Source organism: Candidatus Ruminimicrobiellum ovillum, from assembly GCF_002392975.1.
Classification (GTDB): Bacteria; Elusimicrobiota; Endomicrobiia; order Endomicrobiales; family Endomicrobiaceae; genus Ruminimicrobiellum; species Ruminimicrobiellum ovillum.
Window position 1 is genome coordinate 1 of record NZ_DGIC01000012.1, and the last position, 57,671, is coordinate 57,671.

The 57,671-nt window shown below is 31.7% G+C and carries 27 protein-coding genes (1 of these 27 running past the window's edge); 4 read left to right on the forward strand and 23 right to left on the reverse strand.

All coding sequences use genetic code 11. The features are described 5' to 3' along the window. The 6 genes from B2Y85_RS06850 to glf all read right to left on the reverse strand — a co-directional run. Window positions 1–244 (reverse strand): glycosyltransferase family 2 protein (locus B2Y85_RS06850; RefSeq protein ID WP_372519737.1); only part of this gene is annotated, 244 nt, incomplete at its 3' end. An 8-nt stretch (window positions 245–252) separates the two neighbouring features. Then, window positions 253–1,215 (reverse strand): glycosyltransferase family 2 protein, encoded by a 963-nt coding sequence (locus B2Y85_RS06855; RefSeq protein WP_372519738.1) that lies wholly within the window; start codon window positions 1,213–1,215, stop codon window positions 253–255. Window positions 1,216–1,239: 24 nt separating this feature from the next. Continuing rightward, on the reverse strand, window positions 1,240–2,217 hold the full coding sequence (locus B2Y85_RS06860; protein ID WP_372519739.1) for a glycosyltransferase family 2 protein: 978 nt from the start codon (window positions 2,215–2,217) through the stop codon (window positions 1,240–1,242). 56 nt (window positions 2,218–2,273) lie between these two features. Next, window positions 2,274–3,047 (reverse strand): DUF4422 domain-containing protein, encoded by a 774-nt coding sequence (locus B2Y85_RS06865; protein ID WP_372519740.1) that lies wholly within the window; start codon window positions 3,045–3,047, stop codon window positions 2,274–2,276. After that, entirely contained in the window at window positions 3,044–4,060 is a 1,017-nt protein-coding gene (locus B2Y85_RS06870) for a glycosyltransferase family 2 protein (RefSeq protein ID WP_372519741.1), read from the reverse strand. The genes B2Y85_RS06865 and B2Y85_RS06870 overlap by 4 nt, the downstream gene beginning before the upstream one ends. A gap of 61 nt (window positions 4,061–4,121) precedes the next feature. Then, window positions 4,122–5,234 (reverse strand): UDP-galactopyranose mutase, encoded by a 1,113-nt coding sequence (gene glf / locus B2Y85_RS06875; protein ID WP_372519742.1) that lies wholly within the window; start codon window positions 5,232–5,234, stop codon window positions 4,122–4,124. 74 nt (window positions 5,235–5,308) lie between these two features. Between glf and B2Y85_RS06880 the strand changes: the two genes are divergently transcribed. Both B2Y85_RS06880 and B2Y85_RS06885 read left to right on the forward strand, forming a co-directional pair. Continuing rightward, window positions 5,309–6,304 (forward strand): glycosyltransferase family 8 protein, encoded by a 996-nt coding sequence (locus B2Y85_RS06880; RefSeq protein WP_372519743.1) that lies wholly within the window; start codon window positions 5,309–5,311, stop codon window positions 6,302–6,304. Between the two features lie 49 nt (window positions 6,305–6,353). Then, window positions 6,354–7,199, forward strand: coding sequence for a radical SAM protein (locus B2Y85_RS06885; RefSeq protein ID WP_372519744.1), 846 nt, complete (start codon window positions 6,354–6,356; stop codon window positions 7,197–7,199). A gap of 15 nt (window positions 7,200–7,214) precedes the next feature. Here B2Y85_RS06885 and B2Y85_RS06890 read toward each other — a convergent pair whose 3' ends face one another. Genes B2Y85_RS06890 through B2Y85_RS06910 form a run of 5 tightly spaced genes read right to left on the reverse strand, consistent with a single transcriptional unit; the run spans window position 7,215 to window position 11,138 of the window. Beyond that, on the reverse strand, window positions 7,215–7,874 hold the full coding sequence (locus B2Y85_RS06890; RefSeq protein WP_372519745.1) for a glycosyltransferase family A protein: 660 nt from the start codon (window positions 7,872–7,874) through the stop codon (window positions 7,215–7,217). Continuing rightward, window positions 7,871–8,557 (reverse strand): glycosyltransferase, encoded by a 687-nt coding sequence (locus B2Y85_RS06895; RefSeq protein ID WP_372519746.1) that lies wholly within the window; start codon window positions 8,555–8,557, stop codon window positions 7,871–7,873. The genes B2Y85_RS06890 and B2Y85_RS06895 overlap by 4 nt, the downstream gene beginning before the upstream one ends. Continuing rightward, the gene (locus B2Y85_RS06900; protein ID WP_372519747.1) at window positions 8,547–8,981 is read right to left on the reverse strand and encodes a PqqD family protein; all 435 of its coding nucleotides are present in this window, start codon (window positions 8,979–8,981) and stop codon (window positions 8,547–8,549) included. The genes B2Y85_RS06895 and B2Y85_RS06900 overlap by 11 nt, the downstream gene beginning before the upstream one ends. Before the next feature lies 1 nt (window position 8,982). Then, window positions 8,983–10,026: a hypothetical protein gene (locus B2Y85_RS06905; RefSeq protein ID WP_372519748.1), complete on the reverse strand. Its 1,044-nt coding sequence runs from the start codon at window positions 10,024–10,026 to the stop codon at window positions 8,983–8,985. Then, a complete protein-coding gene (locus tag B2Y85_RS06910; RefSeq protein ID WP_372519749.1) occupies window positions 10,023–11,138 on the reverse strand; it encodes a nucleotidyltransferase family protein in 1,116 nt (371 codons plus the stop codon). Before B2Y85_RS06910 ends, B2Y85_RS06905 begins: the two co-directional genes overlap by 4 nt. A gap of 85 nt (window positions 11,139–11,223) precedes the next feature. On the opposite strand from B2Y85_RS06910, the gene B2Y85_RS06915 reads away from it, so the two are divergent. Continuing rightward, a complete protein-coding gene (locus B2Y85_RS06915; RefSeq protein ID WP_372519750.1) occupies window positions 11,224–12,603 on the forward strand; it encodes a sugar transferase in 1,380 nt (459 codons plus the stop codon). Window positions 12,604–12,759: 156 nt separating this feature from the next. On the opposite strand, the gene dapB is transcribed toward B2Y85_RS06915, so the two are convergent. From dapB to lysA, 3 genes are all read right to left on the reverse strand, one after another. Next, entirely contained in the window at window positions 12,760–13,536 is a 777-nt protein-coding gene (gene dapB / locus B2Y85_RS06920) for a 4-hydroxy-tetrahydrodipicolinate reductase (protein ID WP_372519751.1), read from the reverse strand. A gap of 76 nt (window positions 13,537–13,612) precedes the next feature. Beyond that, entirely contained in the window at window positions 13,613–14,485 is an 873-nt protein-coding gene (dapA, locus tag B2Y85_RS06925; RefSeq protein WP_372519752.1) for a 4-hydroxy-tetrahydrodipicolinate synthase, read from the reverse strand. Window positions 14,486–14,570: 85 nt separating this feature from the next. Continuing rightward, complete coding sequence (gene lysA, locus B2Y85_RS06930) at window positions 14,571–15,812, reverse strand: diaminopimelate decarboxylase (RefSeq protein ID WP_372519753.1); 1,242 nt, start codon at window positions 15,810–15,812, stop codon at window positions 14,571–14,573. A 300-nt stretch (window positions 15,813–16,112) separates the two neighbouring features. On the opposite strand from lysA, the gene uvrB reads away from it, so the two are divergent. After that, the gene (gene uvrB, locus B2Y85_RS06935) at window positions 16,113–18,179 is read left to right on the forward strand and encodes an excinuclease ABC subunit UvrB (RefSeq protein WP_372519754.1); all 2,067 of its coding nucleotides are present in this window, start codon (window positions 16,113–16,115) and stop codon (window positions 18,177–18,179) included. A gap of 262 nt (window positions 18,180–18,441) precedes the next feature. Here the strand turns inward: uvrB and B2Y85_RS06940 are convergent, their stop codons facing one another. From B2Y85_RS06940 to B2Y85_RS06980, 9 genes are all read right to left on the reverse strand, one after another. Next, window positions 18,442–19,527 (reverse strand): LptF/LptG family permease, encoded by a 1,086-nt coding sequence (locus B2Y85_RS06940; protein ID WP_372519755.1) that lies wholly within the window; start codon window positions 19,525–19,527, stop codon window positions 18,442–18,444. A 1-nt stretch (window position 19,528) separates the two neighbouring features. Beyond that, window positions 19,529–20,647, reverse strand: a complete 1,119-nt coding sequence (locus tag B2Y85_RS06945) for an LptF/LptG family permease (RefSeq protein ID WP_372519756.1) — start codon at window positions 20,645–20,647, stop codon at window positions 19,529–19,531. 29 nt (window positions 20,648–20,676) lie between these two features. Beyond that, a complete protein-coding gene (locus B2Y85_RS06950; RefSeq protein ID WP_372519757.1) occupies window positions 20,677–20,976 on the reverse strand; it encodes a YbaB/EbfC family nucleoid-associated protein in 300 nt (99 codons plus the stop codon). 70 nt (window positions 20,977–21,046) lie between these two features. Next, window positions 21,047–30,976 (reverse strand): hypothetical protein, encoded by a 9,930-nt coding sequence (locus tag B2Y85_RS06955; protein WP_372519758.1) that lies wholly within the window; start codon window positions 30,974–30,976, stop codon window positions 21,047–21,049. Between the two features lie 46 nt (window positions 30,977–31,022). Beyond that, window positions 31,023–31,457, reverse strand: a complete 435-nt coding sequence (locus B2Y85_RS06960; RefSeq protein ID WP_372519759.1) for a hypothetical protein — start codon at window positions 31,455–31,457, stop codon at window positions 31,023–31,025. Between the two features lie 4 nt (window positions 31,458–31,461). Then, a complete protein-coding gene (locus tag B2Y85_RS06965) occupies window positions 31,462–32,232 on the reverse strand; it encodes a hypothetical protein (protein WP_372519760.1) in 771 nt (256 codons plus the stop codon). Beyond that, on the reverse strand, window positions 32,232–33,971 hold the full coding sequence (locus B2Y85_RS06970) for an AAA family ATPase (RefSeq protein ID WP_372519761.1): 1,740 nt from the start codon (window positions 33,969–33,971) through the stop codon (window positions 32,232–32,234). Before B2Y85_RS06970 ends, B2Y85_RS06965 begins: the two co-directional genes overlap by 1 nt. A 125-nt stretch (window positions 33,972–34,096) precedes the next feature. Further along, window positions 34,097–39,985 (reverse strand): hypothetical protein, encoded by a 5,889-nt coding sequence (locus B2Y85_RS06975; RefSeq protein ID WP_372519762.1) that lies wholly within the window; start codon window positions 39,983–39,985, stop codon window positions 34,097–34,099. A 66-nt stretch (window positions 39,986–40,051) separates the two neighbouring features. Continuing rightward, window positions 40,052–57,671 carry the 3' portion of a hypothetical protein gene (locus B2Y85_RS06980; protein ID WP_372519763.1) on the reverse strand. The gene runs 13,973 nt beyond the window's last position, so 17,620 of the gene's 31,593 nt are visible here — the last part of the coding sequence; the start codon falls outside the window, past its right edge; its stop codon occupies window positions 40,052–40,054.

The window sequence follows — 57,671 nt, forward strand, 5'->3', positions numbered from 1 at the left end:
CTTTCATTCCTTCGTTTCTTGCAAATCCAAGACCGACATTTTGTTTTAAATCAACCAAAACTATTCTTTCGTCTTTTCGTTGATATTCTTTTATTATTTCCAAAGAATTATCAGGTGAACAATCGTTAACGATAATTATTTCAATATCTTTAAATGTTTGATTACAAACACTATCAAGGCACTGCCTTAAATACTGTTCTACATTATATACCGGAATGATTATTGATACTTTAATATTCGGCACTTTTTCCCCTACTTAAATTTCCGCCAAACATATTTATATAAATTATAATTTATTTGTATTAACAAAACTGCAAATTTATCTCTTAGCGGAACATTACTATCTGCTAAAATATTCCACTTATATTTTTTAATAAAATTTATCATTTCTTTTATCTTATCACTATTTTTTTTATCAACTTTTGCCATTTGGTTCAATGTACTAAACCTCGCATAAACTCTTCTTCTTAAAACCGCTTTTTTTAAATTCGGGAAAAGACTAACAATATCTGCCGCCATATTGTCTGTCATTTCAACTAAATCAAGTTTTGATTTATCAAAATTCTTTGTTACGATAGAATTTTCTCTTATAACATAATTATATTTTGCTAAATGTCCGCATGCTATTTCTTTTGATTTTATAAATAACTTGTATGTAATTGCTATATCTTCAAACAATTTTCCTTCGGGATATTTTATATTATCAAACAACGTTTTGTCGTAAAGTTTCGCCCAGGCCGATGTATCTATTCCGTCATTATACAAAAGTCTTTTTATACACTCTTGCGAAGATAATTTATAATCGGCTTTTATATCAAAAACCTTCTTTTTTTTACCTTTTTTTATGACATTATGGATACAGACAGACATTTTACAATTAAAAGTTTTTAAAATACTATAAAGATACTCAATATAATCCGGTTCTATATAATCGTCGGAATCAACAAAAGTAATGTAATTCCCTCTTGCAAATTTAATACCTTCGTTCCTTGCATTGGATATACCCTTATTTTGTTTTAAGTCAACAAGAATAATTCTTTCATCTTTTTGCCGATATTCTTTAAGTATTTGAAGGCTGTTGTCGGAAGAGCCGTCATCAATGCAAATTATTTCAATGTCTTTAAATGTTTGGTTTACTACACTATCAAGACATTGTCTTAAATATTTATCTGCATTATATATTGGAATGATTATTGATATTTCCGGACTATTCATTATTAAAAACCGTTCGTTAAAATGTTAAAAATACCGCTTATGAAAAGAAACTAAGTTATATAATAATATTAATATTTTATAAGACGATATAATATATATGCGAAAATATTTTAGTGAATAAAAATATTTCCTGTTACACTTTTCTATTTCAAATATTTTTCTAAAATTAACCTGTGTTTTAAAAGACAACAACTTAAAATGTTCCGCAACGGTAAACATGCAGTAATTAACATAGCTTTGTTTAAATATTTCAAATAAATTATTTTTAATCAGATAGTTTTTTATTTCCTTTAACATGTCTTTACAAAGAAAGATATACTCATCTTTTTTTATATTCGCTTGTGTGATTGAAGCATTTCTGTTTTTTCTGTAATATACAAGTCTTTTATTTAAAACATATATTCTCTCAGCATTAATCATTGATATATGTGCAAAGAAAGCATCATTATGCCTTCTTATGTTTTGAAAACAAATACCTTTTTCTTTTATGAAAGAAGTTTTATATAACTTGTCCCAACACCAACCCATATGGAACTGAAAAGCATATTTAGGAATATCCAGTGAGGAAAAAACTTCTTTGTTAGGGAGTAACTTATCTTTAATATTATTTTGTTCTTTAATGTTACCGTTATCAAAAGTATTTGATTTACAAATAACTATATCCGTATTATATTTTTCGGAACAATTGTACAACTGTTCAAGCATATCAGTCTCAAAAAAATCATCGGAATCCAAAAAAGACAAATATTTACCGTTCGCAACAGCTAACCCTTTGTTTCTTGCGGCACCCGCACCTTCATGTTGTTGGGTTATAATTTTAATTCTCGAATCTTTACTCGAATACTCATGCAGGATTTCCAAAGAAGAATCAGAGGAACCATCATCAATACAAATAATTTCAATGTCTTTAAGTGTTTGGTTTACCACGCTATCAAGACATTGTCTTAAATATTGTTCTACATTGTATACAGGAATTATGATTGATACTTTTACATTATCCATTTCATGATCCAAATTAAAATCTTTATTATTTTTTATTATAACACATAATATTACTTTTAAAAACTTCCGTCGTATTTCTTGTTAAAGAATTTTGCCATTAAAAAGCTATACCCCTTTTTTAACCAATTTGTTTTTTCCATATTAACAACGGGAATTTCTATATACTTTAATTCTTTTTTTTCTATCCACACATCAAGTAAAAGTTCCGAAACAAAGCCGAAAACTCTTGATTGATATCTATTATAGTCTGAAATATTTATTTGCTTTTCAAGTTCAAATAAAATACCAAATATAAACGAACAATATTGATTTACAAGATCTTTTTTCATAACAAACATATTAAACATATGCGCTGATTTCCTTTTCATTACACCATTAAATGCATTTAAATATTCGGGATATTTTTCTTTTATTATCTGTTTCGTCGTTTCCAAATCTTTTATATAGTGAGTATGTTTATAATGAGAATATAAAGTTTCTATGAAATAATGTCTTTTTGTCGGAAGAATAACATCTGTTTGTTTTAATATATTTTCCGCTTCCGACTTTTTTATTACAGTTGCAAGTTTATCGTTGCTTTTTGTTTTTCCTTTGAAGTGTCTTCTGTAATGAACAAGTCCAAGATAATCATAGTCTAAATTTTTCCATGCCCAATATAAACCCGTAAGCTCACACCAAAAAGGATTTTTTATTGATATATTTTCGCCGGTATTATCACCGATAAAACCAATTTTTTCCTTTCCTTCCGCACCTACATGCAACGGCAAAAAAATATCATCTTCGGGCATTTTATATTTTTTATGAGTTGCTACTACAATTTTTATATTCATGATTGTCTCTTTATTATTCTCTTTATTTTTCTGCAAAATTTTCCGATAACAATATAATTCATATTGAATTTAAGACATAAATAAAATAATATCATTACCATTTTCATCATTACAGTTAATTTTGCTATACTAAAATTGTTAACAAACTCTTCGTTATAATACAAACTTTTAAATTTATTATAATAGCTTATTAATTTTGAGAACGGTAAATTTAAACTTGTCAACTTTATTGCTGTCCTCGTAGATATATATTGATAGTAAATTTTTTTATATTCTTCATATTTATCATTTTCTATTAGCATTTTTTTTAATTCGTCAAAAGCATTAAATAAAGTAAAATCTCTGTTCATTCCATATACCGAAGAATTTTCTCTGTTAATCCTATAAAAGTAAATTTTATCATCTATAAATTTTATTTTTTCAGTTTTTATAAGGGTTTCAAAAAGAAAAACATCATCCTCATGCCAACAAAGTTTAAATGTAATTTTATTATCATCCAAAAACTGTTTTCTATAAATTTTCTGCCATACCGGTATAATAAACAACTCTACTTTAGGAATAAGCAAATTTTCCACACTACATTTATTCAGCACTTTAGCCGGAGCAACTTTCATATCAACAATTTGTTTTTGCAGATTATCGTAAAAATATTGAGATGCGGAAACAACATCCAAATCATTCCTTTCAATTTCGTTATATAAAACCTCAACAAAATCGTTCCTAACCCAATCATCCGAATCTATAAATGTTATATATTTTCCTTTTGCTATTTTTAAACCTTCGTTTCTTGCATTTCCTTGTTCTTTTGTTTGTATTAAATTTATAACTATAAATCTATCATCTTTCTTGGCATATTCTTTGATAATATCATAACTGCCATCGGTAGAATTATCGTTAACAACGATTATTTCAATGTCTTTAAATGTTTGGTTAATGACACTGTCAAGGCATTGTCTTAAATATTGTTCTGTATTGTATACAGGAATAATTATTGATACTTTCGGATTATTCATAAGTTTATATTTTACCGTTCCAATCTGTTTCTTTCGGAGTATTCCACACACTCTTCTTAAATTAAAGTTCTTTTTTGCTGAAGTTCAAAGCTGATTCTATAACCTGATCCATATCATAGTATTTATATTCTCCCAGCCTGCCGCCGAAAAAAACATTTTTTTCATTATCGGCCAATTCTTTATATTTTAAATATAAAGAATTATTTCTTTCATCATTAATCGGATAATACGGTTCATCGTTTTTAGTCCATTCTTTTGAAAATTCTTTTGAAATAACTGTTTTAGGAAAATCATTACCGTTTTCATCTTTACCGAACATAAACCATTTGTGCTCGATAATTCTTGTCCAAGGTGTTTCTTTATCGGTATAATTAACCATTGCACAATTTTGAAAGTTACAAACATTAAGTACTTCTTCATCAAAAAATACCGTTCTGTACTCTAAATTTCCAAATCTATAATCAAAATAAGCATCAATTGCACCGGTATAAACTATTTTACCCGCAATTGAATTATAATATTGTCTGTTTTTTAAATAATCTTCGTTTAATTTTATTTCTATACCTTCCAACATGTTTTCTACAAGCTTCGTGTATCCATTAACGGGAATTCCTTGATACAATGCATTAAAATAGTTGTTATCGTAAGTAAATCTCACCGGTAATCTTTTGATAATAAACGGCGGAAGCTCTTTACAGTTTCTCCCCCACTGTTTTTCGGTATATCCTTTTATCAATTTTTCAAAAACATCTCTGCCGACTAAACTGATTGCCTGCTCTTCTAAATTTTTAGGTTCTGTTTTTATTTCTTTTCTCTGCTCGTTTATTATTTTTTCGGCTTCTTCCGGTGTATTAATTCCCCAAATTTTGTTGAATGTAAACATATTGAAAGGTAAATGGTAGATCTCATTTTTATATTTTGCCAACGGAGAAAATGTAAAATTGTTAAAGCTGATAAATTTGTTTACAAAATTCCAAACAGTCTTGTTATTGGTATGAAAAATGTGCGGGCCATATTTATGAACATCTATACCTTCAATTTTTTCGGTATAAATATTGCCTGCAATATGGTTTCTCTTTTCTATTACCAATACTTTTTTACCTTTATCGGTTGCTTGTCTTGCAAAGACAGATCCATACAAACCGCTACCGACTACCAAATAATCATATTTCATATTTTTCTCTTAAAATAATTTTGTCACTCGCGTATTATATCAAAATGTCGTTATAATTGCTATAATACTGAATTATGGATATTAATATATGTTTTACAACTGATAATAATTATATACGACCATTGTGTAGTACAATGGCTTCAATATTAAAAAATATCAAAAATGAAACATCTTTGCATATTTTTATTTTGGAACATGATGTTTCGGATGAAAATAAAAATAAAATTTTAAGCTTAAAGGACATAAAAGATTGTGAAATATCTTTTGTAAAAATAAACATTTCTGTTTTTGACAATTTCCCTGATTTTCAGAACAATTATATCACAAAAACGGCATATTTTAGATTCCTGGTTGCAGATTTATTAAAAAATGTAGATAAAATATTATACCTTGATTGCGATATCATAGTATTACCGGGAATAGAAGAATTATTTATGCAGGACATAACAGATTTTTATATAGGTGCAGTAGAAGATGTTGCTTTTTATTTTGATATACTTTGCCCGATTAGATCTTTTGATACATACATAAATAGCGGAGTTTTATTAATAAATTTAAAAAAGTGGCGGCAAGAAAACATATCGCAAAAATTATTTGAAGCGGTAGAAAAATACGGAGCTGAACTTTATTATCTTGATCAAACCGCTATAAATTTGGTTTGTAAAGGTAAAATTAAACTTCTTGAACTCCATTACAATGTGCAAGTATTTATTTTACTTCAAATATGTGTTCTATTGAATCATCCTTTAAGAAAACGACTAATACAATCAATAAAAAAGCCTAAAATAATTCACTATACAGGCAAAAAAAAACCGTGGAATTCATATTGCCCATTGAGGAAATATTATTTGAAATATGAAAAGTTGACTCCGTTTGCCACAGATTACGATTTCAAATACAAATTAAAAATCTTTATGCAGTTTATATTTCTTCTTTTAAAAGATTTTTATTTTATTTTAAGATTTTTGTTATCACCGATAATAAAGATATCACAAAAACAATCTTATTTTGAAATAACACTGTTTTTTCATTTCAAATTCAAATTGTTCAAACAAAATTCTTTTTCATAAAATTAAGCATAGAAAACTTTTTGTTTTTTTAGTATATTGTATTGAAATCATGAAACATTTTAAACAATTTTTAAAGAATAAATTTCCCTTTGTTATAAAATTAAAATATATATTTCGTGCTATTTTTTTGGGTACGACACTAAAATATGTTGAAGTGCACATTGTTGACCATTGCAACTTAAAATGTAACGGTTGTACTCATTTTTCAAACATATCTGAGCCGAAGTTTTCGGATGCAAGGATATTGCATTTTCATCTTGGCAGATTAAATGAAATCTTCGGTAAAATAGATAAAGTTAGGCTCTTGGGAGGAGAACCGTTATTACATCCCGACATTATAAACATATTAAATATTTCGAGAGATGCATTGCCTTATTCCGAAATAGAATTAATCACAAACGGTTTATTATTGGATAAAATGCCCGAAGAGTTTTTTCGCACCTTACATAAAAACAAAATCTCGGTAGAAGTATCAAATTATATGCCTATTCAAAACAAAATAAAACAAATACAAGAAATGCTTTCTCTTTTTAAAATAAAACATTCAATAACACCAATGGTTATGGCTTTCACTGCAAATTTAAACCCCAAAGGTACTAACGATCGGGAAAACACCTTTAAAAACTGCAGGCATAAAATTTGCACAATATTGAAAGATGATTGTATTTATATTTGCCCGATATGTGCCTATATCGATAAATATAATAAATATTTTAATAAAAATATTCCCCTACCTAAAGGAATAAATATTCATTCCAATTCCGCAAAACAAATTTTAGAATATTTAAAGAAAAGTGTGGAAACTTGCAAATACTGTACCAATGACAGCAATTATATAAATTGGACATGCTCGAACAATCCAAAAGAAACGGATTGGAACGGAAAGACAAACTAAAAATAAATTTTATATTCATTTTTTATTTAATTTATTCCTTAAAATAGCAATATAATCTTTATATTCCTGTTGTTTGTTACTTCTGCCGAAATTATTGTTATGTAATCTTCTTCTCGAAGTTACAACGGGAATCTTTTTTATTTTAATATTTTTTTGCTGCAATCTTATTTGAAATTCTACTATATCACCTGCTTTTAAAACTTCATCAAAAGTCCCGACCTTATCAAACACTTCTTTTTTTATTATGGAGCAACCTGCAAGTGCACCAAAATAGTCGTCCGGTCTTGCTTTTAGTTTAGCTTTATCTGCATCCGACAGTTCCGGAGATACAAATTCATGAGACATACTGAAAACAGCTTCTAAAGTATTATCTTTTAAAAATTCATTATACAAGTTTGATATACCGTCTTTTTCCATAACATCATCGGAATCGACATATAAAATGTATTCTCCCTTAGCTTCTTTAAGCCCGGCATTTCTTGTTTTACCTATGTGAGAAAAATTCACTTCTATTGTTTTACACCCCAAATCTTCGGCTATTTGTTTTGTGTTATCCGTACAGGCATCACAAACAACTATTATTTCACTATCTTGTATATTTTGTTTTTTTACACTATCAATTGCCTCTTTGATATATCTTGAAGCGTTCTTTGCCGCAATTATTACAGAAATCATTTACTTAAAACTCCTTTCCTTAATATAGTTGCAATATATTTTTTAACAGCATCTGTATTATATTTTAATGACACATTTTTTCCGTGTATTCTTCTTTTATAAAGAACTTCGGGAATAATATTATTAACTTTAATACCTTTTTTAAAAATTCTATACAAAAATTCAGTGTCTTCCGATACATTAAAATTTTCATCAAAAAATCCGTATTTATCAAATAAAGATTTTTTCACAATACTGCTTGGCAAATATTGTTTAAAAACGTCTTCGACTTTTTTTTCATAAACAGCTCTTCTGTTTGTCTTAAGATTTTCATTCTCAAAAAAATTTTCGTATTTTGTAAAAACTATTTCACAATTAGGATGGTCTTTAAAATATTGCATCTGTTTGTTTATTTTATTCGGCAACCAATAATCATCGGAATCGCAAAAAGCAATATATTCTCCTTTCGAATTTTCAAGTGCTACATTTCTCGCAAAAGGAATGCCTTTATGTTCTATATAAAAATATTTTATATCTTTATATTGTTTTAATATTTCTTTTGTATTGTCTGTAGAGCCGTCATCTACAACAATAATTTCTATATTGTCGTAATTCTGGGCATAAATACTTTCTATAGCCTGTTTTATATATTTGCCGTTGTTATATGTCGGCATCATTATTGAAATCAACGGTTTATTTGTCATTTTTATTATCTTCTTTGAAAACAGGTTGCCAACCTTCACTTTCGTCAACATCGTGTATAGGATCGGCAAGTAACATTTCCTGGGCATCGGCATATTCCAAAACTTTCATCTCAAAATTATCTTGTTTGATAACAGTTTCATCGAAAACAGGATTTTTGGATGACTGTTCGCCTTCTGCAATTATTTCTTTTTGTAAAAGATCATCTATAAATGACTGCAATTTCTGTTCGATATCAGAAGGACAATTTTCTATTTTCTTTAAATTTTCAATGATTGTTTGTTTTGAGCAGCCGTCGAGTAAAGCCTGAAAAACAATACTTCCGCAATTGTTCATTGCATAATAAATTCCGGTTTCGGAATTAATTATTATGGCAATATTATTTGTCACATCCGCAAACATTTTTGTTTCATTCAATTTATACATTTTATAACTCCTTAATAAATTGTTTTAATATTTGAACATTTTTACTTAAATTCGATGATAAATTTATTTGATAAAAATTTAAATCTTTAATTAAAGATATCAACAATTTCATATAAGTCTTATCATCATCGTTACCCATTTGGCTTGCCGTAGAGTAAACCATTTGAGTAATAGCTCTGTTTCTGTCCGTTTTTTCTATTGTCGGTTCTTTTATATCTTTTATATTCGGGAAAACGATTGCTTTTACAGGCAGCTTTCTTGCCAATTTATCGTCATAATAAGATGTATTAAGCAAATATTTCGTATTATTATAATTATCGCATATAAATTCGGTCTTTAAATTCGGCATTTGCTTAAAAATATGAGGTGTTAAAGCTATCATGGAATATATAGGAGATGCACATAAATCATCGTTATTCTTACTTAATACCAAATAATCATCCGCAACATATTGAAATCCATCCAACAAACACGAAACCGCCAAAGTTGTTTTTCCGCTGCCGCCTATAGCACAAATCAAAACTCCTTTGTTATCTATTCCGACTGCAGCCGAATGAACAAGAGCCGAATGTTCGGATCTTACTATTTGACTTATAAGTCTAACAAACAAATGACCTTGTTTTGAAAGTGTTTCGTAAGAAAAATCTTCGGCTATAAAATAATATTTTTTTTCTTTCGGATTTTCGGCATTTATTATTTTATTTTCCGGATCTATTTTTATAAGTCGCTGACTTTGATAAGCTATCATTACATGCTTTGATTCATATTGTTCGTTGATAAAAGATGAAACTTCATCTTTCCATATATACAATGTTTCATCGTAGCTATTAACATCATCTTTTAACGAACAAGAAAAATACTGTTTTAGTTTCGGAATAAAATTTTCACAGGCAATTTGCAATCTTATAATTTTTACACCTAAATCCAAATATTTGGTAACGGTTGAAATTTTTTTTGCTTTTTCTTGGAAGTGACTATCCAAAAATTTATAGTATTTTTCTATAGACACTTTATCTACATTTAACACATAATTAATATATTTCATATTTCGAATATCCTGTTTGCGACTTTATCAAAAAACAAAGAGTTTATTACAGGCGTTTTTTGTATTATTTTTAAATAAAAAAATCGGCTTGTCAGTTTTAGTGCAAGAAAAAAATTAAATTTTTCTTTACCTTTTACCATATCTCTTACCTGTTCTTTCAATTGTTGTGCTTTAGAGAAGAACAAATGTTTTTTTGTATAAGCATGAAAAAATTTATTTTCTTGTCCGGATATTTGTATAGAAGAAATTATATTATCCGGAACGGTATTCGGCAAGAAATAATTTATTAACTCAAACATTATTTTTACTTGCGCAAGAGTATTTGTTTCTTTGGCATTCGTAACAACAAGGTTCCAATCTATGTTTCTATTATTTTTAGATATGTACACTACATCCAACAACCAAGAAATATTTTTATAAAAAGGTTGAGAATAGAGAATATTTTCATAACCGTTTGTAAGCAATAAAAGAATCATATCTTCGCTATCAGGTATAAGAACTTTAGAACCATAAAAATCATACTCTTTTGCTCTTTCAAAAATTTTTTTATCCGTTATTGTTGTATCAGTATCACTTTTAACAATCTTATTGTGAATATCAATTTTTAGTATATCCGATTTTCTTACTTCCGTAGCATGTTTATAAGATTCATTTATTTTAAAACCCAATTCTTTGCTTATCTTAACGGTTTTGTTTAAATTATCTACACCTACGGCACAATCCACATCTGCCATCATTCTCGCTTTATCAGGTTCGAGAATTTTCATAGCTGCACCTTTTATAAGTAAAACAGGAATATTTTGTTTATTCAATTCAACGATTAACAGTTTTAAACCTGACAACAACGAGATATTTCGATACTGAAACCATCTAAGGACTCCTTTTAGTCTCGGTTCAATATTTTTTGGGATTTCTATATGAGGATTATTTTGAAACAAAAGTGAAAGTAAAAAATTAAAGTTCAGATTTTCTTTTTCAATATTATAATCAAAATCGTATAACAAATGATCTATTTCTTCTTTTGTTACAACTTTTTTAATATATAAATTTAAAAGTATTTTTTCTTTTGGTGAAAGATTTAAAAATCTTGCAAAGAAATCAACATCCAACATCTTTGTTCTCCGATGTTAAAGTAATCCAAAATATGATAAAATATATTTGTTTATTATATCAAATTTTAAAATCATTATTAAAAAAATGTTTACAAAAAATAAAAATTTACCATTTATATTTACTTTAATTTTAACCGATTGTATTGCGTTTATTTTTTCTTTTATAGTTGCATTTTGTTTTAGATTTGATATTTTACATCCTGTGCATATATATTCTTTCTACAAATATCTTACTTTATCGATTTGTTTACTTCCGGTATGGATATTATTTTTAAATTTTTTTATAGGTTATAAGTTATTTTATATATCATCATTCGATTTATTTATAAAAACAGTAAAAACTACAATATCTTTCACTATTTTTATTCTTGCCTTAATTTTTATTATTAAAAGCGATACTTCAAGACTGTTAGTTGTTTTTATAACAATAAACTTAATTTTTTTTACATTAACTTTCAGATATCTTTTCAAGAAAGTAATTGCATACATTGTATATAAATTGGATATACGAAATAATCTTTTGATTATAGGCAAAAATGTGCGAAAATATAAAAAAGTTTTCAGTAATAATTATATAAATAAAGTTTTTTATTATCCGTATCCGTTGGAAACAAAAAACATAGAAAGTTTAAAAAGTGCATCTGTCAGAAAAAGTATAAAAGAAATTATTATTGTAAATTATTCAATAAAAGATGAAGAATTTTTATCTTTATGCGATTGGGCTCAAACAAATGAAATAGCTATAAAAATTTTACCTACAGAAGCACAAATGACAAAAGATAAAATCATATTAGATGATACTTTAGGTATTCCGATTATATTATTAATAACTAATCCCGTAAGAGAAATCGACTACTTTTTGAAAAGGATTTTAGATATTGTTTTGTCTGCTATTTTATTGATTATATTATCACCTATATTTTTAATTATAGCAATTTGTATAAAAATAGAAAGTAAAGGACCGATATTTTATAAACATTTAAGAGTGGGTTTTAACGAAAAAGAGTTTTATCTTTATAAATTCAGAAGTATGGTTGATAATGCGGACAAAAAAACCGATACATTAACAAAAAACAGTTTGCAACAAAACGGAGCTTTCTTAAAGCTGGAAGAAGATGACAGAATAACGAAAGTAGGAAAATTCATAAGAAAATACAGTATTGATGAATTACCTCAACTTTTTAATGTATTAAAAGGAGAGATGTCTCTTGTAGGTCCGAGACCAATAGTTAAGTGGGAAGTAGAACAAATAAAAAAAATATATCACAACTACAGTTATAAAAAGATGTTTAAAGTTTTACCCGGAATAACAGGATTATGGCAAGTGTCGGGAAGAAGTTTGTTAAGTGATGAAAAAAGGTTGGAACTTGAAATATTTTATGTTGATAACTGGTCTTTAAATTTAGATATAAAAATATTACTTAAAACCATTATTGCCGTCATTTTTCATAAGGGAGCGTATTAACAATTATTAATTATTAATTAGTAATTAGAAATTGACGACAACATTTAAAAACGAAAAGCAGGAAAAGCAAACGGCAATGGCAAGCTACAAACTATAAAAAAAAGACTCGGAATTTTTACCGAGTCTTTTTCTTTTTATATTTACACTTATATTTTTTTATTTCAAACCTAAAACATCTCTCATATCATATAAGCCTGCAGGTTTATCGTTAATCCACTTTGCAGCTCTTAATGCTCCGGCTACCAGACATGCTCTCGATGTTGCTTTGTGAGATATTTCTATTACTTCTCCCTCACTTGCAAAATATACGGTATGATCTCCGCAAACGTCTCCGCATCTTACCGCGTGAACTCCGATTTCTTCCGGTTTTCTTAATGTTTGCGTTCCGTGTCTTCCGTATACTCCCACATCGTTTAAACTTTTGTTGTGACCTGCAGCAACTGCTTCGGCAAGCCTTATTGCCGTTCCCGAAGGAGAATCTTTTTTCTTGTTATGATGAATTTCAACTATTTCAACATCATAGTTAGGAATTTTCTTTGATATATTTTCAACTATGTCGAGTAAAAGATTTATTCCAGTTGACATATTGGGAGCAAAAACTATAGATATTTTTTCCCCTGCTTTTTTTAACACTTCTTTATTTTCATCTGTTAATCCGGTTGTTCCTATAACAAGTTTTGCATTTTTCTTAAGAGCAAGTTCTACATTTTTCATTGTATTTGAAGCGATTGTAAAATCTATTATTATATCTCCCGCATTTACTACGGACTCCATATCACTCGATTTTACTATTAAAGGATTTTTATTACCTATTGAAGGAGAAGAATCTATTTCCGTTCCTGCAACGATATTAAAATCTTTATCCTGTTTTGCCATATTTATTATTGCACTACCCATTCTGCCGCATGCACCACAAACTATTATGTTAGACATATTAAACTCCTTAAAATTTTGCTACGCAAAATTTTGATGCACAGATGTATAGAGGAACGGAGGCCCTCTATACCTCTTATATTAAATTGTAACTTTTTAATGTTTTTCTTAAACTTTCTTTATGTTCGTCCGATAATGAACACATAGGAAGTCTCATTTCATCGGAACATATACCCATCATAGCCATTGCTGCTTTTACCGGGATAGGATTTGTTTCTATAAACATTGCTTTTACCAGCGGTAACCATTTGAAAGCAATTTCGTTTGCTTTATCCAAATCTTTTTTTAACATTGCATTAACCAAATCCGCAACAACTTTAGGACAGATGTTAGATAATACCGAAATAACACCTGTTCCGCCGATAGCCATTATAGGAACCGTTAAAGCATCGTCACCGGATATTAAATCCATTTCCGGAGCAAGTAATCTTATTTGTGACATTTGATCGAGTGAACCCGAAGCTTCTTTTACAGCAACAATATTCTTACAATCTTTTGCAAGCTGTGCTATTGTTTTGGGTTCTATATTTACCGCAGACCTTCCTTGAATGTTATATAACACAACGGGAATATCTATTGCATTTGCAACTTCTTTGTAGTGAAGATACAAACCTTTTTGTGTAGGTTTATTATAGTAAGGAGCAACCAACAAAACTCCGTCGCAACCTACTTCCTGAGCATGTTTTGATAATCTTATTGCTTCTGCCGTAGAGTTAGAACCTGTTCCTGCAATAACTTTTAATTTTCCTTTAGAAAATTCTACGGCTTTTTGTATAACTTCGTCGTGTTCGGCATGCGACAATGTTGCCGATTCACCCGTAGATCCGCAAGGAACTATACCTGTAATTCCCGCTTCTATCTGCATATCAATTATTTTTTTGTATGCATCAAAATCAACCTTGTTGTTTTTTAACGGTGTTACGATTGCTGTAAAACTACCTGAAAACATAAAATCTCCTATACGACAATTTATAATTTACAATTTATAATTAACAACTAACTACGAGATCCCGCATCAAGTGCGGGATGACAAATTATTTTATTTCTTTAGACATCAAATCTTCTATTGTTTCCGCTTTTCTTATTACTTTTACTTTAGAACCTTTAACTAAAACTTCAGCACCTCTCGGTCTTGAATTATATTGGCTTGCCATAGCTCTGCCGTAAGCACCTGCACATTCGGCGACAATAAATTCTCCTTGTTCAAATATCGGAAGTGTTCTGTCTTTTGCAATAAAATCTCCGGATTCGCATACAGGACCTACAACATCTGCAACCTGTTGTTTTTTAGATGATTTCTTTACAGGTATAACACTGTGATACGATTCATATAGTGCAGGTCTTATCAAATCATTCATAGCCAAATTTGTGATAATAAAATTTTTCGGACCTGAAGTTTTTCTATACAAAACTTCTCCGACCAATATTCCGGCATCACCAACGATTGCTCTTCCGGGTTCAACAATTATCGTTTTATCTTTGTATTTTGAGTATACAGACATAACCATCTTTCTTAAATCTATAGGTTTTTGAGGTTTGTCCGCAGCTGCATATTTTATTCCGAGACCTCCGCCGATGTCGATATATTTTATTTTCATTCCGTTGGATTCCAATTTATCTATTAAAGCAGATATTTTTTTTGCAGCCAATTTGAAAGGTGTTACATCCAAAATTTGCGAACCTATATGACTGCCTACTCCGACAATTTCTATATTTTTCATTTTTGACGCTTTCATATAAATATCAAAAGCATCTTCATATCTTATACCGAATTTATTACCTTCCTTTCCTGTTGTTATATATTTATGTGTATGAGCATCAACATTCGGATTAACTCTAAACGAAATCCTTGCCTTCTTTTTTAATTTTCCTGCTATTTTATTTATTTGTTCCAATTCTTCAAAAGATTCGATATTGAACATCAAAATGTCACTTTTTAACGCAAACTCTATTTCCTTTGAAGTCTTACCTACACCCGAGTAAACTATTTTACGAGGATTAATTCCCGCTTTTAAGGCTCTGTAAAGTTCCCCGCCGGAAACGATATCAGCTCCGGCACCAAGCTTTGCCAACAATTTTAATATGGCATAATTTGAATTTGCTTTCATTGCATAACAAATTATACTGTCAACACCTTTAAAACCTGTTTTATATGCATTAAAATTAGCTTCTAATTTATCTTGTGAGTAGATATAAAGCGGCGTATTATATTTTTTCGCCAAATTTGATACAGCAACCTTTTCAACAAACAATTCGTTTCTTACGTACTTTAACATTTTTTTATGTCACTCCTGCTTATACTCGAATATTTCAACTTAAAATGATACCAAAATAGAAGATAAAAGGCAACGGCGGGAACGACAAACAACTACAAACTACTAACTATCAACTAAAAACGGATTTTTAATTTGCAATTTACAAGTTGAAAATTATAATCTATAATCTAAGTAAGTGATTGAAAAAAATTTATTAAATTGCATTAAAACAAAGATTTTTATATTGAGCATATTGTATATTTTAATATACATTAATTCGTTTTAAAGAATATTAAATAATACAATACAAAACAAGAAAACATGAAAAATAAATTTCAGTTGGTATCAAACTTTAAGCCTTCCGGTGAACAGCCGATGGCAATAGACAAACTTTACAATAACCTTAAAAACGGTAAAAACTCACAAGTGTTGTTAGGTGTTACCGGTTCCGGTAAAACGTTTGTTATGGCAAACTTAATAGAAAAACTGCAAAGACCGGCACTTATAATTTCCCCCAACAAAATACTTGCAGCACAGTTATATTCGGAGTTTAAATCGTTTTTCCCGAACAATGCGGTAGAATATTTCATTTCTTACTACGATTATTATCAACCCGAAGCATATATTCCGGCAACAGATACATACATTGAAAAAGATTCTTCCGTAAACGATCATATAGACAGGCTAAGATTAAAAGCTACAACTTCAATACTTGAAAGAAACGATGTTATAGTTGTTGCATCAGTATCAAGTATATATAATCTCGGTGCTCCGGAAGATTATCAAAATATGTGCGTAAAAATATCGGTGGGACAAAAAATTCCTATAGATAATTTGTTAAGAGAACTTATTTCCATACATTATGAAAGGAACGAAATAGACTTTTTCAGAGGAAAATTCAAAGTTAAAGGCGACACCGTTGAAATTTTCCCCGCATATTTGGAAACGGCAATAAAAGTAGAATTTTTCGGTGACGAAATAGAAGAAATTAAAGAGTTTGACCCGATATCCGGTAAAATTTTAAATAAAAAAGAAGTTTGTTATATATATCCGGCAAAACATTTTGTTACAAGTAACGATAAACTTAAAATTGCTTTAAAAAATATTGAAGCGGAACTTAACGACAGAGTAGCTGTTTTAAAATCGGAAGGAAAACTTCTTGAAGCGCAAAGATTGTTACAAAGAACAAAATACGATATGGAAATGTTGCAGGAAACAGGTTTTTGTAACGGAGTGGAAAACTATTCAAGGCACCTTGCATTAAGACCTGCCGGTTCAAGACCTACAACTTTAATCGATTACTTTTTGTCTAACCCGGACACTTCCGACTTTTTGTTAATTGCCGACGAATCTCACATTACATTACCGCAAATCAGAGGAATGTACGAAGGAGACAGAAGCAGAAAACAAACTCTTATAAATTTCGGGTTCAGGTTACCTTCCGCGCTCGATAACAGACCGCTAAAATTTAACGAATTTGAGTCTATAATAAAACAAAGTGTTATGGTATCGGCAACTCCAGGAAAGTATGAGTTGGATAAATGTAAAAACGATATAGTAGAGCTTGTTATAAGACCTACCGGTCTTGTAGATCCCGAAATAATTATTCGTCCGATAGACGGCCAAATTCAGGATATGATAAAAGAAATAAAAAAAGTTGTAGCTAAAAAACAAAGAGTTCTTATAACCACATTAACCAAAAGAATGTCGGAAGATTTAACAGCATACTTAAAAGATCAGGGGTTTCGTGTGGAATATATGCATTCCGAAATAGAATCGTTAAAAAGAATAGAAATTATAAGAGATTTAAGGTTGGGTAAATTCGATATTCTTGTAGGTATAAACCTTTTAAGAGAAGGTCTTGATTTACCCGAAGTAACACTCGTGGTAATTTTGGATGCGGATAAAGAAGGATTTTTAAGATCGGAACAGACATTAATACAAACCTGCGGCAGAGCAGCAAGAAATGTTGACGGCAGAGTAATTTTCTATGCGGATAAAATTACAGATTCCATGGACAGAGCTTTAACGGAAATGCAAAGAAGAAGAAATAAGCAACTTGAATATAATAAGATTCATAAAATAACTCCGAAAACAATTATTAAAGCAATTGCTAATTTGGAAGAATTCCAAGAAAAAGTTAAAGATGAAAAATTAATGGTATTATCGGAAGAAGCAGACGAAAAATATATAACGACAAAAAACATCGACAGTATTTTAAAATCGTTGGAAAAACAAATGAAAGAAGCTGCCGATAATTTGGATTTCGAATCCGCCACACTTTTCAGAGACAGAATAAGAGATATCAATTCAATGTATTCAAAAAATTCCGCAACAAAATCTTTCCCGAAACGCCAACGACAGAGGGATAGAGGTATGGAGGTATAGAGGAATGGAGCTTATTAAAAATTTGCAAAGCAAATTTTAGCTCATGGCTTATTAAAAAATCCTACGGATTTTTTGCTTATAGTTTATAACGACAACAGCGAGATCCCGCATCAAGTGCGGGATGACAGAATAACAATACGACAATTGATAATTTATAATTTACAATTTATAATTAACGACCAACGATGAGATCCCGCATCAAGTGCGGGATGACAACAACAGACTAACAATTACAAACTATCAACTATAAACAATAATTTTATTATTTTTTAATCCTGGACATTAGATAGATTCCGACGATACCGAACAGAATATTCGGAAGCCAAGCGGCAAGCCAAACATTTACAATTTGATTTTCACCTAAACTCAAACATACCGCCTGAATACACCAATATATAAAAGAAAATATAAGTGCAAAGGTAAAACTTATAATTTTACCGAATTTATTTCCAAGACCTAACGCAAAAGGTATACCTATCATCATAACTATTATGTGTGCAAAAACATTTGCAAATCGAGAATGATATTTTATTTGTTCTTTTAAAGTATTTTGTCCTAACATCTGTTTTTTCCGAATATATTCTTTAAATGTTTTTAAATTCATTTGTTCGAATCTTGTATCTTTAACTATTAAATCTTGAGGTTTAACCGTAAATCCGAAAACTTTACTGTCGAAATATTGTTCGTTCCAATTATTTTTATCATCAAAAGTTCTCGTCACACCGTGTTTCAACAACCAACCGCCGTTTGTATAAACACCTTCACCCACAACAATGTTTTTCGTAAGATAATATTTATCGTTATACTCATCGATAATAATATCTCTCATATAATTTTCTTTTATATTTAAATAACCGATAGACATTCTTGAATTGTTAGGTAATGTAACAATAATATTTTTGTGCTCGCTTTCTATTTCGCCGAACTTTTTCTTTTTTATTTTAACTTTCTTTACATATTCGGCCTTAACCACGGTATGAGGAATAACAAACTCCCTCATACAAAAATCAAATACACCTATACAAAAACCTAAAACCATAAAAAGAGAAATTATTCTCCAAAGATTTACACCCGAAGCTTTAAGAGCCGTTATTTCGTTTCGTTTTGCAAGTTCTCCCAAAGAAAAAAGCAGTGCAAGCAACACAGATACCGCAAAAACATCTATCATCCACCACGGTAAACTAAGTAACAGATACTCCATTATCGTAAAGAACGGAGTTTTTAGTTCCATATACATACTCATTTCTCTGAAAAACTCCGAAATCATAACGATAAAACCGAAAGCAAAGGATATAAACACCAACGGTTTTAAAAATTGTTTTGATATGTATGTATAAATTTTTATCATTTTATTTTTTTAACATTTTCCTAAACAAAATTATTCCGACTACAGCTAAAACAAAATCAGGCAGCCACATTATATAACAAGAAGACACATAACCTTTTTCACCTACATTCATAGATATAACCAAAAACAGATAATATATAAATATTACGACTAAACTCATACCGAAACCTATAGCTTTACCGCCTTTACCGGCCATGATTCCCACAGGAATTGCTATTAAAACAAACACTATAGGTGCAACGGCAACAGTCCACCTGAGCCAATATTCATTCGTATACATATTCCTTTCAAGTGCATTTTTTTCCGTTTCATTTATTTTTTTTCTGAGTTTTTTTGAGTTCAACTCTCTTAAAGATTCATCCGAAAAATCTATACTTGAACCGATAGGTATAGAAAATTTATAGGTTTTAAAATTCATATGTATCATACAGCCCAATTCGTTGGGATCCGTTCGTTGCCAATATCCGTCGTATAAAGTTAATTCAACAACATTATGATTCACTCCTATAGTTCCGTAAGAAGCCGCTATTCTCCACGGAATATATTCCGTTTTTCTGTCTTCGCCTTTATTTTCTATTTTTTCGAATTTATAAATATTTACTCCACTTAAAGTATTATTTTTAGAATCTACTTCATGAGCATATATTTTATATTGTCCTATTGAGGTTATTGTTTTTTCGTTAAATTTAGCAAGCGGCGCTTCGGTAAGAATTTTTTTGTATAAAGTTCTGAAATACATGTGTGTTGACGGAGACAAATAATGATTAAACCAAACTAAACCTATGCTCATGAAAACGACAAAAACAATTATCGGCATAGACAATGTTTTATAAGTTATTCCCGTAGCTTTCATAACGGTAATTTCGTTATCTTCGGCAAATCTTCCGTAACTTAGTAATGCACCGAATAAAATTGCCATAGGTATCGTGAGAGTTAAAATATTAGGAATGATAAGAATAAACAACTGTGCTATTAAACCAAGACTTACACCTTTTGACAAAAACAAATCAACAAGCTGAAATATTTGGTCCAATAACAATATGGCAGAAAATATTATAAGCCCGAAAACAAACGAACCTATAAATTCCTTTAGAATATATCTGTGTAATATTTTTATCATGGTAAACTACAAGAAAGAAAAAACTTGTATTAGTTTAAACCCGGTATATTCATTCCGCCCATAAGTTTTTTTGATTCTTCCGCCATAGCTTTTTGAGATTCTTTTATGGCTTCCTGCATAGCGGAAAACATATATTTTTCCATATCTTTTACCGAATTTTTACCAAAATCTTCCGGTAATTTCAAACTTACTATTTCATTTTTTGCATTCATTGATATTTTAATACCTTTATAATCTATATCAACAATCTTTGCTTTCAAAGCTTTTTCCATTTCTTTAACTTTACTTCTCATTGACATTGCTTCTTTGGCCATCTTAAATAATTCCATGATTATTCTCCAAAACAAAATTTTATAAATTTTAACAATTTAGACTACATTTTTCAAATAAAACAAAACTTTATGCCGCTGACAATATAGATTGCATAGTTTCCATTCTGTTTTCCAATGAAAGTTCTTGTTCCAAATCCACTTCCGACATTTCCTGTCTGATTATCATCTCGTCCCAATCTTTTTCGAGTTGTCTTTGTTCGGTAGTATCGGCGTAAATATATTTTATAAATTCGGAAATTAAAATATATTCTATATCTTCTTTGTTTCCTATTTGTTGTTCCAACACTTTCAACAATTTATCGGCCGTTTCAAAGTTAGAATCTTGTTTTACGGCATCGGAAAATACTTTATACAAGTTTGCTTTTTCTTTAGCATTTAAAACAGGCAACAACGAGAGTAAGTTTACCAATATATCCAAAGGAATAGCTTTTAGACCTTCTTGTTTACCTATTAAAGGAACAATATCTCCTTTTAACGCATATGCTATTAATCTTGTCCACTCGCCCAAAGACCTTGTCAATGCATCAATATTACCATAATGATAGGCTTCGGATGTAATGTCAAAACTCATGTTATAGACATCAAAATTTTTATCTCCCAAAGTTGTTGCATTTTCGTTTAAGAATTTTTTCAATGTAGAACCGGCTCTTGTTTGAGAAAACGGTGTTTGTATAACAACAACATCTATATCTTCTTTATCTTGTATAAAATCTTTAAATTCTTTTTTTGCAAAAATATTTGCTATGTTTTCCGGCGTATTTGATGCTTTTGTTTCCAAAACAATTGAGTTTATCAATTGATTAATTTCTTTTCTTGTCAAACCGTCTTGCCTTGCCGATTCTAAAATTATCCACTTAATAATTGCGGCTTCGGTAACGCCGTCTCTTGATACAAGATAAAAAATTTCGTTTCTTGATACGGGTGAAGTAATACTTTCGTCTAACAACAAGATTTCTTCGTTGTCTGCAACCTGCACGCTATCTATATCAGCCTTAGTAAGTTCTGCAAAAATATCGTTATTCAAAGATAATAAATCTTCCACCGTTCTAATATCTTTTGAACTTTTCGTTCTCTTAATTCCGTCAACCAAATTATTATGTTCCGGATAAGATTTCGGATTTCTTAAATTTCTTATTATACCTAACGAACCTCTTGTGTTACCGGAAATAAATATTTTGCTGAGTTTGCCTTCTCTATATAGTCTGTATGTTCTTACAAAAGAAGAAACACTTAAATTTCCCAATAACAAACCGATTGTAGATTGCGGCTCCATTTCGGAAAAGTCACTCGGAGAAAGAAGGGTGTCTACTTCCTGATACAAGGCTTCTTTTGTTCTTAATGTGTTCGGAACAGCTACGGATTTTGCAAAAGACATTAAATCTTTTTGTCCTTGATAATTTTCAAATTCGGCATGAACATCTTCATATGTGGCGGCAGAACCGAATGTCAGTGCAAAATATTCTATAATTTCGTGTAATGCCAGTTGTTTTAACAACTCTTCTTTTTCTTCTTTCGTTTTCTTGTCTAATTCTCTTAAAAAGGCTTCACTGATATAAACGGTTGCCGTACCCGTTTCAGGATTTACATCCAATGTCGCAAAAGAAAAGGTTGATGCGTTTTCAACTAAATCCAACGATCTTGATATGACAAAATTAACATTTGAAATTCCCGTAGCAAAACCTTCTTGTGTATCAAGTCCTAATTTTTCCAACAAATCGGAAATTTCGGACAAATCCGGATTTTTTATATTTTCTGCAATTATATTTACTTGTTCTCTTGACAAATAAGGTGTTTCTTGTGATAGAACGGACTGTTCGTCGTAGGTATAACTTTCCCTTGAATATAACCCCAATAATATTTGAGTTATAAGTAACGGATATTCGGAAAACAACGATAAAATATCAAAAAAAGCCGATTCCATTTCTTCGTAATCGGAAACTTGCAACTGTTCACCGGGATGTTCTCTTTTTATTTTTTCGGAAACAATTCCTGTTCTTTCAACTAATTCTATAGCCGCCGAATACATTCTAACATCCGGTAACATTCTGATTTCTTCTTCGGAGAATTCGGGATTTTCAGCTTGTTCCGAACTTATAACCTGATTTTTGATATCCTGCAAAATGATACTGACAAGCCCCGAATGATTTATCATAGCATGTTGAACCAATGCTCCTACATTATTTCCCAAAGACATTAAAGGTAAAAACTTGCGAGGTCTGACAAAATCCATGGTAATAAAGATTTTTTCTTTATTTTCTTTCTTACCTATTTCTCTGCTGCTCTTATCGGCTACATATTCGAAATGTATATCTTGAGATTCCAATAAATCTTGAACGACATCAAATTCATAACCTTCGTAATCCACAAAATATTTTCTGTCGTTAATAATAAGATTATATCTTGAGTTCGGTCTTTTTCTTGTATCTACCCTGATTATTTCAGCTCCGAGTTTATCGGACAACAACTCCAATATTTGTTGTTCACTTACTTTTTTCGATTTTGTTTTTATAAAAATACAAGTTTTGTAATAATTTATTATGTCGCTGTAATTTATAACTCCGTAATCCAAGGCTTCAAACAATTCAAACATATTTGATAAGTTATAATGGTTTGCTATCATTACGGATCTTTTTATAAACACCGACGGAGAAATATCTTCCAATTCAAGATCTTCCATAACCCTTGATATGATATCCAACACTTCAGCCAAAAGTTTTTTGTTCCTTAAAATTTCATTTCTTGAATCGGCATCATAAAACTTATCTATAATTTGTTCTTTAGATAACTCTTTATTATCAAGCATAATATTGTTATCTTCGTAAAATAATAAGTAGGCCGCAAGCTCGCTTAAATCTGATTTTTTTGTTATTTTTTCGGACAAAATTGTACTTATACTTTTATTGGAACTGTTTTTCGATAAATATTGCAATTGTGTTCTTATCGGCTTTCTTTTTAATTCTTCTTCGGTCATTCTCAATGTTTTACCTTTAATTTCGGTCTTTATGATTTTGTACACTTTTGCATCTTCAAGTTTAACGTCCATACCTAACGGCTCACCATCTTCATCGTATACGGCAACTTCGGTATCTGCAAAATATTTACTGTTCATCAATTCACTTACGGTTGCATCTTTAGGCAAATCCATAACAAAATAACCTTCTTCATATTCAACAAAAAATATGGTTCTTGTTCCCAAATTTTTATTCTCAAAAATCTGTCTTCTGTTTTCTTCCAAAGATTTTTCAGGATCATATTCGTCCGGAGTAAACACAAATTGTTTTCTTTCTTCTCCAAGCTCTTTTACTACAAATTTAAGCGCTATTTCATGAATAAAAGTACCATCGAAAAGGACCAAATTCATTAAAAGTTTTATTTTGTTTCTTATTTCATTTATTTTATTTTCGATTTCTTCGGCTTCTTTGCTGTCGGTTGGTTTTGCTTCTTCCAATTTTTTTAACTCTTGTATCAGTTCTTCTATTTCCGGATAGATTTCGATTTTTCTTCCGGTTTTGTATTGATAATGAGGAGCGGAAAGTGTTTCCAAGTTATAAAAGCCGTATATTTCTTCCTCATAATCTACTCTCTTATACAAACAAGCTTCTATGGGTAACGATTTTTTCAGTGCCGAAAATTTTATTCTTGCCTGTTTATTATTATAATCTCTTTCAAATTTATCAAAGTTGCGCCCAAAAGATTCCGAAAATTCTCGTATCATATCATCCGAGATATATTTATCATATTCTTCATTATCTATAACAATATGTAATCCTATTAAATCTCTGATTTCCTTACCGAAAATATCCATAAAAAACAACTCAACCCACATTTTATTATTCACTAAATACTCTCTTAATTTTCCCATTTCTCTCAAACCGGAAATATCAACAAAATTTTTCGGTAACTCATTGAATATTTTTTTAATATAATCAACGAATTCGTAGTCGGCAAAAATTTTACTCCTTGTTTCGGCAACTAACTTATTTACGAAAGCCTTCTGCTTATCGTTTAACGAATCATAATCGGTATCTATATGTTTCAAGATAAACTCTATGTCGGCCTTTTTCGTACCTTTATCTTTGGCAGATTCTAAAATTTCTTTAAACAAAGAATTATCCGATGTTAATATGAACTTAACTAAACCTTTTTCTGTTTCTCCGATTGTATGTATAATTTCCCCTTTTCTTCTTTCGGAATTTAATTTTTCGTGTATACTATATAAAGATTTCGGTCTAAACTTCACAGTAAAAGAATCTTCCGGAAGGCCTTTAGCTTTAAGTATTGTTTCCGCAGCCATTTTAATATCTTCATTAATTCCTTTAAATTCAGTATATTGTACTCCATACAAAGTTTCTATTATGTTTAACAAATTCAAATATTCCTGAGGATTTGAGATTTCAAACAAATCGTTTCTGACATATTCATACATATCGGAATTTCCAAATCTTCTCGACAGCGGCAAATATACCGAATGCACCAAAAGAGTAGCTTGGTTTTTGGCTTCATTCATTTCCTCTTCGGTTTGATACTTTTCCGGATTCGGATATTTTGCCTGAGTAAGTTTATGAGCGATTAATGCCAACAAGGTTTCTTCGTTTTCCGCTGTTTTAGCAACGAGATCCCAATAATTTTGTAACGATCTTTCCCCTTGCATATCTTTGAAATCTTTAAATTGTTCATCTATCTTTTTTATGGCATCCAAGCTTTTGAATAACGACGGCAGATATTTGTCTAATCCGGATATATTCAAATTTTCCAACTTATTTTTTATTGTTTCAATATCATCCATTTCCAATAACAAAGCTATTGCTTGTGCTTTGACAAAGACATCTCCGTTTGTTTCTTCGTCTGCAAATTGTTTCCACTGATCCAAGTGAGAATACTTATCATAGCCTATTCTAAAAACCTGAAGATTTGTAGAATTATCGTAAACAAATTCTTCTATTACCTTTAAAAAGTCTTTGCTGTCTTTTACTTCTCTTGCGGTATCATTCTTTTTCTCTTGTTTTCCTAAATAAGCCTTTACAAAATCGTTTATTGTATCTATGGCTTTTTTCTTCTCTTGTGAAAAATCCGTCCAAGTATTATTATTTTCGTACCTGCTTACGGATAAAAATCTCCATGCATTTAAAACTTCATCCAATTTCTTTTGTTTCTCTTTGTCACTTGAAAAAACGCTATGCTTCAAAAAATCAACCTGTTCTTCAACGGAAATAGGAAGATTACTAAAACTAAAACCGTCACTTCCGCTGAATATTTCGGTTATAGATTGAAAAATCATTTTGTTAAGGACAGCTTCAAAAGCCATTAAAGACCATCTCGTCGTGAAAATCTTGTCTCTATTCTCGGAATAAATGGAATAAAATGATTTCCCTATCCAACCTTTTCCCGTTTCCGATATTGTATGATACATTCCTGCAATAAAATCCAAATTATCAAAACTGTCAGTCTCTTTTAAAGAATCGTTCATAACAGCATTCATGTATTGTTCATACAATTCAACACATTCTTTTTTATCGGCTTCCAATACTTCATAGTTTAAAAACGGAGCTACTTCTTGTTCGGCAACAAGAGTATTGATATTCCTTTTATCCAAAGAAGTTGTCGAATATTTAAGAATTTGATAGTTCACTAATCCCAAATCTCTTAATATGGAAGAATATAACGGGGTAAAATATTGCTCTATCGATTTTGATATTACTCCGTTTTTAACAATTATATCGTAATAAATATCGGAATCTTTCATTGAATTACCTTTTGCAAGAGAACCTCCGATTATTATTGCAAACATAGAATCGTTCATAAGAATCTTATCCAGTTTCAATTCGTCCAGAGCAATATTTTTTGCGTTTATCATTGCATTTCTTACCGCTTTTATGTAATCTTTTTCTATTCTCTCCATTCTTTCAACATATTCATCGTAAGAATATTCACCGCTCGTATATTTTCTTTCATAGAATTCTGCATATTTTTCGAAATGATATTTTGCTCTTTCCATTTTTCCTTTTTCAAGATATTTTCTTTTTAAAATATCTTTCTCTTTCATGAGTCTTATACGTTCGCTCTTTGTAACCCGAGCATCATCAAACAACTGTTGTAACTCGTCCTCTATAAAATTTTCAAAATTCGAATAACTGATTTCCGCATTTTTATATTCATTGATAAGCTTTGATATTCTATTTGTAAATTTTTCGTCGATAAGAGCTTCCGCATTTTCTATTTCTTTTTCCGAAAAATGAAAATATTTGAGCTTCGTTTTTTTGTCTATCAATGATATATTGAATTTTTTACAGAATTGTTCGATAAGATCTCTGTTTGTTTCATTACCGGAAACTTTTTCATAAATATTATTGATACCGTTGGCATCCACATAATTATATCCGCACATATAAGCATACGTTATTAAATATGGAATATTGTCTTTCCAATCATCATATTTTACGGTCAACGGTTTTGATAAATCCAAATTAAATTTTATATTATATTTCTCCAACAAACCGGCTAAATCTTGTTGTGTTATATCGGCGATTGATTTCTTTTCACCAAGCCCCATAAGTAATATCAGTTCGACAATTTCGGTATTTTTTACATTTAAAATCGTTTCTCCTTTTTCCAATATGTCAAACATTCTGACCATTAAATTTCTTGTAATTTCACTGTCGTGTTCGGCAAGTTGTTGTAACACTTTTATTCCTTTGGAATCTTTTGATAATTTAATCAACCAATAAAATATATATTTTTTTACTTCACCGTTTGTCTTCGAAATTACATCAAGCAAAAGTTGCGGATTTTTAATAATTTCATCGTATGTTTTTTCGGTAATAAAGTTCGAACCTTTAGGCTCTTTCGACAAATCAAAGAACACAAAAGGTTGTACTTTTGCTACTTCACTATCCCTTAACTTTTTAAAAATTCTGTTGTATGTTTTACTGTTTCTTGAAATAATATCTTCAACAAAAAAGATATTCCTTCCGTAAATTTTTTCTTTCTGTTCCAACGAAAGAGGTGTTTCTTCGTCAACTTCGCAAACAGGGAAAGATATATCATCTATTTGAGTTGAACTGACATCTTCCGAGTTACTCCATTGTTTGACATACTTTTCTTTTAGTAACTTTTTAACCAAATTCGGAAGTTCATCGAAAAGCATATACTCATTCGATTTTTTGTATACAAAAACATACTCATCGTTAACGAACTTTACAAAACTTTTAATATCGAAAGCAGGATTGGATAAATCGTATTCCTGTTTCAGTTTTTTACAAATTTCATCCGCAATTTCGATTTTTGATTGAGAAATTGTATCTTCTTCTCCGCTTCTTACCGCTAAAAATCTGGCAATATCTTCATCTGAATAAGAGGAGTCTTCATCCATCGACACCAAAGATATAATTCCGGAATATTCGGAATTTTCTTCATTAACTTCTGAAATTATCTCATCCAATTGTTCCAATAATTTTCTTTGAGATTGGACAACTTCCGAAGAATATCCTTGTTCTCTTATAAACTCGGCAAAATCAGAACCTTTTTTTATGTATTTATGAAATCCGTCGGGAGTTCTGGCAAAATCTTTATAATGAGAATTATACCTTTTACTTTCCCCACTGACAGCTATTATTTCAAGTCTTTCATGAGTTATTAATGTTTGAAAAAATTGTCTTATCTCTTTTTCGGTAAAATCTTCCAAATATGAAAAAAGTGTATTTGATATATAAATTTCTTTTACTATGTTTGCACCTACGGAATTTGTACCCCATACAACATAAAATAACGAAGCATACTCTTTTGCATTTCCGTATCTGTCTTGTCGTGCACCTACAAGCAGAGGACTTTTTCCGACTTGTATCATTTTTTTCCCTGCTTCCGAATCTATATCAGGATATTCTTCTCCCAAATTCTTATACTGTTCTTTTAATACTTCTTCCAATACTTTATATTCTCTGCTTGAAGTAACATCATCCACAGGCTCCAATCCTATTATTGCTCTCATAACTCTATTTGCAAACCACGGTAATAAAATATTTTGATTCAGCAATAAATTTGCGGCAATTTGATTGGCAACCCCTATACTACTTTCTTCCGATTTAGAATCTTGATCGGAAACAGATAATTTCATCTTTATCGTATCAATACCCAAAGCTCTCTTTATTAAAAGTTTAATATTTTTTGATAATGTCGTTGTTGTAGACGAATCTTTTTCTATTTCAAGTTTTCCGTTTTCAAAAGTTAAGACATATTCTTTTTCATCCACTATTATCGTTGCTTTACCGTTAGAATCAAAACGAAGAGTTATAAAATCTTCAACAGAACCTTTTTCGGAACTGTTTTGCAATGATGTCCTTATAGCACCATTAATAATATCTTCCACTTCTTTTAAACTTTTTCCCGCTTTAAAATGTTCCATCATTGAATTTAAAGAAACGATTACATTATCAACAATAATAGGTGCTTTTTGTTCTAAAAACGGTCTTTTTGATATCGCATTAGTATCAACCTGTGCCTGTTCCACTATACTATCAAGATAATTCTGTTCATACATAGGATCGGATTCTTTAACATTAGGTGTCAATGTGATATAAGAAACTTGTTTTTTCTTTAACAGTTCATTTACACCTTCGGTATGAAAACCGCCGGAAATTATAACTTTCACATTTTTTGTTTTATCTAATCCGGATAATATCTTGTCAATATTGTAAAATTTTCCTCTGTAGTTATTTTCCGCATTAGCATTGTTGTTATCCGGAACAAGATTATCGACGAAAGATATATTTCTTTCCAAGTTTAACTCATTAAAATTTTCGGCAACAACCAAATATCTGTATAAATCAAACAAATTATCATTCTGTATGTATTTCGAATATAAATTCGCAAATCTGCCGTAATTTTGTTTATAATAAATGTATTCATTTGAAGAAACAGACGCCAATAATAATTTTTTGTATATTTGAAAAAACAAATTGATAAAAACAACCTCTTTATTCTCGACAGTTTTGCTGTAAGACAACAAAATATCTTCCATCATTTCTCTTTCTTCTTCTACCAAGTCGAGAGGATTTATCAACGATGATATTTCCCTTAAACTTATTAATTTAAACAAATCCGGATATTTTGTAAACTTATCTACACTGTTTGTCTTTTCTGATAAATATGCAAAAACGACATTTATGTCCGACAAATTTTTAGAATCTTGTAAAAGGTTAACATACTCCTGATAAGTTATTGTATTCTTTAAGTTTGTAAGAACCGTTTGAAGCTGTCTTTCCGCTAATTTTTGATTTATATTCTTACTTGCATTTAAAACATCGATATACAACTTTGTGTTTATATACTTTAAAGAAGAAATTTTTCTTTTAGATAATTCAATTAAAACCTTTTTATAAAAAAATTCAGAAGATATTTTTTTATTTAAGTATGCATTATAAAATTTTAAAAGACTTATTTGATCTTTTATCAAATAATTATTCAAATTTTTAATATTTGTATATTTATTCGATAATAATTCGTTTATTTGTTGTTTGTTTTTTATTAAAAAAGAATAATTCTGTATATTTCTATCGTATATATTTTTTTGTTCGGTCGGTTTTAATATTTTGTTATTCTTATATCCGAAAAATTCCGCGCCGGAAAGTTTATCGTTTGCATATAATGATTCCATCAAAGCATTTAATTGTTCTTCGTTTAAAGAAGATGCCATTTTACTATAATCAATAAAATCACTTGCTCCTTCGATATACACATCCAAATCGGCACATTGTTGATTTAATTTTTCCAACAATTTATATATATTATCTTGGACATCCTTATTGTTATGCAAATCCTGAATATTAATAATTGTGGTATCACTGTTTTCACAAAAATTAGCCGATGTTATTTTTGCAAAATTACTGAATTCATACTGCGGCAAAACAGGATATGAAGCAGAAAAAGAATTTACAGGTAATGTCGTCGTAATCATTAACGATAATGAAATTATCGCAGATACCGTTTTCTTTAATTTATTCATTTTTATCTCCATAAAAAAAAGACTGACATAAAATGCCAGTCTAAAATCATATACAATATATTACCGCACCGTAAACATCAACCAAAACCGTGGCAATATACGAATTCAAATTTATTTTATATTGTGAAATTCCACAGAATAAATTACTCTTTTCAAACAGTTTATATTTGTGCAGATAATTCAGGATACTGTTAACATCTTCACTACAGAAAACACTTTCCGACGAATTATTTGATTTAATAAAAGAAAGATTCTGTGCATTGTAAACGAACTCATTTAAAAGGGAATACCATTCGTTGCTGTTTTGTGTTTCCTCTTTTGTATCCCGGGAAATTGTGTTAGAAAAAGTTTTCTGCACTTGTTCAATGGAAAAATTATCGAAACCGTTTATATCAACCGTATCTGTTTGTGCAGCAAAAACAGACGGCAACAGATTAAATACAAACAGAAAAACGATAATTAAAGAAAATATCCTTTTCATAATTTTATGCTTTAACCGGTATACTAAAAATAATGTTGTTTTCTTCATCTTCAAGTATAGCCGATTTTACGGAAAAAAGCTTGTATTTTTGTATATCTTTAAGAATTTCCGTTTCCAACATCATTTTAAGAATTTTTTTAACCTCTTCATTGTCGATATTTTTTGATATAGCAAAATAAAAAATATTATTTTCAACACGCGAAAATCTTAATTCCAATACTTGGACCAATTTTGCTAAAAAAGGATTCGTTCTTACACCATTGTTTAATTGCGAAATTATCAATCTTGCAACATATTCTTCTTCGGTTATATCGTATTTATTTTCTATTATTCCTTTTGTTCTGTCCGGTCCTTCGAATTCCATTAATTGTCTTTCGGAATAGTCTTCTCTTGAAATATATTGATTGGCGTATTTTTTTATATCATCAACATTTTCAAACAATCTTAACAATGTTTGATAATTCGGATCAAAAGCCGATACTACCACAAATTTTATATCGGCATCGGAACTCAACGGAATTCTTACAACGGTTGAAACTATTTTTTGCAAAGTGTCGTAAATTGCAGATATTTTCCGTGCATCGTTGGTAACCAAATCCTCAAAACAAACATCCAAATATAACGTCGAGCCATATCTGTATACAGAAGTATCCTTTTGAGTTTCTTCTTTTATTAACTTAACGGCATCTTGTTCCAATGTCTCTTTCGGAAAAGTTACACCGCAAGACGATAAAATAAAAATTGACAATAAAAAACATACAATTTTTTTTAACATTAATCTTGCTTCTTAGCTTCTTCTGCTTTAACTTCTTTTTGTTCTTCTTTTATTATCTCTTCGGCCTTTTGAATTTCGGCTTTGTTTTCCGATTTTTCTTTATCGGAAGAGTCTTTTATACTGATATATTCTTTATCGGAAATAACTTTACTTTTACCATGCTTTACAAATATTTGGTCAACTTCGGCATATGTAAGTTCTTCTTTTTTCAACATTTCCTGTGCCAAATCTTCAACTATAGCCCACTCTTTTGTCAAACATTCGTTTACTTTATTCAAACAAGTATTCATTATTTCCATAGTCTCGGTATTCAACTCTTCTTTAAGTTTTGATGACATACAATCTTTAGGAATAGCGGTAAAGTCTCCGACAAAACCTCTTGTTCCCATACCGAAATTCCATACCATCGAATTTGCAACCGACATAGCGTGTCGAAAATCACTTGAAACGCCGGTTGATGTTGTTCCGTATTTTATTTTTTCCGCAACATAACCGCCAAGAGCAACCATAACGGTAGCCAACATTTGTTCCCTGTTTTGATTATGTAATTCTTCCTTCGGAGTATGATAAACAAACCCCAATGCACCGCCTCTTGATCTTATCGTGGCTTTAAAAATTTCGTCGGTAGGATGTAATAAATATACGGCAACGGCATGACCGGCTTCATGATATGCCGTCATTTCTTTTTCTTCTTTTGTCATGGTTAAACTTGTTTCTAATCCCAAATTAACTCTATCCATGGCCAACGACAAATCTTCCATATCAACAAATTGTTTTTTATTTCTTGTCGATATTAAAGCTGCTTCTTTAACAATATTTTCTATTTCGGCAGGAGATTTAAATTTTGTCCCTGAAGCTAATTTTCTTACATTTATGTCGTCTCCTGATTTTATTTTACCCAAATAATATTTAAAAATATCTTCTCTTTCTTCGAGAGTCGGCAAAGTTATTTGAATTTTTCTGTCGAATCTTCCCGGCCTTAAAAGAGCTTTATCCAACACACCTTCATTAGCATTGGTAGCTGCTATGACAATGATATTTTGTCCGGTACTTTCAAGTCCGTCCATTTCAACAAGCAACTGATTTTGAGTACTGTTGGTTTCTTCTCCGCCGCCCATATAAGAGAACGTTCTTCCTCTACCGATAACATCAATTTCATCTATAAACACTATACAAGAACCTTCGGTATAAGCAAGTTTTCTTGCCTGTTTAAAAAGTTTTCTTACCCTTGATGCACCTACTCCGACAAACACTTCAACGAATTCACTTCCGGCTATGGAAATAAAAGGCATTTTAGCTTCGGTAGCAATAGCTTTGGCAAGCAAAGTTTTACCGCATCCCGGAGGTCCCATAAGCAAGATACCTTTTACAAGTTTTCCTCCTATTTTTTTTACTCTTGAACTGTCTTTTATTATATCAACAACTTCCATTGCTTCTTTCTTGGCATTTTCAAAACCTATAACATCGGTAAATTTAACATTTACTTTACTTGAGTTCACTTTGTTTTTCTTCAATTTTGAAAATCCGCCGCTGAAAAAAAACATATATGCACCGACGAATACTATAGCTTGAATGGCTCCCATAAGAATATACATAGGAATAGAGGCGAGCATTGTACTTCTTGCATAAGAATCCAATCTCATAAGCAAATACGCAAAAGCCACTATAAGCAAAACAGTCAACAAAGCGATTGTCATTTTACCCCAATTGTCCATAAAAAACATTTTTATCTTTCTCATATATTACTCCGCTAATTAAATTTCATATATTCTTATATTATAGTATATTTGGAAGTTTTTATTAATAAAAAACAGGATAGAAATAATATTGTTATTTCTATCCCGTTTATTATATTTATTGAATATTATGCCGCACTCAAAATTCCTTTGATATTTTTGATTTCCATAACATCTATATCGGTAGCGGTTCGGAAATCAATATTTCTTTCCGCATACAAAGGAATTAATTTTATTATATCGTCTATAGCTTGAGGATCTTTTTCTTCAAAAGCTTTTTGTGAAAGTTGAGATATTTTTTCTAATAACTTAAGATCAATTTCAGCGGCTGTAGTTTCAAACGTTTCACCTAAATTTACATCCGTACTTATATTGAAATTCTTTTTCAGCGTATATCTTTCAAATAAAGCATTAGCCAACACATTTTCCAAACTTTTATCCTTTAAACCGTAATATGCGTTATCCTGTTCGAAACTTCTTAAGTAATTTATAACCAAAGCTCTCTTTAATATTTCTTCCATAAATACCGTTCTTTGCTCATCGTCGGACAAACCGAGATAATACATCGTTACGGAATCGGTTCCGGTTAAATATTTCGATAAATCTTCAAATTTGTTTTGTGAACTTGTTAAAATTTGACCGATTATATTAATATCCATAACAGGTATTTGGTCGAAATCGAAATTGTTCGCGACCTGTTTAATAAAGTTGATATTCCTTGTTTTTAAATATTCATTTAAATTAAGTGACGATGTTAAGAATGTAAATATTCCGGATGCTTTTTCAAGTTCTTTTTTGAAAGCACTTACTTTTATTATGGATAAACTTCCGTCAAAACCGTAAATTTGATTTAAATTCGTAACGAATTTCGTTTGAGTTTTAGTAGCCGTTATACCATCAACGTATTCATTATTTGCAATATATGAAAATATTCCGTATTGATTGTATTCGGTTAAGTTTGTTGCTTCCGTTACTTCATCAAACATAACAACAATTTCTTTGTTTTCATCTTTCAATTGTTTTATTATTTCCGTTAATCTTTCACGAGCAGCTTGTTTATTTCCAAGTTCCTGTTCCAAAAGTTCTAATATTTTGTTTATATAATTGTTTGAAAACAATATTTTTACATTTGTTCCCAAATTATCATTTTTCACATATAGGTTTACGGTATTAATAAAATCTTGCGATACGGATACAGTTTCGGGAGCATCATCTATATAAACTGCAACATTTTGATTAATTGTTACGGCTTCTATTGCCCTATTTTTAAGCAATGAAATTTCTTTTTGCAAATCAATAGTATTTTCGGTCTTAACCATATTAGCACCGACGATAATATTCCCGGATTGAGAATAATTCAGTCCGCTGTCGGGATTATTCATATCTATTTCGATAACATCAACATTTGCTTTCAATGCCGCTTTTTTACCGAACACGGTTTCAAACTGTCTTGTTTTACCAAAATCTCTAACTATAGTTTCATAATTCGCACCATCTGCAAACAACACTGTTGCACCGTTATAATTGCCAATCCAACATTTAACCGTTCTGCCATCTTGCGTTCTAACTTTGACAGGGACAGATTTAAAATTAAAATCCGCCGCATTTTTAGGTTTATCGTTTATCACATATATAGGAACAGTTTTTTCTTTATCATTAATTGAAAGGTTGCCGTCTTTAAGAACTTTAACATTTTCTTTTCCGTACAGTTTTACGGCTTCAGCCAAACCTACGGATTTTAAGTATCTGTAATCTATAATTATATGAGTACCGACATTAACATCAAATGCTGCCAACAAAGATGCCGCCAACGATAAAGCGGCCTGCACTATAAGGCTATATGCTCCATACAGAGCCAACATTGACATTCCAAATGCAACAAGGAATGTAATAGCCGTAGCTATCGTTAAAATTTTTGCACCCTTTGTATTTATATGTTCATTTACAAAATTTACCGGTCTGAAAAATGATTTAAATGTTTCCTCATTAATAATTTCAAGCAATGCTTTCTTTATGGAAAAAATACCACCGGATATCATATCGTTTATTTTTTGTATTGTATTCGGTAAGATTGATGTCGTTGGTTGATCAGATGCGTATTCACTTTGTGAATATGTGGGCGTTCCCAATAAAGTATAAACCTTACTTGTTCCATCAACATATGTTATTGTAACCTTCTTTACATCTAAGTCTAATGATTTGGTGTTAATAACTTCTCCGAAACTTGTTTTACCTGCAATTACTATTAATTTTATGTACTCCAAATTCGTTGTTATCATTTCAGGAGTTTCATAAGTTTCTGTTCCCAAGAAATCTCTCATATCAAGATTTATTTTTAATTTGCCGTCCGAATCAAAATAATATTTTTGATCATAAAGGCCGAAAGATGTGCCCTCTAAATTTTGACGATTTTCATCATCGTATGTTAATAATTGAAGTTGCACACATGCATTAGGGACATCGTTTAAAAGTTCCAATTCTATTTCTATTGATTTAGCATCCAACAAATTAACTGTTTCTTGGGCTCCGTAAGTTCTCCAGTTAGTCCCATCTTGTTTAACAAAATACAATCTCTGTTCATTTGAAACATCAATACCGTAATCTGCCCCTTCTATTCTTGTTATCGGAAGAAAAAATGTACCATATTCATACTGAACTCTCTGACCAACAGATGTACAAATTGCGGGAACAGCAAATACTTTCCAACCGTTAGAAGTGTAATTATAAACACCATTTGTATCGGAATAAGGAATATGATTTCCAAAGCCCATTGCCTTAGAATATGTATCTACATCCCTCATTATTAAATCCGCTTTATATTCGTTGCCAAGCATTTCGTACGCTATAGCCATCTGCATTGTCCACTCAAAACTTACAGGACTATCTTGTTCATTACTCCATCTGTAAAGATTTTCATATTTTGTACCTTTATATTCAACATCGGCTACAAAATTATTTTCCACATATTCTAACAGTCTTTCTATATCAATTTCAGATAAAGATGAATTTTCATATATTTCCGGATTAACTTCTTTTATAGAAAGCAAAACTTGAATTCCCCAAGAATAAGTATCCAAAGCTTGAAAAGTATCATTTGCTCCTCTTTTTAAAGAACCGGTTTCAGAATTATACAAATTAGAATATAAATATTCAGCTGCTTCAATTAACAACGCTTCGTTTTCTTCCTTCTTAGTACTTTCTTCTTCTCCGTATAACAAAGATCTTAAATTGAAATAAGCTATAATATCAAACATATGTTCGGTAGAAACATATCTGTTTGAAAGTTCTCCGTAATAAAAACCTTCACTTCTATGAACTTTGTTAATATAGGCATCTACTTTTTCTATTAATCCGTCAAAGCGAGTATCTCCTGTCAACAATTTATATTGAACTGCGGCTATCCCAACCCAAACTATTTCACCGGTTTTTTGTCTGTTTTCTAAATTAGACATATATAAACCACCGTTTGAATCAATAGCACTTAAAATTTCTGCAGCCTCATACGTATTTCCCATCTGCATGTAAGCCAACGCTACCAACGCCTGATCATATAAGTTTTCAATATTTATTAATGCACGTTTATCATCTCCTGCTGCGGGAATCAAAGGTAAACTATCGTTAATAAGATTGTAAACAAAAGATTTATATGCTCCGTTACCGGCACGATATTCTTCCAACAAACCTTCAATCTCGGAATTAAACCTTCTTTGTTCGTTAGACAATTCAATTGTTTCTATACCATATGGTTCATAAACTTTATTGCTATCTATAGGTTTTACCAAATTACATGCTATCAGTGAAATCGTTACTGCTACTGCAAGAATAAACGGAACTATTCTTTTTATTACTGACCTAAAACTCATTTTCCTGTTTCTGTCCGTTCTTTGCTGTTTACTTAACATAGCTCTTTGCATAAATTCGGGCATATATTCGTAAACAACAGGTTCTACCCCGTCTAATGTTTGACCGTTATATTCGGAATTTGCAATTTCCCATACTGCTCCGTTACCTAAATACAACTTATTTTCAACCATAAATAAACAAACATCTTTACTTATTTGATACACTTGCGGAACAACTATGCCTGTTCCGTAATTTAATGTCGTTTTTGTTACGGCGCCGGCAACAGTATTCAAAATATTTTCCAATCTCTCGGTAGGAACTTGAACCAACGGCCTTGCCGGAAGCTGTTGCATATCTTGTTCACGAATAAGTTTTACAATGTCTTCTTCCACATCTATAATTTGTGTCGAACCGTCTTCAAATGTAATTTCAAGTTGTTTACCTTCTTCCATTAAAGAAATTGTTATATCTTGAGAGAAAAGTTGATTTAGCTGCTGAACTAATATGTTTATATTTATACCATCTAAATTTTGGTTTTTAAGCAAAGTGGCAGCTACACTTAAAATTTGATCTTTCGGAGTTGCATTCGATATTAATCCCAATGCTATCATCTGTCTTATAGACATAGCCTGTTTCTGTGCCAAATATTCATATTCCATTCTCGATTCTTGTGTGGAATTGGCAATATTCGGAGTTATTGTTATATTCGAATAACCTTTTTTATTTAAGATATCGTTTATACCGTCCGTATGGTAACCGCCTGCAACGAGGACAATGATATTTTTAGCTTTGCTGAAAATATCAGATGAATGGGTGAACGGGTGAATGGGTGAAACGGATTTGGTTGATAAGCCCATTTTTTGGATAAAAATTTTATTTCTTTCTGTGTTTACATCGTAAAATTCCGTCAAAAGATTAGAATATTTTTCCAATTTATCAATATCGTTGGATATAGAATATTTTGCATATAATTCTTTAAATTTATCCAAACCCAACTTGACATAGTCCCACTGACTTGCCGTTAAACTTGCAGATAAATAATCTCTATAAAAATGTTCAAAATCACTAAGATAAGCAATTTCAAGTTCCGTTTCCGTATCAGACAAATATGTTCTTAACACATCTACTAATTTTCTTTCTTCTTTTACCAACTCTACAGGATTGCATTTTACGGACTTTTCCTTCAATTCAAAAACTTTGTTTAAGTCCGGATATGATTTGTTTAAATTTATATTGTTTTCATCACAAAATTTTCTTGCAAAAACCCCTAATTTTTGAATATCCGTTAAATTAGATGTTAGATTTATAAGATTATTATATTCTCTATAAGATAAAGACTGTTTTATGTCTTTCAATAAAGCAACAAGCTCTTTTTGAACCTTTTTATTGTTTACGGAATAATTAAACAAACTTAAATATATTTGTAAGTTTTCATAATTTTTTAAAGATATATTATTGTTCTTTGCATAATTAAACAATCCTATTATAAACTGTTCTTGTGATATTTCTTTCTTTTCCGATTGTTTTAACAATTTATCGAATTCTTTATTTTTTGATTTTAAATATTTTGATTTTAACAGATCTATTTCGTTCTCTATTTTAGACAAATAAACAGAAATTTCTTTTTTTGATTTTATTATATCGTTTAAGCGAACTATATTTTTCAAATATACATCTTTTTTCTCAATACCTTTTAACAAATTTACTTTACCGGTCACAGCCGAATAATATTCCGTTCCCGTAAGTTTGCCGTCTTTCAACATTTTTTCCAAAACATCTTGTTTGTATTGAGAATTAATATTTGCAAAAAAACTTGTATCTATATTACCGATTCCACCTTCGACATAAACTTTATCAATATTATATTTTTTGGATATTTCATCTATCAAATAATATATGTTTTTTTGAACGGAATAATCGCAATGCAAATCTTGTATATTTATTATAACGGTATCGCTGCTGTTATCGTTATAAGAAACAATTTTTCCGTATTTGCTTGAGAATAAAGAATTCAAATTATTCTCATTCTTTGTTTCAAAATATTGTTTTTTTGATTGCAAAGTATCAACATTAACGGCTGCAAACAAATTGTTGCCGATAATTGTAAACATAAAACATACGGATGTGATTACCGCACAGACTTTTTTGAATAGTGTTATACTTTTCTTGTTCATTAATACCCTTTATAATCATGAATATGGCAAAGTGTATATCTTTGCCATATTCATTATTTGTATTGATTATGCTGCTGCCAAAATTCCCTTGATTCCGTCTAACGAAACATCGAGTGAAGACATTAATGATTCGCCTTCCGGCAACAATGTATCCATTGTGAGTATAAGTTTTATAAGTCCTGCCAAAGCAATTGTATCTGCTTTTTCCTCAATACTTATCTTCATATCTTCAGATTTCCACATACTCAAGATACTCTTTGCAAGTCCGGATTCGTTCAACAATTGAGAAATAGATTTACTGCCATCAATTACAGCTTTATTTGCTTCTGTGGTAATATCATTAACATTAACACCGTTAACCATCATCAACAATGCACTTCCGACAAGAACTTTATAATTATCACCTACACTTCTAACTTCGGAAGGAATAACAAGACTTTCTATTTCTTTTGTCATGGAACCTATAACAAAGTCTCTCGCAAATCCGGTTAATACATCTTTATCATTCTTATTAGCATTGTTATTTGCAATAACATCGTCTATAGCTTTTCTTGCAGATTCGCTGAATAATCTATTGTATGCTTCCAAACTCAACGGTTCCTGACCGGCTAAGAATTTTCTGATAGTATCAAGATCTTCACTTGTACCACCGTTAATAAAGAGTTCCGATATACTTTCACCGAATATATCACTTAAACTGTAATCTCTACCATTCAATCTTGCATTATTCTTCAAGCTATCCATAACTCTAATTTTCTTTAATGTTTCTATTGTCTTAGCACAAACCGCACCGGCTTTCTTTATTTTGTCGAATATACCTGCATCTTCCGCATCTTTATCACTTACTCTTACAACTATTTTAGCACCGTCTCTTAATTCAACGAAATCTCTTAAATTGTTCATATCTTTGCCTTGAGCGATATAGTTTTCTTCGGTTTCAACATAGGTTTTTGCATCTACAACCAATTCCAAACCGTTTGTTTTTATAAATTCGGCAACGGTTCTTATAATTTCATTACTGATATTCAATTTCGAACTTCTTCCTCTGTTATTGCTGAAATCATAAGATATTGCAGGTATTGTTCTAAAGTTGCTTATTAAAGGAAGTACTTTATTCTTATAATCCTCACTTAATCCGTTTACAACACTTCCTATATTTTCTTTAGTAACATCATTTTTAACAACAAATCTTATACCTGTTAATCCTGCCTGTGCCAAACTTGTTAATTTAGATTCATCTATGTTGTTTGCATCAACTTCAATAACAACTTCAAATCCATGATCTTTTATGTATTTAACTATCTCTTCAAGGTTTGCAGTATAACTGTCTTCTTGAATAATCAATGTAGTTACGCCCGCAGATTCAAAGCTTCTGAGCAAGTTACCTTTCTTGATATATTCAAGATTTGTCTTAGAAGTTACTTTGAAGTACATTTCCTGTCTTTGAACGGATTGATATCCTCTAAATGTTCTGGATAACAACAACTCGTTCATTTCAGCCAAACTATAATTTGTAGATATTCTGTATGCGGCAACACTCTCTGCTACCGCTTTATCAAATGCGGTCAAACCTGTTTGACTTACATTTTCCGCATTCAACACATTATCGCCAACAGCAAATCTTACTAATTTATCTCTTACTATTAAGTCTCCGTTAGGAAGAATTCTGTTTTTGAATTTATAGTCTGCTGCTGCTATTAAATGTTCTTGTGTATTCGGATCCAACAAATCAAATATTTTTCTTGAATTCTTATTTAAGCTGTAAGCAATCTCACTTACATTTGCATCTGCAGATCTACCTATCATAGCATTAAATTTAAATGTTATAGGTTTGTTTTTGTTCGTAACTAAAGCAAGATTACCGTTTTCGGTTGTTATAATTTTACCTATAAAGATACCGTCTTTAGTTCTCAATTCCCATGCTTTACCTTTGCTTTCTTTAACAGGTTCGGTTATATAATGATCTTTATCTTCCAAAATATTTTTCAAGTCAGCCTGACTTAAGAAATTATTTTCTATTGAAGCTAATTTTCTGTAACCGTCCTGCATAGTAGAAAGCAATGTAGTACCGAAATTGAATACCAATTGTTTGCTTACGCCTTTGAACAAGAAATTAATTACTGTTTTCTGAGTTTCTGTTCCCGTAGGTGCTGCAACAGCTTTTTTCGTTTCTTGTGCAGCTACGGTTGCAGGAGTAATTACTTCTCCTTGTCCGATTTGAGAAACTATAATATTTCCTTCTCTATCTATTCTAACGGTTATATTCTCTAACACAACTTTGCCGTTTTCTTCACTCAATCCGTATGCTCTCATTAAGTTCGGTGATACATCTACATGCTTACCGGATTCATTTATCAACTCAACTTTTCCTCTAACTATAACATGATTTGCTGCTATATCTCCTTTTGCAACAAAGCTTTCCGCTTCATTATCAAAATATGCCCAATCATAATATACCGAGAACAAATTATTTTCACTTGTACCTGTTACACCTAATACATCTGTTTTTGTTCCTTTGTTAAAAGAGAATTTGTTCTTTGCATTTATAAAGCCGCCTTTGAAGAATAACAATATATCTTTTACAAATTTAAATGGTGTAAAACCTGCTTCTTCTCTTTGTTCCGGACTGGACATTACTACTGTTGCCATCGTCTTGTTCTCGCCTAATATTGTATTCAACAATTCGTTTACTTGAGGATTTTGTCTTCTCAATATTTCTAAATTCATATTTCCCCATAACAATATCTGTCCTATTGCCCATTCATATTTTGTATAACTACCTTTGTCACTCGTTATTGTAGGTGATGCAAATAATTGATATGTTTCCTTCTCTCCTAAGATATCCATCAAACCTACAAAAATCAATCCCATTAATACATTGTTAAATTGTATTCCATTTGTATTAAATGCTTGAGATTTTACATCTTTCATTTCTTTTATTCCATATTTATCAAACAACTCTATCAATCTCTCTAATGTCTTTGCTTCCTTTTCATTATTTGCACTTCTATATGCCGCAGCTTCTTTTGCCAATGCAGCTTTTGTTATCGGCTTCAATCCATATCTTGCAAATAACTCTTGCAAAGCATCCGAAGTTGCTTTATCTTCATCAGACACATTGCCTCTCTCTAATAAATATGGGAATTCTACTTCTTCACCATTTACATTAGCTTTAAGTGCTACTATCATTCCGCCTTTTGCATCTACATCTGTTCTCGGTACTGTCGTCATCGTTGCTGCGCCTACTCTTCCTGTCGGTGCCGAATTCAATCCGTCTCCGTTTCCAAAGAACAATTCTTTTGACATCTCCATTAATTTTTCTACATCTTGTCTCGTTAATTTCTTAATATCAATGCCATTTGATTCACACATCTGTCTGATATTCGGGATTATAGATGAGAATAAGGTAAAGAATACAGTTCCATGTCCGCCAGGATTTATATTATCAAAATCAATACTAAATCCTTCTCCTGTATTCTTCCAAGAATAATATCTTTCTTGTAAGAGTATTCCGCCACCTTTTCCGTTCGTTTGTAATGCTCCTTCTACAAATGTTGAATCTAATAAACTTTCTTCTGCTTCTATCAATTTCAATATATCTGTCGCATTTGCTTCTCCACCGGGACCAACTATTTGCAATGCCGCTATGCCTTCATGGTTGGCCATTTCTGCCATCTTAATATCCATAATCGATCTATATTCATATGTTCCGTCTTCCAATTTAACAACAAACGGTGTATCTGTTGCTTTTCCTGTTAATGCAGGTACTTTTATCGTCTTTTTACCTACTACTACTTCTTTCTTTACTTTACCGGATTCATCATAGAAATCATATGGATTTATTTGAATAAAGCCATATCTGCCTAAGCTTGCAAGTTGATCGGTTGTTAAATATCTTCCAAACAAATCTCTTTCTTTAGCCATATTAGATAATATTTCAATCGATTCTGCATCATTTGCTGCTCTTGCTGCTTTCATAACATTCTTGAATTGATTCAATGCAAATATTACCGGTTCTCTTCCTTTTACACTCTCTCCCAATCCTCCGTTCAAATACATATAGATTATATTCTGTATATTTCTTGCCTCATTGTTTTCTTGTAAATAATCATAACTTATTATCGGCGATTCCCCTTCTTTTACAGAATATGGTGTTATGTTTCCGTTTTGGAATGAAGGATTTTCCAATCCTAACAAACCAAATCCGGCTTTAGTCTGTAATTCAAATACTATTAAATCTATCGGCCTGTAATCGTAATGTTTCCCGCCCGCATAGAAACCGTATACTTCCAAGAAATCTCTTAATCCTTCTACCTTTGCTATCTTTGCTTCATTGGAATCACTGTTCTTTATTACTACCTTAGATGCCGCTTCTTTCAATTCGTCAAGTACTGTCTGTGTCAATTTGCCGCTTGCTTTCAATTCTTTCGCTCTGGCCACTTTTTCCATTAATGCCATAAGTGCTTTATCTGCAGCTTTTGCTTGTTCTAATCTTTCGGCTGCTGCTTCAGCTTCTGCTGCATCTTCTGCAGAAAGTCTTGCGGATTCTCTTAATTCTGCCGCTCTATTTGCATCCCTAATCATTTTTTCAATATCATCTTCGGAAATGGTGCCATCGTGCATTACAAAGAAGATTTTTCCTTTCTTTGCTTCTCCATCAACATAATATATCGCATCACCGTCAACTCTTATTCTCATCTCTTTTTCACCGTATTTCTTTTCAAGTATATCAGCAATAGCTAAATATACCGAATCTTCATCAACAAAGCCCTCTCTAACTTTTTCATCCGTAAATTGTACACCTATCATTTTGCCTTTATTTGCCAACAATTCGTTTTCAAATATTTCCAACTCTTTTCTTATATTAGGGAATTGCTCTTCATATTTAGATATCAATTGTTCATATTCCGTTGCGGAAGTTGCTCTTATTTCTTTACCGTCCTGTGAAACAATCATATTTCCGTTTTTATCTATTCTGACTGTTATATTCTCTAATACAACCTTGCCGTTTTCTTCACTCAATCCGTATGCTTTCATTAATTCCGGCGATACATCTACATGCTTACCGGACTCATTTATTAATTCTACTTTCCCTCTAACTATAACATGATTTGCAGCTATATCTCCTTTCGCTACAAAACTTTCCGCTTCATTATCAAAATATGCCCAATCATAATATACAGAGAATAAATTGTTTTCACTTGCTCCGGTTACACCCAATACATCCGTCTTTGTTCCTTCGTTAAACGAGAATTTATTCTTTAAGTTTATAAATCCTCCCTTGAAGAACAACAATATATCTTTTACAAATTTAAACGGTGTAAATCCTGCTTCTTCTCTCTGTTCCGGACTGGACATTACTACTGTCGCCATCTGTTTGCCTTCACCTAATATCGTATTCAATAAATTATCTACTTGCGGATTTTGTCTTCTCAATATCTCTAAGTTCATATTTCCCCATAACAATACTTGTCCTATAGCCCATTCATATTTCGTATAGCTTCCTTTGTCACTCGTTATTGTAGGTGATGCAAATAATTGATATGTCTCTTTCTCTCCTAAAATATCTATCAATCCTACAAATATCAATCCCATTAATACATTGTTGAATTGTATTCCGTTCGTATTGAATGCTTGAGATCTTACATCTCTCATTTCCTTTATTCCATACTGATCAAACAATGCCATTAATCTTTCTAATGTCTCTGCTTCTTCTATATTATTTGCTTGTCTGTATGCTTGTGCTTCTTTCGCCAATGCATCTTTTGTTATCGGTTTTAAACCATATCTTGCAAATAATTCTTGTAATGCTTCCGATACTTTTTTATCTGCATCGGATACATTTCCTCTCTCCAATAAGTACGGGAATTCTTCTTCTTTACCGTTTACATTAACTTTAAGTGCTACTATCATTCCGCCTTTCGCATCTACATCCGTTCTGGGTACTGTCGTCATCGTTGCTGCACCTATTCTTCCTGTCGGTGCCGAATTCAATCCGTCTCCGTTTCCAAAGAATAACTCTTTGGACATCGTCATCAACTTCTCTACATCTTGTCTCGTTAATTTATTAACATCTATACCGTTTGCTTCACACATCTGTCTTATATTAGGAATTATTGATGAGAACAATGTAAAGAATACTGTTCCATGACCTCCCGGATTTATATTATCAAAATCAATACTAAATCCTTCTCCCGTATTCTTCCATGAATAATATCTTTCCTGTAAAAGTATTCCGCCGCCTTTTCCGTTAGTCTGCAATGCTCCTTTCTCAAATGTCGAATCTAATAAGCTTTCTTCAGCTTCTATCAATTTCAATATATCCGTTGCATTTGCTTCTCCGCCGGGGCCTACAATCTGCAATGCCGCTATGCCTTCATGGTTGGCCATTTCCGCCATCTTAATATCCATTATCGATCTGTATTCATATGTTCCGTCTTCCATCTTAACAACAAACGGCGTATCGGTTGCTTTTCCCGTTAATGCCGGTACTTTTATCGTCTTTTTACCTACTACTACTTCTTTTTTTACTTTACCCGATTCATCATAGAAATCATATGGATTTACTTGAATAAATCCGTATTTCTCTAATCTTGCAATTTGATCGTCTGTTAAATATCTCCCAAACAAATCTCTTTCTTTAGCCATATTAGATAATATTTCAATCGATTCTGCATCATTTGCTGCTCTTGCTGCTTTCATAACATTCTTGAATTGATTCAATGCAAATATTACCGGCTCTCTTCCTTTTACACTCTCTCCCAATCCTCCGTTCAAATACATATAGATTATATTCTGTATGTTCTTCGCTTCATTGTTCGCTTGTAAATAATCGTAACTTACTATCGGCGTCTTTCCGTCTTTTACTGAATACGGCGTTATGTTTCCGTTTTGGAATGATGGTTCTTCCAATCCCAACAAACCAAATCCCGCCTTAGTCTGTAATTCAAATACTATTAAATCTATCGGCCTGTAATCGTAATGTTTCCCGCCCGCATAGAAACCGTATACTTCCAAGAAATCTCTTAATCCTTCTACCTTTGCTATCTTTGCTTCATTGGAATCACTGTTCTTTATTACTACCTTAGATGCCGTTTCTTTCAATTCGTCAAGTACTGTCTGTGTCAATTTGCCGCTTGCTTTCAATTCTTTCGCTCTGGCCACTTTTTCCGCCAATTCAGTAAGTTCTTCGTCTGCTACCGCTACTGCTTCTTCTTCACCGACTTCTTCTTCTGAAGCTGCTGTTTTTATTTCTGAAACTATCTGCTCAGTTCTTTCTTTTGAATAAGATTGTAACAATAATGTTTCAAGTTGTTTTATTTTGTTTTCTAAAATTTTATTGTTATCCAAGCCCTTATTGATTTCATCTTTTGCAATATCATTGCCGGCTGCAATTTCACTTTGTAAATCTTTTATTTGTCTTTGTAAATCCGATATTACTTCCTTATTTGCGTATGAAATCTTATTTTGTTTATTATATCCGTAAAGTACTAACGCAATTAAAGGAAGAGCAACTATTGCTAACGGTATCAAAATCGGAGAAACCGACAACATGTAAGAACCACCCTTAGAATTACGCTGTTTAGCCAAATATTGACCAAACTCTACCAAACCTTTTATTATCAATCCAGGTAAGCTTGCAACAAATAGTGTTAGTAAAGTGGTACCGCCTACTATAAAAGTTAATACAAACGGTATTCTCTCAGGTGTTTTACCGGTTTTTTCATCTTTTTTAGGTTTATTGAATAGCAATCCCCACCAATTTTTAACTTCTGACCAAATATTCTTAGCAACAAGAGATGCATCATCATGATAAATATTGAAACCGTTTCTCAATTGAACCTGACCCAATATAAATGCAAACGGTATCAATACATATAAGAAAGATAAACCTAATGTTAAGCTGAATTTAAATGTAAATGCCGCAGCTATAAGTAATATTGTTGATGTTGCAGGAGCAAGATGAGAATCAAAAGCTCTTGAATCTATACCCTTAAATATAGACACAAACCCTAACCCGGAACCTCTTCCCGTTCCTACGTAAGCTGCCTTACCGGCATCACCGGCCCCTTGTCCGGTATGATGTGTTTTTATTTGTGTAACAAAATATGTGAAATTAGCAACTAATCCCTTTGCCCATCTTCCGAGATCTCCAAAAGAATTATAAATTCTGTTCAGTATCGGATGATTTCCAAAACGAGAATATTTTCCTCCATCTTCGTATTCCAGGAATTTAGCAACTAATCCCGTAGCAGCACTTGTCTGAGATAAAACAAGTCCTAATGCTGCCAACACAAAAGCTAAACTAAAGCCCGAAAATCCGCTTATTCCCATAAACAATATTGCAAACAAGAATACGCCAACAGTAGGAACAACCAATTTTTCTTTAACATAAAATCCCGGACCTTCTATAAAATCTATCGATTCCGCAAAAATTCCGCCAAATATACCAAATGCTTTTCTTTGTGTTTGGTTATAATCATGAATATACGGAGATTGGTTCATTTCCGCACTACCCATAGCGAACTTTGAAACCATTCCCGTATGACCGATTATCCATGTTTCTCTTGTTTTATCAACACTGTATCCGTAAGCATCTACTGTTTTACCGCCTTTGGCTTTTGCGGATTTTCCACCCGTAGCATCTTCACTCACTACGGATTTACTTTGACCGGATTTAGATTGAATAAAACTTGTTCTTAAGAAATTAGGATGTCCGTACATATGCAATTGGAACATTTCATTCATATCTTCATGGGAAGCATTAAATCCATATTCTGCTAATGCACCTTTCTTACCGACACCGGACAATCTCTCCGTAGGAATCTTTTCTTGTAAAGAAACATTGTAAACTTCATCATCTTGTAACAAAGGTTGTAATGCTCCAAATATACTCAATGCACTCTGCATTGAAATACCTTGGTTCATATCCAACTGGAATATAAATTTATTTGTTATATAACTTTCCAAATATGCATGGTGGTCAACCTTTCCTTGTCCCATGATACCATTTGCACCGTAATGTAATGTTACATAAGTCTTTGAATCATCAAAAACAACTGTGGTTAATTTTCCGTTATTATGAGCAAATATTGCTTCTACACCGTCTCTTTCGTAGTCGGATACCAAAGCAGTTTCTCTTCCTTCTGCCTGCCATCTGTCGTATATTGCTTTTTCTTTAGCAATTTCACCTTCTATAGCTGTTAACAATGCTTCATCATCCGTAGTTAACATATTAGCCGCTTTTTTAGATAACAATTCCTGGTATTGAGCATATGTTACATCTTCGGCTTTTAATCTTCTATATGAAACCAATTTAATTTTATCGTCGGTTCTTTCTCCGGCCTTCCATTTCTGTCCAATCTCTGTTTTTTCAATTTCAGCTATCAAATTCTTATCATAATTTGTAGACAAGCCCCTGTTTCTTAAATCTATGAGTTTCATATAATCATCATAAGAATGTTCTCTGGGATGAATTACCGGAACTATCATTTCTCTAAGTTCTTTTAAGTTTCTAAATAATCCTATAATTCTCGGATCATCAAGTGCTTTTCCGGATCCCGGAACGAAAGCTCCGTTTCCGAGAACAGCTCCATAAGATTGATATCCGCTCAAAATCTGTAAGCAACCAAAATCACTTACTATTCTTTTTGCTTCCGCATCCCATTGTTCATCAGACATTCCTTTTCTGGTATTACTATATTCAAGTTCTGCCAAGAAAGACAATGTATCTTTTAAATTCATCATTCCTACATGTAATGTTGACAAAGGTTGCAACTTAGGATCAGCCCATCTGGAAATTTCTTCTTTTACCCAACAATCCGGTAATTCCGAGCCGTCAGCTCTTCTAAGTAGTTTCCCTTTTATAACATTGCCGCTTAACATCATCTGTCTCATCTGTTCTATAACTTCCAAGTCGTCTTCCGTAAGCTCTTTTTGTCTGCCTCTAAAATCAACTCCGCTTTCAACTCTGCTGATAAGGTTACTCCATTCACCGGAATAAACATTAATCAAATGAGAAAGAACGGTATGTCCATCGGCAACAACGGTATTCAGTGATTCTGAATTTGCACCGCCCTTACCATCGTTATCTAACAAATGAGTAACAGCTTCGTTGTTTGTAGGAATAACAACACTTACACTTATATCTCTTAATTCAGGTGTTCTATATCCCTGTATTGCTCTAATTCTTGTTTCTTGATGCAATCTGTAGAATAACTGTCTTGCTCCGAAACTTGAAGGTTCCTTCGATAAATCAGGATATCTCAAAATTTGTCTGTCAAAATTATTTCCTTCACCTTTGTAATCGGATATAACAAATCTATATGCATCATATTCTTCGCGAGAAATTTTACTTTCTCTAAAATAAGATTCGATAATCTTGTTGTAATACATTGCAAAAACAATTTCTTTTTGATGATCGGTAAGACTCTTTTCAACCTTTTCGGATAAGAAAGAAGCTTGCCAATCTCTAAAGAATTCTTGTTGTGTGTAATCATAAGTATTTGTCTTTGAGAATAACTCTATTTTTTGATCCTGTGTCAAAGCAGCATATTGTTCTTCCGGTAAAGAATCTTTTAATATCTGTTCCCAATTCTTATACTCTTCAGATTCGACATCAACAGCAACGTCTCCTTTTGAAGCATAATCTTTGAACATGAAGTTACCGAAGTCACTCCAACTCTTACCGACAAAAGCGCCTCTTCTTATTTTTTGTCTTAAAATAGCTCCAGCCTTTAACACGTCGTTAAAGCCAAAGAAATCCAAGAAAGTAAACAAGATAAACGGTAAAGATAACAATAATAAGAATACAGGACCGGTTGCAATTGACATAAGAGCAAAGAAACCAAGCATAATTCCAACCGAGCCTAAAGTTGTTGCTATTGCAGGTAAAAATTTAGCAATCTTAGATTCCGGATTAATTACAGGTTTATCTTTATCAGCATTAATTCTTGCAACAAATCTTTTTGTTGCTTTTGCTATACTGTTATAAAGCTTTACATATAATGAGAAGAATACTAATCCCGCAATAAATATCATAGTCATAGGATTTACCATCGACATTATTCCTATACCGGCTAAAGACATTGTGGTTATAGAACCTAATGTCATTATGGAAGCAACCACAGTATTTAAGATATATACTTCAAATACCGTTTTTATGGCAATAAGCGGTATCCATCTCTTAATCATAGCTTTCTTAGCGGTTTTAATATCTTCTCTGTCTTTTCCGTCTTCTCTTTCTTCTTTAGATAAACCTCTATCTTCGGAAATATCCGTAACTACCCCGTAATATTTACTTACAGGATTTTTTTGCAATGTTTTGGATATTGCACCAAGTAATACAAATATTCCTGCGGTAAGTGCCAATCCTGCAACAAGAACCAATGCACCCCACCCCAAACTTGCAAGCAATGCTCCGCCTACAAAACCTCCGGTTTGGATAAAGGTAATTATTCCCGCTATTAATGATAAGTTACCAAGCCATACGGATAAAATTCCTCTTAAATTCGTTAAAGATTGTAAAAGTCCCAAGCCATTCTTTAAAGAGAAACTTAATACATTCATATCTCCTGAATGAGGAATATATGATCTAAAAGGAACTATTCCGGCATGTCCTGCAAAAGTTATGCTCTTTTTATCTGTATTTTGAACTTTTTCTTCGGTGTATTGTCCGGAACTAATATTAGCATCTATGAAGGAATCGTATGCCTGAATATAGTCTGCACTTCTGAACAAAGCATTTGTATCGTAGTACGAAATAGCTTCGTCAGGTCTCATTTTGGATCTGTTTCCGAATCCGCATTTCACACCAAATAAAGCTCTGAAGCCATATTTCCAGAAATATTTATCCATTTGTTTAGCTGCTAATTCTGCTTCGGGAGTTTCCGATTTTCCTCCAAGTATAGCAGCTTTATAGTCTTTTTCTTCTTGGTCTATTTTGGCTTTGTTCTTCTTATAGAAATCTACTGCTTTTTTGAGTTTTCTAAGTTCTCCATTACTTAGTACTCTTGCCTTTTTATCTTTTGCCATTTCGGTATTATATATATATTCCATTTGAGCAATTTGCTCTTCTATAGAAATACCGTCATTCAAAACATTCAATATTCTTGCCATTTCCATACTTATCATCGGGCCAACGTTTGCACCCTGTCCGTTGGCAATCATTTGTTTTGCTTTGAAGAATATATAGTTTCTATAATCCATATCATCTTGTCTCGGATTTTCCGCAGATATATATATATAATAGAACAACAAAACATCTTCTCTGGAAAACTCGCCGGTATTATTTCTTATAAACGCTTCTCTGTCTGCTTCCGGAACGGTTAAAGCCATTACATTTTCTATCCACCAACGATATTCATCAAATAAGCTTTGACTGTCCTTTTCAAAAGAGGTCTGCTCTTGTGAAAGATTACTTTGCATTACATAATTTGTATACTCTTCCAATATTGCAGGACTTGCAGTATCTATCGAAGAATTTGCATTTATGAATGCTGTTCTTGCAGCACCCGTGAGAGATGCCGATTTAACATCCTGTATCCATTGAGTAAAATCTTTAACATGATTTCCTCTGATTATGCCGGAAGTTTCAAATGCTCTTTGTAACATTTGACCATTCAAATTCCATCTTGATTGATAATTGCCATACACTTTTTCCGTCATTGATGCGGCTGTGTCATTACTAATTCTCTTCGGTTTTGCGGCTTCTTCAATTTCATCTTGATCTTCAGGAGGAACAGATGTTGTCTTAAGTTCAAGAGCTTTTTTCCTCTTGTTAAATCTGATTTTCGAAGCAATAAGATTTCCAACAAAGTAAAGTATTAATCCCGGGAATAATACAACCAAGAAAATTGCAACAGGTCTGTTATTTTCCCATAAGCTACGTAAGCCATAGGATACTTTTTCAAATTCGGCTCCCCAATCTCCCAAAATATTACTTTGTTCTTTCTTTACAAGTACACCGGTATCATCATATTTATATCTAAATCTCGTCATCGCAGGTAATTCACCTGTAATTTTATCCTTGCCTGCATTCAAATGATTAACTTCATAGTAGTTATGATTGATATATCTGGTGCCGCCTTCTATTGTGTCATTCATATCAGACCAAATTCTTGTTATGCGAAGTCCGCCTTCCTCAAAAGGAATTTCATTTCTTGTTTCATTTTGAGATGCCAATTCCGCTAAAGTTTTTCCTGTGGTCCTTTCTATTCCGCGAAGTCTCTCGTCTACGGAAGCAACATTATCAATAAAGCTCATCCAATCGGAAACGGAATAATCCACTGAGAAATTAGGATTACTTTCTTCCATTAAATATCCGTACTGTGCTCTTCCCATTCTGTTAATAACATTAACTTCGTAAGTATTATAATCAACATTCCCGGTAGGGGCTTGAACTATTGCATAATCGTAAATTTCAAAATATTTTAATCCGTCACTCTTAAATGCAACAGTATCCAAACCACTCATTTGAGAGCGATATCTCGTTACTGTTTCCGCTTGATCTTCAAAAACTTCTTGATTCTTTATTGAAATGTGTTCAAGCAAACCGTTGATAAAACTATTTTCGTTAAAATTTGGATTCGAATACATAGTGTAAACCAAAGAAATATGTTCATCATTTTCTTCCCCAGTTTTAACTATTTGCAAATTATTCATTTTTGTAATGTAGTTACTTTGATCTATAGCTTCATTAACATCAGTCACATTACCGTTAGCATCAGTTACTCCGTAATGTTGGAAACCTAACTCTCCTAAATATGCATATGAAACAACCGTTGTAGGATGTCCTATATTCAACTGTCTTCTTTCGTCCGCGACATTACTTTCGTCTTCTTGTGAGTATCTACTGAAAGAAATAATTGCGGGATAGCCGAACATCTTTTCAAGATCCGTAGCATCCGAATCGTTTTGATCGGCTCTTTCTATATCTCCGTTGGAATCAACTCTAAGATTCGATAATGTTATAACATTTCTTCCTTCCGCATTATTCAATATATAAGATTTTTCTGTTTGTATTTTGCTTTCCGGATCTCTCAAGCTTCCGGTATCATCAAGTATATTTTCCTGTAACTCTTCAAAAATATTAAAATCAATATTTTCTACAGACATATCACCGGTTACAAACGGATTTTGATCTTCCAATTGTGTTCTTTCATGTGCAAACATTACGGTGTTAACATTATTATCATAAACAATGGTTCTTTCACTTACTCTGCCGGTAAATTGCGAAGCACTGGCAACATAAGCTTTATCATCTTCGAACACGAGAGAATAAGATCTCTGTCCTATTCCGTATTGATCATATTCCGGAACTATAATACCGGAAACATATCTGCCGTTTTCAATTTCATATTGCTGTAAAACATTTCCTCTGAAATCCATCTCTCTTTGGTATGTTCTGATTACTTGTGCTGCTTTTTCTTCTTCTCCATCAATTTTTGCAAAAATATTTTCTTCACTGTATATTGTTCCTTTATCCCAATTAATACCTTTAAAATAGCTCTCGCTTATAGGATCATCTTGATGTTTAATTTGCCCTTTATCGTCTACCAAATAAGTTCTCGTATATGAAGGAATTCCCAACGCTCTTAACCAAGCAGCTTCATACATTCTGTTATCCGCATACATACTATCCTGTACTTCTACGTCTTCATAAGAATACTCTTCAACTTTGGTTACTTCCCAAATATTTCCGCCGCCTAAGCTGTTTACGCTATTAATCAAGTCAGGTATTGTACCGCTATCTTTCATTGCCTTCCAATCCGAAAAATATTCATCTAATGTATCTTGCCATCTTATATCCGTACTTTCATAAGAGAATAAACTTGATGTATCTTTCATCGTGATATAATATTTTTCTTCCAAGCAACCGTCTTCATTTCTGTTTTCAATGAAAGCCGTTCCTTTATATAAATCCAATACAACCGTTCCGACACCGGCAATAGACACAAGGTTAATAGGATCCTGATTCATATCGGGATTCAACAAATTATATCTGATACCGCAATCCAAGACTTCACCTTTAAACTGAGGATCCTTACCTGCATATTCATAATCTATTGAGAAATCGACATACCCATCAGGAGTTATTTTAACAACCGGAGTTGAACCATGTTCTTCTGAATAAGCAGCCCAACTCGTTTGTATAACTTTACCATCGGGGGATATAACATCTGTTCTTGTCCATGTCAAATCTTGTAAACTATAATCGCAATAATCTTGTATATTACCGAACAAAGATTCCAAATTATTTGTATCGTAAGTAAAACCGGATTTTGATGTATCAAGCAATTGTGTATAGGTAATACCTTCAAATACACTTATAGGAGAACTTTCACCGGGAACTTGTTCTACGGTATAAACGGGTAACTCACCTTGTTCCTGACTACGTGTGGCTCTGTAATTTTTACCGTCTGAAAGATTGTTCTGTTTATGAGTAACGGTTGCCATACCTTCATCTTCTTTTCCGGGCTCATCGGTATTTTCAAAACTGAACTTAACGTTACTATCCGTGAACCAAATACCTTTTTCAAAACACAATCCCGTTTCAGAGAAGCCTTTTGCCATCTTATATAAGTTAAGGCCTGATACAATTTTTCCTGCAGTATCTTTTAATTCTTTTGTTTTTCCTTGTGCATAATCATATAAATCTTTAGACAATACCGTAATATCCAAATCTGCAATATAAACTGTTTCCGGAACGAACATTATTGCAGGAGATATTATTCCGAATTCGTACTCATTAAATGTTTTTACTTCCGAATTTTTTATATCATGATACGATCCGTAAGAGAAGGATACCTCTTCACCATCGTATGTATATATAAACTTTCCGTCTTTAAATACAAGCTGATATGCAGGATCTTTTTCTATATCCTTATCATATTTTACGGAAATTCCTGTATAATAATCGTTACCGTTCAATTGTTCAATATTTTCGAATATATCTTTATATTGTGCCGTTTCAAGTCTTCCGTATTCATCTTCAATTTGTATTGTTGCCGTTCCGAGAGATTTTGTATCTGTTCTCTTATCATTTGCCGAAGAAATCACATCGAAAGTATATGTACCGTCACCATTATCAACGATATTTTCGATGTAGATGTATTGTACTGTTCCGTTTATATTAAATTTTCCGAGTGAAATAGTATCTTCTTCTATATTGTTGTTTGTAAAGTATTTCAACCTACCCAATGCATCACAATGATTTTGAGTTAAAGCATTATCCAAGAAACTTGTTAATTGTTCTTTGTTAATTGTTGTATCAACATCAACAACAGATATACCATCATCATCTTCAAGTACACTGTTTTTAGTATAGAAGACAACACCTTCATCATCAGCCAAAGCTTCAGTTTGAAAATCCACAAATTCTTCCGTACCTAAATATTCACCCTCCGAATCAAAAAAGTTTTTGGCATAAACTATACCTTTTGTTCCATCTTCAGTTTCAAATTCATCAGATTTGATAATTTGTTGTTGTGTACCATCTTCCGCAATAATCGTTTTTGTATATGTATTTCCCTTTGGAGTATGAGATACTTCTGTAGACTCAAGAAGTTTTCCGGAAGCATCGAACACTTGTTTTGTATATGTAATTAATATTCCTGCAGTTGTTTTTCTTGCAGTTACACTTAAAACCGTTTCTGTGCCATCCGCATTTTGGGTTCTGCTTTCTTTTGTATACGTATCTTTGCTTGCCAATTCTCTCTCAACCTCAGGTGTTACATTTTCAATTTCATCAGAAAGTTGTTCAAAATCGTCTACGGCTTTAGATAAAACCGCATCCAATCTCTGTTCCATTTTCAAGCTTACATCTGTCGGAGAACCTGCATTATATAAATAAACATCAGCGATTTGTTTACTTGTATACTGACCAAAGATATCAATCAATTCACTGTTTTCGTCATAAGGATAAATTTGTGCAGTAACTCCGTTTCTTGTCACTTCAAAGTATACATAGTTATTTTCATCCGTTCTTACATTTACATTATATCCGTCGTTCAATCCTTCCAAATCTGTTTTGAAATTTGCAAACAAATCAAATAGTGCTTCTGTTTTTTCAAGATCAAAAATATACTTACCGTCAGCATTGAATAAATATATATCAACACTAACACCATCTTTTGTAATAGTAAAATATTGATTTTTATTTTTATCCAAATTCGATTCTACTTGGTATCCTTCGGCAACTAAACCTTGCCAAGCATTTATTATGTTAGACAAATCTTCAAAAGTCTCTTTTTTATTTGAAATAGAAAATCTATCTTCTCCATCGGTATATCTGTAAACATACATGCTGCTACCATCTTTCATGGTCACCAAATATCTGAATACTTTAGGATATACTATTGAATTACCTACCCAATATCCGTTTGATTTATCCAAGTAAGAAGCATTTTCCACTTTTGCAACATTATCAAGCCCTTCAAGTAAATCAACTAAGTCTGTCTTATACCAATCAACAGATTCATTAAGCTTTTCTTTTTGTGCATCACTCAATATAGAAGATAAAGCTATTATACCGGCTACATCATTTACTTCATCCAATGTAGTAGCGTTATCTAATCTTTCATTAAGTGTGTCATAATATTTATCATTTATAATAGCAATAACATCCGCCTCGTTCGACAAATTCAAATCCTTTATATTAGCTACCAAGGCATTAACACTATTATCA

Excerpts from the sequence above, each read along its gene's own strand:
- B2Y85_RS06855 (WP_372519738.1), bottom strand. The coding sequence starts at position 1,215 with ATGAATAGTCCGGAAATATCAATAATCATTCCAATATATAATGCAGAT.
- B2Y85_RS06860 (WP_372519739.1), bottom strand. The coding sequence starts at position 2,217 with ATGGATAATGTAAAAGTATCAATCATAATTCCTGTATACAATGTAGAA.
- B2Y85_RS06865 (WP_372519740.1), bottom strand. The coding sequence starts at position 3,047 with ATGAATATAAAAATTGTAGTAGCAACTCATAAAAAATATAAAATGCCC.
- B2Y85_RS06870 (WP_372519741.1), bottom strand. The coding sequence starts at position 4,060 with ATGAATAATCCGAAAGTATCAATAATTATTCCTGTATACAATACAGAA.
- glf (WP_372519742.1), bottom strand. The coding sequence starts at position 5,234 with ATGAAATATGATTATTTGGTAGTCGGTAGCGGTTTGTATGGATCTGTC.
- B2Y85_RS06880 (WP_372519743.1), top strand. The coding sequence starts at position 5,309 with ATGGATATTAATATATGTTTTACAACTGATAATAATTATATACGACCA.
- B2Y85_RS06885 (WP_372519744.1), top strand. The coding sequence starts at position 6,354 with ATGAAACATTTTAAACAATTTTTAAAGAATAAATTTCCCTTTGTTATA.
- B2Y85_RS06890 (WP_372519745.1), bottom strand. The coding sequence starts at position 7,874 with ATGATTTCTGTAATAATTGCGGCAAAGAACGCTTCAAGATATATCAAA.
- B2Y85_RS06895 (WP_372519746.1), bottom strand. The coding sequence starts at position 8,557 with ATGACAAATAAACCGTTGATTTCAATAATGATGCCGACATATAACAAC.
- B2Y85_RS06900 (WP_372519747.1), bottom strand. The coding sequence starts at position 8,981 with ATGTATAAATTGAATGAAACAAAAATGTTTGCGGATGTGACAAATAAT.
- B2Y85_RS06905 (WP_372519748.1), bottom strand. The coding sequence starts at position 10,026 with ATGAAATATATTAATTATGTGTTAAATGTAGATAAAGTGTCTATAGAA.
- B2Y85_RS06910 (WP_372519749.1), bottom strand. The coding sequence starts at position 11,138 with ATGTTGGATGTTGATTTCTTTGCAAGATTTTTAAATCTTTCACCAAAA.
- B2Y85_RS06915 (WP_372519750.1), top strand. The coding sequence starts at position 11,224 with ATGTTTACAAAAAATAAAAATTTACCATTTATATTTACTTTAATTTTA.
- dapB (WP_372519751.1), bottom strand. The coding sequence starts at position 13,536 with ATGTCTAACATAATAGTTTGTGGTGCATGCGGCAGAATGGGTAGTGCA.
- dapA (WP_372519752.1), bottom strand. The coding sequence starts at position 14,485 with ATGTTTTCAGGTAGTTTTACAGCAATCGTAACACCGTTAAAAAACAAC.
- lysA (WP_372519753.1), bottom strand. The coding sequence starts at position 15,812 with ATGTTAAAGTACGTAAGAAACGAATTGTTTGTTGAAAAGGTTGCTGTA.
- uvrB (WP_372519754.1), top strand. The coding sequence starts at position 16,113 with ATGAAAAATAAATTTCAGTTGGTATCAAACTTTAAGCCTTCCGGTGAA.
- B2Y85_RS06940 (WP_372519755.1), bottom strand. The coding sequence starts at position 19,527 with ATGATAAAAATTTATACATACATATCAAAACAATTTTTAAAACCGTTG.
- B2Y85_RS06945 (WP_372519756.1), bottom strand. The coding sequence starts at position 20,647 with ATGATAAAAATATTACACAGATATATTCTAAAGGAATTTATAGGTTCG.
- B2Y85_RS06950 (WP_372519757.1), bottom strand. The coding sequence starts at position 20,976 with ATGGAATTATTTAAGATGGCCAAAGAAGCAATGTCAATGAGAAGTAAA.
- B2Y85_RS06955 (WP_372519758.1), bottom strand. The coding sequence starts at position 30,976 with ATGAATAAATTAAAGAAAACGGTATCTGCGATAATTTCATTATCGTTA.
- B2Y85_RS06960 (WP_372519759.1), bottom strand. The coding sequence starts at position 31,457 with ATGAAAAGGATATTTTCTTTAATTATCGTTTTTCTGTTTGTATTTAAT.
- B2Y85_RS06965 (WP_372519760.1), bottom strand. The coding sequence starts at position 32,232 with ATGTTAAAAAAAATTGTATGTTTTTTATTGTCAATTTTTATTTTATCG.
- B2Y85_RS06970 (WP_372519761.1), bottom strand. The coding sequence starts at position 33,971 with ATGAGAAAGATAAAAATGTTTTTTATGGACAATTGGGGTAAAATGACA.
- B2Y85_RS06975 (WP_372519762.1), bottom strand. The coding sequence starts at position 39,985 with ATGAACAAGAAAAGTATAACACTATTCAAAAAAGTCTGTGCGGTAATC.